The sequence below is a fragment of the Parasediminibacterium paludis genome (genome assembly GCF_042651445.1).
Taxonomy (GTDB): domain Bacteria; phylum Bacteroidota; class Bacteroidia; order Chitinophagales; family Chitinophagaceae; genus Parasediminibacterium; species Parasediminibacterium paludis.
Genome location: NZ_JBHSDC010000016.1, coordinates 1 through 57671, shown reverse-complemented (window position 1 = coordinate 57671; position 57671 = coordinate 1). Strand labels below are relative to the sequence as shown.

The following is a 57671-nucleotide window of genomic DNA, read 5'->3' as shown; positions in this document are numbered from 1 at the left end:
CTTTTAACAAATCAGTGACTTTGATGCCGTCCTTGCCTTGTGCAAACAATAATACTGCCCAAAAACAAGCAGCTAGTAAAGTAAACAATTGCTTCATATATGTGTTTTAATGGTTGAAAATTACAGCTTAACAGTTTACCATTTCCATAAAATTTATTAGCGAACTTAAATGGTAGACCATTTTTCAGTTGGTTGATGGTTCACATTCAAATACTTTTGCAGCATGAGTACAGATACATTAACAGCGCCAATCCTCACAGCAAAAGATTTTGCAACGGATCAAGAAGTGCGTTGGTGCCCTGGATGTGGTGACTATTCTATACTAGCCCAGGTACAAAAAGTAATGCCATCAATTGGCGTTCCAAAAGAAAATATTGTAATAATTAGTGGCATTGGTTGTAGTAGTCGCTTTCCCTATTATATGAACACATTTGGTATGCACTCTATTCATGGCCGTGCAACTGCTGTAGCTAGCGGACTTAAAGCTACACGACCAGAATTAAGTGTATGGATAGTAACGGGTGATGGTGATGGCTTAAGCATTGGTGGTAACCATACTATTCATTTGCTACGCAGAAACTTTGATGTAAATATATTATTATTTAATAATCAGATATATGGTTTAACCAAGGGGCAATATTCACCTACGTCGGAAGAAAATAAGATTACGAAAAGTACACCCGTAGGCAGCATTGACCATCCATTTAACCCAATGGCTTTGGCAATGGGTGCAGATGCGACGTTTATTGCACGCAGTATGGATCGTGATCCTAAGCATTTACAAGCGATGCTTACAAGAAGCCACCAACATAAAGGCGCTTCATTCTTAGAAATATATCAAAACTGCAACATATTTAACGATGGCGCATTTGAGATTTTTACTGAAAAAGGCTCAAAATTAAATGAAGTTATTTTCTTAGAACATGGTCAGCCATTGGTTTTTGGAGCAGTTAAAAATAAAGGTATAAAGCTAGATGGCTTACGCCCTGTAATTGTAGACCTAGAAGAAGCTGCTAGCACTGATGACCTTTGGATACATGATGAAAATGATTTTTACAAAGCACAAATATTAGTGCGCATGTTTGACGACCCAAGAGTTGAAGGACATTTTCCTAGACCATTTGGCGTGTTTTATGCGACCGAAAGAGCTTGCTACGAAGATGTGATGCGCTTACAAATAGAAGAAACCATCGCTACTAAAGGCAAAGGCAACTTAGATGCATTGTTACGTGGAAAGGAAGTTTGGGAAATTGCATAAATTTTAAAAAGAACTACTATATCAAAAGGCTACTTCAAAAAGTAGCCTTTTTTATTGAGATACTATGTTATATGCAAATGGTAATAGCTATTGACTTGTAAATGCTTAATTTGCCCCAACTAATTTACCACTATGCTTAAACAAAACTTACCATTACTGCTTCTGTTCTTGTTTGTTTTTGGCTGCTCAAAATCGCCTTACCGCACGACAAATAAAGTATATAAAGATCAGGCGAAAGCTTTTGCTAATATGCTTAAACAATATCCTTTAACAGACAGTGCATTTGGCAATATTGACTTTGTAGGTACTACCAACTTTGGTATGCGCAAGCCAAATTTTGTTGTTATTCATCATACGGCGCAAAATAGTTGCGAACAAACGCTTAAAACCTTTACCACCAAAGCTTCACAAGTAAGTGCGCATTATGTAATTTGTAAAGATGGTACAGTACACCATATGCTCAACGATTATTTGAGGGCTTACCATGCAGGCGTGAGCAAATGGGGCAATACTGTAGATTTAAACTCAGCTTCGATTGGTATAGAAATAGACAATAATGGCTTTGAAAAATTTACCGATGAGCAAATTAATAGCTTGCTTACATTGTTGGGCAATTTGAAAAAAGCCTACAATATTCCAACTGCAAATTTTATTGGTCATAGTGACATTGCACCTACTCGCAAAGTAGACCCCAATATTTATTTTCCATGGAAAATGCTTGCGCAAAAAGGCTTTGGGCTTTGGCCAGATGAAATCATTAATAGTAAAGTTGACAGTAACTTTAATCATTTGCAAGCTTTACGTATTATTGGTTACGATATAAAAGATACTAGCGCTGCCATACGTGCTTTTAAGCGACACTTTATGCAAGATTCTACTAAGAAAATTAATGAAGCAGATAAGCTGACTTTGCAAAATTTGTACAAAAAATATATGTAAAACAATCCATAGTCAACAGACCTTAGACGATAGAAAAAGCCTGCAATTTGTAACTAGCAACAAGAAACTATTTATGGATTTATCATACATCATCAATGAATATGCTGAAGGCAGAGAAAACTATTTTAATGCCGTAGCACCACCTATTATTCAAACCTCAAATTTTGCTTTTAAAACGGTAGATGCACTACGCAAAAGCTTTGAAGATGAATACAGTACTTATTTGTACAGCCGTGGCTTAAACCCAACGGTTGATATGCTGCGCAAAAAACTAGCAGCACTTGATGGTGCAGAAGATTGCTTAGTATTTAACAGTGGGGCGGCCGCCATTTTTGCCTCTGTATTAGCCAATGTAAAAAGTGGTAGCCATATTATTTCTGTAAAAAATCCATACACATGGGCCAAAAAATTATTTGAAATAATACTACCAAAGTTTGGTGTAACACATACCTATGTAGATGGTACTGATACAGAAAATTTTGCCAATGCTATTACACCAAACACAGCTATTATTTATCTTGAAAGCCCAAACAGTTTTACCTATGAACTGCAAGATTTGCAAGCCATTGCAGCACTTGCCAAGCAACATTACATAGTAACTATTATCGATAATAGCTACTGCACACCCATTTACCAAAAGCCAATTACGTTAGGTATAGATTTAGCGCTTCAATCTGCCACTAAATATATTAGTGGTCATAGCGACGTAGTAGCAGGTGTGCTAAGCGGTAGCAAGGCAATGATAGAACGCATTTTTAATAGTGAATATAACACCATTGGCAGCGGTATTCAGCCTTTTAATGCTTGGTTGCTTTTAAGAGGTTTGCGTACGTTACCTATGCGCTTAGAGCGCATTACCAACACTACCAAAACGGTTATCGCTTATTTAGAGCAACATCCATTAGTAGAAGAGGTATTATTCCCATTATCGCCAAATTTTCCGCAATACGAGCTTGCTAGGCAACAAATGACGGGCGGTTGCGGCCTACTCACATTTACTATAAAAGCAAATACGATACAGCAGATTGAAACTTTTTGCGACAATTTACAACATATACTCATGGCTGTTAGCTGGGGAGGCTACGAAAGTTTAATTATACCAAAATGTGCTGGATTACCACAAGCAAGTTTTAACGCCGAAGATAAAAGCCATAGAATGTTGCGCTTATATGTAGGATTAGAAGATGCTGATTATATCATCAAAGATTTAGACCAAGCATTTAAAATTATCAACCTATAATATAGTAAGTTGTCGTGGCCTTCTACAATGAAATGGTAGTATTAATTATATTTTTCTAATGCCAATTTATCTATGTGGTGAGCCATAAAAAACAACTTTTGCCACATCAATGCCTTTCCGTTATTTTGTTATATTATGAAACCCGCATTTACACTCATTGCACTGGCATTTTTACTGCAACTAACTGCTCAAACCACTATCGAAAAATGGGATTTGCGCAAATGTGTTGACTATGCCATGAAGAACAATATTTCTGTAAAACAAGCAGATATTCAAGCTAGAATAGGTGCCCTGCAGCTAAAGCAAGCACAATTATACCAATATCCTACCGCATCATTTAGCACCAACATAGGCCCACAGTTTGGACGGTCTATCGACCCTACTACCAACGTATATACCAATACAGAGTTACTATCACAGAATTATGGTCTACAGGGTAGTGTGCAACTATTTAACTGGGGTAGGCTTAAAAACAATACCGCATCTCAAGATTTTAGTGCCAAAGCAGCATTAAAAGATATTGAAAAAGCCGCCAATGATGTGGCTCTTAACGTAGCTACTTATTATTTACAAATATTGGCTTCGAAGGAACAAGTAAATATAGTTGCCATTCAAATTCAACAAACACAGTCGCAATTAGATGTTACACAAAAAAAAGTAATAGCAGGCGCTTTGCCAGAACTAAATGCGCTAGAACTTGAAGCAAAACTAGCAACTGATAGCAGCAATTATATTGCAGCAGCATCTAGCTTTCAACAAAATGTATTACAGCTAAAAGCATTGCTCACCTTAGATGCAGCGGCTCCATTTGAGGTAGAAATTCCTGCCGCGGATAAAATACCACTTGAGTCACTAGCCGATTTGCAGCCTGAAACTGTTTATGCATTAGCCATCAATAATCAGCCGAATATTATTGGTAATCAATTAAGAATTAAAAGCGCAGAAAAAAGTGTTTTGTCGCTAAAATCGGCCCTATATCCAACTATTGGCGCCAGTTATTCTATTGGTAGTACTTACAATAACAAGGCAGTTAATTTCCTTAATGGTAATAAAATTCAATATTTCGACCAGTTGAGCCAAAACTTCAGACAAAGTGTGGGTTTGGGTGTTTCTGTACCAATTTTTAGTAATGGTACCAACAGGATTAATTACGAGCAATCGAAATTGACTTTGCAGAACTATAAAGTAACAGAAGACCAAATAGAACAAAAGTTGAAGCAAGACATTTACACAGCTTACACGAATGTGATTAATGCTTTACAAAAATTTAACGCGGGTAAAAAACAAGTAGAAAACAATCAGAAAGCGTTAGACTTTGCCACTAAGCGTTATGAAGTTGGCTTACTTAGCACTATTGATTTGATTACTATTCAAAATAATTTAGCAACAGCACAAATACAACAAATATCTAATCAATACGATTATGTATTCAAAATGAAATTGCTAGAGTTTTATAAAGGTCAAGGTTTAAAATTATAAGTGCTGATAACTCTGCAAATTACCAAAACAAAAACTCAGAATAACGGAACGATATAAATAAAATCATTATGAATAAAATACTCCTTTGGGTTATTATTGCTTTAGCAGTAATAATTGTTGCACTTGTAGGCTTAAAAATGAGCGGCGTAATTGGTAAAGAAGAAGGTATAAAAGTTGCTACAGACAAAGCGATTTTAAGAAACATTACCGAAACAGTTAATGCGAGCGGCAAGGTTTACCCAGAAGTAGAAGTAAAAGTAAGTCCAGATATTAGTGGCGAAATTGTAGAACTGCCTGTAAATGAAGGTGATAGTGTAAGGCGTGGTCAAATTCTTGCACGTATTTATGCCGACATTTACGCTACGCAGAGAGACCAAGTATCGGCGGGTGTTGCCCAAGCAAAAGCGCAATTAAGCAACTCCGCGGCTAGTATTGTAGGCTTAAAAGCAACACTAGATCAAGCAAAAGCCAACTATGATAGACAACAAAAGCTATTAAACGATAAAGTTATTTCTCGCTCAGAATTTGAAACGGCACAGCAGGCCTTTTTATCGGCTCAAGCCAATTATAATGCCGCCAAAGAAGGCTTGAAAAGTAGTGAAGCAACTATCAGAAGCAATGAGGCGCAACTTGCAAAAGCTGATAAAGACATGTCTCGTACCGTCATTACGGCACCAATGGATGGTATTGTAAGTTTATTAGCCGTGAAAAAAGGTGAGCGAGTGGCAGGTAATAGCTTTAATGTAGGTACAGAAATGATGCGTATTGCAGATATGCGCAGCATAGAAGTGCGAGTTGATGTGGGTGAAAATGACATTCCCAAAGTAAAAATTGGCGATACGGCCATTGTACAAGTTGATGCTTATTCTAGCAGAAAATTTACTGGTATTGTTTACAAAATTGCTAACCCTACCACTTCTACATCCACCACTTCTACCACAGATGTAACTAACTATAAAGTTCATATTCGCTTGCTTGAAAGCAGCTACAAAGACTTGATTATCCCTGGTAAAAGTTTTCCTTTTAGACCCAATATGAGTGCTAGTGCGGATATACAAACCAAAACTAAAAAGGACGCCTTAGCTGTGCCACTTAACGCGGTGACCACCAGAGACCCTAAGAGCGATGGTACAAAAGGTGATGAGAAAAAGAAAGAAACTACAACTGGAAGTAGCACTGATAAAACACCTACTGCTACCGATTTAGAAGAAGTTGTATTTGTGTTACAAAAAGATGGCAAAGTGAAAAAGGTAAAAGTAACAACAGCCATCCAAGATCTTACCAATATTGAAATTACAAGTGGTTTAAAGAAAGATGATGAAGTAGTTATAGCACCATACAATGTGGTAAGTAAAAGTTTAAAAGATGGCGATAAAGTAAAAGTTGTAGCAAAAGACAAACTTTATGATGATGGCAAGAAGAAAGAATAACTAGCTATATGTAACCAGCAGTTCTAGTACTACATAGCTGCAGTTTTGCGACTCACTTGTACGATTTTATCGCTATGTGAAAAGTGCTACTTTTAATTATTTAAGCAATAATATAACTATTTATAAAGGACAAAAAGGTGAGTTTTTTGTCCTTTTTTCTTTGGTAAAAAACACCGTGTTTAGCACTAGCTTTCGTATGTTTGTCTACTAACAAAATTCTTGTGCCATGCAATTTGGAATGATAGGAAGCGGTAGTTGGGCCACAGCATTGGCGAAAATTTTAACCGACAACGGTAATATCATTAATTGGTTCATTCGCAACGAAAAAAACATTGCATATCTGCAAAAGCGCAGACATAATCCCCATTATTTAGGGTCAGCTTATTTCGATACCAAACAGTTGCATCTTTCATGCAATTTAGAAGAAGTAGTTGCAAAGTCAGATGCTTTGGTAATTGCAATTCCTTCTGCGTTTGTAGCAGATGTATTAGCTAGCTTACCAAAAGATGCTTTTAATAGCAAAAAAATAATTTCTGCCATTAAAGGCTTGATGCCTCAAAATAACCAACTACTTAATGAGTATTTATACGATAACTTTACTGTGCCTTTGTGCAATTATTTTACCGTACTTGGTCCTTGCCACGCAGAAGAAGTGGCTTCAGAAAAATTATCTTATCTCACCTTTTCTGGTAAAGATGAACCAACAGCTAACCTTATCGCCAATAATTTTAAAACAGAATATTTAAATACCATTGTCAACCACGATATCATTGGTGTACAATATGCGGCTGTGCTTAAAAATATTTATGCCTTGGGTGCAGGTATAGCACATGGCCTAGAATATGGCGATAATTTCTTAAGCGTATATATTGCGAATGCCGCCGCAGAAATGGCTGCCTTTTGCCACAAACTTGTTTGGGATAAAGAAAGCGAGGAAGAACAACGCAGTATCAATTATTCCGCATCGGTTTATTTGGGCGATTTGTTGGTTACCTGCTATTCACTTTACAGTCGCAATAGAACTTTTGGCAACATGATAGGCAAAGGTTACAGCGTTAAATCTGCACAACTAGAACTCAATATGGTGGCAGAGGGCTATAATGCTAGCAAATGTATTTATCAAGCGAATGGATTACTGCAAGTTGATATGCCTATTGCCACAGCTATTTACCAAATACTGTGGGAACAGCAACCTGCCGACGAAGGTTTCAAATCGATAGAGAAAATATTGTTTTAGTTCTTGGAACAATATCATTGAACGTTTTTAAAGATGCTAGAAAATATCCTCTAGCATTTTTAAATGTGTTATTTCGTAAGTAGCTTTTATGTGCGGCTGTGCATTAATATGATTAACAAATACTGTATCAATTCCCGCATTAATACCACCTTGAATATCTGCGTCTAGGTTATCACCTATCATAATACTTTTCTCGGGTAAAGCATTGGTTTTTGTAAATGCATAATCAAAAATATCCTTGCTTGGCTTTAAGCTATTGCTTGTTTCCGAAGTAATCATTTCTTTAAAATAGCCGTCAAGCTTACTGTTAACAAGTTTTTTCCTTTGTGTAGCTTCAAAACCATTGGTAATTAAGTGTAAGTCGTATTGCCTTTCTGTTAGGTAATCCAATATCTCAAAGGTGTAAGGAAATAAGTTTGTTTTAGTGGGTAAAATGGTTAAGAACGCTTGACCCATTTCTCTTGACAAAGGTTCGTCTGCTATTTTAAAGTCAAGCAAGGTTAGCCACATGCGTTTCCATTTAAGTTCGTCTTGCTTAATAAAACCTTTGTGATATTTGTCCCAAAGGCGATTATTATGTTCATTATATCTTTCAAAAAATAATTCAAAATCGTCAATTCCTTTCTCGCCTAGCTGGTGGGTATCGTACAATTCGGCCAATGTGGCTTTAGAATTCATTTCAAAATCCCAAATGGTATGGTCTAAATCAAAAAAAAGATGTTGGTATTTACGATTAGGGTTAAACAAAGGTTGCTGTAAGTGGCTCATACGATATGTTTGCAAAAACAATTAAATTTACTAGAATGAGTCAGCAAAATACATCGGATACAACAAACAGCGGCAAAATAATTGTGATTACTGGTGCATCTAAAGGTTTGGGTAAAGCTATTGCCAAACAATTTGCCGCCGCAGGCTATACCTTGCTTGTATGTGCAAGAGGCGAATTGCAATTGTATAAAATGATGGAAGAACTACTATTAGAATTTCCTGATTGTACCATTAAAGCCATGCCTGTAGATATGAGTGTAAAAGAAGAAGTGAAAGCTTTTGCCACATGGTGCTTACAATATGGCATACCAGATATTATAATAAATAATGCTGGCCAATTTTTTCCAGGCTCAATTCATAACGAAGAAGACAGTCTGCTTGAGCAAATGATACAAACCAATTTATATAGCGCTTACCATTTAACACGAGCTTTATTACCAACCATGATTGAAAGAAAAAGTGGCAGTATTTTTAATATTTGCTCAATCGCTTCGCTGCAAGCCTATGCCAATGGAGGTAGTTATAGCATTAGTAAATATGCGTTACTTGGCTTTAGCAAAAACTTGCGGGAAGAGTTAAAACCACATGGCATCAAGGTTTCGGCAGTAATGCCTGGCGCCGCTTACACAGATAGTTGGATAGGTAGTGGTGTAGAAGAAAGCCGCATTATGGAAGCCAATGATATAGCCAAAATGGTATTTGCAGCATCGCAATTATCGCCGCAAGCTGTAATGGAAGATATTGTACTTAGACCCCAATTAGGTGATTTGTAAGCATCTTCTATCCTTGCCAAGTTTTTAAAACTTGGCAAGTGTAAAATCCTACGGTATGATTTCAAATAGAAAAAACTGTGTTTTTTCAAATACTGCAAAATTGTTATCTGCAACACACACAAGTGTACGATGACCATTCGGTAAGGTAGGACCAAACGTCATCCCTTCAACATTGTCTGTAAAAACACCCAAACTATCAAAGTTTAAAATAAGGCGTTTAGTAGCTGGAGTAAATTTAGTATGCCTTTGGAGTGATGGATTATTGCGAATATTTGTGGCGTTGTTTAAATCAGCCTCATAAATTTTAATGGTACAAGGCAATCTACCAGTTGAGAAAGAGCGCTCCATTACCAATAATTTATTGCTGCCAATGCTTAAAATATCTGGCACACCATTTATTTTAAAAGCATCTACAGGTGTAGCTGGATATGCAATTGGGTCTAGTTTATAAGCATATTGTTTAAGCTGTTTTTTTGTAACTGCATCATATTTAAAAATACGAATCCAAGCAGTAGTATCGGTAAGCATCGCCCTTGGACCATCTTCATACAGCGGCTCTTCTACATTTACATACAATTGCTTGTAATTATTGGTAAATGTTAGACCTTCTAGCACGCCATTTTGCCTCGGGCCTTTTTCAAATGCGTGCATCAGTAATTGCGATGGTAAATTAAAAGTATCAATGTATTTACCATCGATAGTAATAATAGTTATTGCAGGATTTTCTAATACTGTATCTTTTTTGTTTACAATGCGCTCACCTTCGCTGGTCCAAATTAATTGCTTTGTTAAAGGATTGTAGCGAATAGCTTCGGGGTCAGGAGTTTTGGAGGGGTTCTGTTTGCTATTGGGATATAACGTCCCATCTTGTTGGTGTAAAAATGTTACATCTACAAAAGCCACACTATCTATGCCTTTAGCGCTTGTAAATAATTTAGCGGTGTATAATCTTGCTGCATTAATACTACTCCTATCATCACTAATAATATAGTACAAATTATTGGTTGCATCGTAATCAATACCGCTTAAGCCGCCAATAGTGGTATTTTTAAATTGCAAATTGTGCGGCGCATCTATTTCACCCAATAGCTTAAGCGATGAAATACTTGTAATAGTAGGCTGTTGTATTTTTTTAGTGGCTGTACAAGCGACTAACAATACGCTTAAACTAATAACAGTTAAAACCTTCATGCAATAAATTGAGTTTCAAAAATACAGATACTGGAGAGCTTTTAGGGAAACTTAAGGCGCATTCTTTCCCATTCATCCAAAAAAATTATGCGCCAATGCTTACAGATGTTATCTTTCACATTCGCTACTATCGATAGTAACGCTAATTTTAATATATAATCATGAAGAAACTACTGTTTACACCGATGCTATTGGCTTCCATGTTTGCCATAGCACAAAACAGTGATGACGCTGCTGCAAAGTTTGCAAGCACTATCACTGCCAAGTCATTAAAAGAAAAATTGTCTGTGATTGCTAGTGCCGAATTTGAAGGCAGAGAAACGGCAACACCGGGTCAAAAAAAAGCTGCGGCCTATATAGAAAGTTTGTTTAAAAAGTTTGGTTTAAAGCCAGGGAATGGCGATAGCTACCAGCAAGTGTATCCCGTATATCAAGATGAATTACTGGGTGTAAAACTTTCTGTTAATGGCAAGCCTTTTCAACTAGATAAAGACTTTACTTTTACTGTACAAAGCGCTGCGAGTGGTGTAAGTAATATCAATGAAGTGGTATTTTTAGGCTATGGCTTACCTGAAGACTTTGCGAATATTGATGTTAAAGGCAAAGTGGTGTTATTTTTAGATGGTGCACCTGCCGATTATAAACCAGCGGCAAATGCACCTACACGTAGAGGTGGGCCTACAGCTTTTTTTGCAAAAGCGGGTATGGCACGTACCAAAGGTGCAGCAGGTGTGGTACTAATTTCGAATAGTTTTCCTAGAAAAGTGGCTACTGCCACCAAAGGAGAGATGTATTTAACAAAAGCTACCAGCAGCTTTACTACTGTTACTGTTTCTGAAGAAATTGCTTCTGCTTTACTTGGTAGAACGTCTACTTTATCAATTGACAAACTGAAAGAAGTAAATAAAGGCACTTACTATGCTGAAACCAAATTGGATGTAAATAAAGTAACTACCAATCTGGAAAGTAGTAATGTGATTGGTATATTAGAAGGCACTGATAAAAAAGATGAGTATGTGGTATTGAGCGGCCACTACGACCACTTAGGTAAACGTGATATGGTTATTTACTACGGTGCAGATGATGATGGCAGTGGCACGACTAGCGTATTACAAATGGCAGAAGCTTTTGCAGCTGCTAAAAAGAAAGGTAATGGCCCACGTAGAAGTATTATATTCTTGGCTGTAAGCGGTGAAGAAAAAGGTCTTTGGGGTTCTCAATATTATTCTGAACATCCGCTATATCCTTTGGCAAAAACAAGTGTTGACCTAAATACTGACATGGTAGGTAGAGTAGATACTGAACGTAAAACTGGCGATACTACTAACTACGTTTATGTTATAGGTCATGATAAATTAAGTAGCGACTTACCCATCATTAATGAGGGTGTAAATAAACAGTTCACCAATCTTACATTGGATTACAAATACGATGACCCTAACGATAAGAACCAAATTTACTATAGAAGCGACCACTACAATTTTGCAAAAATGGGCGTACCTATTTTATTTTTCTACGATGGCATGTTGTTAGCAGATTATCACAAACCAACAGATACAGTAGATAAAATTAACTTTGAGCTTATGGAAAAACGTGTAAAAATGATATTTCATACAGCTTGGGTAATGGCCAATAGAGACCAAATGTTAAAGAGAGATATTCCTTTAAATATGCCTAGTCGCTAGTATTAAGAACATGATTTTAAACACCCTTTTCTATGACAGAAAAGGGTGTTTTCGTTTAGCTATAAGAAGTAACTTTACGTAGTTAATTTGTACAATTTTACTTCACATAACATCATCATTATGAAAACGATTCTCATCCCAACCGATTTTTCTGCCACCTCAAAAAATGCTGCCTTATACGCTATTGGGCTAGCAAAACAAGTAGGTGCTACCAAACTAGTGCTCTATAATGCTTATGAAGCTGTAATACCATCTATTTCTATCGATCCTACGGTACCCTCTATTATGCCGCTAGATATTGAAACATATAAAAATATTAGTGAAACTGGTTTAAAAACCTTTACAGCGGCAATCAGCCACGCTTGTGATGCAAGCATCACTATAGAACAACTTTGCAATCTTAATACCCTAGTCAATGGCATTAGCGAAGCAGTTACCGAAACGGGCGCAGATGTAGTAGTAATGGGCATTACAGGTGGCAATGCATTGGAAGAAAGCTTAATTGGTAGCAATACCGTTGATGTGGCTAAAGCGATTACTGTACCAATGATTATTGTGCCACCAAATGCAGTATTTGAAAATATTGAAGAAATTACATTGGCTGTAGATCTGAAAAAAGTAGCTTCCACAACACCTGTAGAGCCCTTGAAAAAACTACTCGCAATATTACAAGCTCAATTTTTTGTACTACATATAAATGATGGTGAAGATGATGCAGATAAAGACACACAAATGACAATGCTAAATGAAGTACTAAAAGACTACAATCCTCAATATTTCTTTGTAAATAATATTTCCTTTATTGATGGGATTAACGACTTTGTTGACTCAAAAAATGTGGACTTATTGGTAACCATTCCTAAAAAACATGGTTGGTTCGAAATGCTATTTAAACGCAGCCATACCAAACTATTAGCATTTCATAGCCATGTGCCTTTAATGGTAGTACACGATTAAATTGTGTATAAAAAATCTAGGAAAGTCTCTTTAAATAGAAGCTTTTTTGATAATCTTGTTTGTGATGGCATTACCTTTTTTTTATCAACCAGAAATAGCAACAACATCATCTGTAATCCTTAGCGAAGAGACGAGTAAGCATTGTGTGCAAGTGTTACGCATGAAAGAAGGCGAACATATGCAATTAACTGACGGTAAAGGCAATGCTTACACTGCCGCAATTACTAAAAGCGACAAAAAACATTGTACTGTAGCTATAGAAAGTACTAGTTTTTTGCCAGCAGCAACAAAGCAGATAAGCATTGGTATTTCGTTACTTAAAAATGCGAATAGATTTGAATGGTTTTTAGAAAAAGCGACTGAGATGGGTGTTACAAACATAATACCCTTGTTGTGCAACAGAACCGAACGCCAACATTTTAGATTTGACAGGATGCATAGTATTGTTATTGCTGCAATGTTACAAAGCCAGCAAGTATGGCTACCGATTTTACATGAGCCAACCAATCTATCAAACGTTATTGAACTAAGTAATGCGCAGCAGAAATTGATAGCCCATTGCGAAGCAGGTGATAAAGCGACAATATGTGGCTTAGATATTGCTAATGATGTACAAATTCTTATTGGCCCTGAAGGGGATTTTTCAATTGCTGAAATAGAAATGGCGTTGCAACACAATTATCAGCCTGTAAGCTTGGGTAATACTAGGTTACGAACAGAAACTGCTGGTGTAGTGGCAGCGGCATTATTGGTAAATGCTTAATTTTAAAAAAGAATATATAAGCTTATGCGAAAAGTGCTTCTTGCATGTTTGGTTGTTAGTGCTGTAATAATGGGTTGTAAAAATAAAATAAGAAAAATTATTACTACAGATACCTCTATTAACGAGCAAACCTCGTACAACAATTTATTTTTAGATAGTATGCAGCTAGATAAATTTATGGCGAGTGACAGTGGTTTGGTAAAATTTAAACAAGATTTTTTTGACTTTTACAAACATCGCAATTACGAATTTGCCTGGTTCGACACTGGCGGCCTTATTGAACAATCGCATAATTTCTATAATTTACAAAACAGTTACATTACTGATATCAAAGACAGTAGTATTTTTAGCCAAGACTTGCAAAAACTCTATGAACAATTTAACAATCATAGCTTTCATCCAAATGCAACAGATGCTTCTGTAATTAAAGCAGAACTATTGTTGACAGGACAATTTTTTAAATACACTTCTAAAGTGTATCAAGGTAGTGATATCAATGCAACAGAATTAGGATGGTTTATCCCTAGAAAAAAAATAGATGTGAAAGCTGCCCTAGACTCTATGATGAAAACCAAGGGTAAAGGCTTAGATGATTATGAACCATTAAACGCAGATTATAGGCAACTTGAAAAGTATTTATTACAATATTATGCGCTGAAAAACAATGCTAGTTGGGATTCTATTGCTACAGCAAAATCGCTAAAAAAAGGCGACTCAAATAGTGTTGTTCAGCAAGTGAAAATGCGTTTAATTGCTTTTGGTGATTTGGCGATGACTGACACCTCGCGGAAGTTTGATACGACATTACAAATAGCAGTGAAACAGTTTCAAAAACGTTATGGTTTAAGCGCTACAGGGCAAGTGGGTGCCGCAACTTTTAAAGAATTAAATAGACCAATTGACACTTTAATTCGGAAAATATTGGTAAATATGGAACGAGCCAGGTGGATGTTGCCAGATACGTTAACTACCGACCATTTAATTGTAAATATTCCAGAATATAAACTACACGTATATGATTCTGGTAAGTATAGTTTCAATATGAACGTAGTGGTGGGTACAGCAGCTAATAGTACGGTCATTTTCAATGGTAAATTACTATATATCGTGTTTAGCCCTTATTGGAATGTAACTGAAGACATTACCAAAAAAGAAGTAATACCAGCTATGAAACGCGACCCGAATTATTTGGCAAAAAACAATATGGAAATTACTGGCTACAATGGCAAAATTCCAGTTGTAAGGCAAAAACCTGGACCATCTAATTCTCTTGGGGGTGTAAAGTTTTTATTCCCAAATAGCTACAATATTTATCTGCATGATACACCTAATAAAGAATTGTTTTCAGCGTCTAAACGTTCTTTTAGTCATGGTTGCATAAGGCTAGGTGAACCAGCCAAACTAGCACAGTTTTTACTGCGTAGAGATACCCTATACACTATGGATTCTATCAAAACCTTAATGAAACTATCGAAGGAAAAGTGGCTAACCATTAAGCCAACAGTACCTGTAACCATAAAATACTTTACAGCTTGGGTAGATAGAGACGGTTTACTAAATTTTAGGGATGATATTTATCACCATGATGCTAAAATGGCCGATAAATTATTTGCAAAGAAGTAGGCTATTATTGATAGATATCTAATAAACCATCTGGTAAAAATAAATGTACTTCTTTGGCTTTTCTATCAATGCGATCAATGGTTTCCTCGTGTAAAGGAATAAGGGCTTCATTGCCATTGTAATTTATTTGTAACAACACTTGATGCGGCTGTTCTATCACCTCATCAATTACACCTATTGCTGTACCATCATCAAAAATAGTAAAGCCTAACAATGAGATAGGGCTTGCATCGCCAGCCAATCTTCTAAAATCTGCATCTAGCAACCATACTTGCTTTTGCACCAGTTTCTGCGCTTGTTCTTTAGTAATAACACCTTCAACTTCTATATAAGTCTCATCATGAGATTTAGCTTTTGATGCTACTAGAAAATAAGGCAAATAGCTATCTTTCACTTCTTCTATAAAAATCGCCTCAACATTTTTAAGAACTAATTTTTTTGCTAAGCCGTGTTTTAAAATAAACTCGCCTTTTAACCCAAAAGGTGCAACTATTTTACCTATATTGATGTATTCCGTCATGGTTGTGAAAAGTGAAACGTGAAAGCCTATTAGTAATAACTTCTCGCCATCAACTAATTTGATTAGTGTTAAAATGCTGCAATATCAATTTTGCTTTTGATAAACCTACAATTTCAGTAAGCTCTTTTTCCGTTTTAGTTTGAATATTTTTAACTGACTTAAACGCTTTTAATAAATCGGTAGCCGTTTGCTTACCAATACCTTTAATTTCTTCAAGCTCGTTTTTAAAAGTGCCTTTACTACGCTGGTTTCTATGGAATGTTATACCAAAGCGGTGTACTTCATCACGAATACGTCTAATCAGCTTTAAACTATCACTATCCCAAGGTAGTTTTACTGATTCACTTTCACTTGGAAAAAATATTTCTTCTTCATTTTTTGCAAGCCCAACCACTGTCATTTCTCCTACTAAATTCAGTTCTTCCAAAGCCTGCATGGCGCTGCTTAATTGCCCTTTACCACCATCTATAATTACCAATTGTGGTAGTGCTAAATTTTCTGTCGTCAATCTTTTATAACGTCGATACACTACTTCTTTCATGGTAGCAAAGTCGTTGATACCTTGTACTGTTTTTACGTTATAGTGCCTGTAATCTTTGTTACTAGCAATACCATCTTTAAAGCAAACCATGGCACTTACAGAGTAGGCGCCTTGAAAATTAGAGTTATCAAAACACTCAATGTGCACAGGTGCTTCTGGGAGTTGTAAATACTCTTGTAACTCATACAATACATTTTTCTTTTCCCAATCGCTCTTGCCTTCTAAGTGTAGAATTTTCTTTTTCCTTATTTCTTCTTGGTAATAGTTGACATTCTTCAAGCTCAAGTCTAACAACTTCTTTTTATCACCTGCTTTTGGTATAGTAATCGTGATATTTGGGTCTATAACTTCTACCTCAAATGGTACAATAATTTCGTTACTAAGGCTATTAAAAGTTGCTCTCAGATTGGCAATAGCAAAGCTTAAAACCTCGGCTTCTGTTTCATCTAATTTAGGCTCAAGTTGTACGGTATGCGTTTGTACAATAGTACCACCTTGCACCATCAAATAGTTTACGTAAGCCGTTTGTTCGTCTTTAAAAATTGAATACACATCTAGATTGGTTAGGTGCTTACTCACAATAATACTTTTCGCTTGATAGCTTTCTAGATGCTCTAATTTTTTCCGCATCATTTCAGCTTTTTCAAACTGCATATTACTTGCATAGTCAAGCATTTGCACCTTGTATTTACTAATAACGGAACCTAAATTGCCCTTCAATAAATCACGCATTTGCTGAATACCCTCGTTGTAATCTTCCAATGTTTGTAAGCCTTCACAAGGACCTTTACAATTACCCAAATGGTATTCTAAGCATACTTTAAACTTGCCTTTCTGTATATTGCTTTCTGTAAGGTTAAGCTTACAAGTACGCAGTGGTATGTATTGTTTAATAAAATTTATCAACTCTCTTACTTTGCCAGATGAGGTAAATGGTCCCAAGTATTCTGAACCGTCGTTGAACTTTCTTCTTGTTAAAAAAATACGGGGATAAGGCTCTTTTTTGATAACGATAAAAGGGTACGTTTTATCATCCTTTAAGTTAATGTTAAACCTTGGTTGGAACTGTTTTATTAATGAATTTTCTAATAAAAATGCATCTTGTTCGCTATCTACAATGGTAAATTCTAAACGGTGAATACGCTGAACTAATTCGTGGGTTTTATAACTTGTAAATGTTTTTGAAAAATAAGAACTTGTGCGCTTTCGCAAATCTTTTGCCTTGCCTACATACAACAATTCGTTACTAGCATCGTAGTATTTATAGATACCTGGCTGGTGTGGTATGGTATGTGCTATATTTTGATATTCTTGCTGCGTCATTTCTTCAATCTTCTCTTATAAACATTCTAGTAATCTTAGTTGCTATCATTCCAATTTACATACTGCTGTTCGGTATATTTGGTACCATCTTTTTTAATTACCGATTTTGTAATGGTAAAACTCATATTGGCTTTCCAACTATATAAAACAGTTGTAGATGAATCTTTGTTGTTTAAAATTTTTCTTATAAAAACGCGTCTTACATGGTTTGTCTCTTCGTCAAACAACACATCAATACTTTGTATGGGTAAATCTTTCTTGGAAGTGCTATAATTTAGGGTAATACTTTTAGTAGAATTATCGTTAAATGCCACTTCTTTATAAGCTTGCTTTTGTACGCTATCACTAATATCACAAGCAATAAATTGCTTTGCAAGCAATGCAAAAAGCGTTTTGTCTATTGCACTAGAGTCTTTAGTACCATTGGGTTTAGAAATAATTTGATAAATGGGATATGGTGTTGTTTCTAACGTTTTAATCTCGCTTGTAAAAAAGTTAGCGATACTAAAAAAATGTGTGGTATCGGTATTATTAGGTTCAACTTTCGTGGAATTATTTTTACAGCTATAAATACTGAAAATACTCATCAGCAATAGCAACAGAACATTTTGTTTCATGTTGCAAAATTATTCGTTCAGCTATAATTAAAGTCCTTGGATAAAGCCAATTTTTACACCATAATCTAATCGGTATTCTTTAATCGGGTAGGCGTCGTTGTAAGTAGGTAAATGTTGATAGCGTACTTGTGGGCCGATATAAATTTTGGCACCATTTATTTTATAGGTCAAGTTAAGGTTAAGTGCTGTATTCATGTTCCATTTCCTAAAGAAAGATTCACCATTTGCGTAATACTTATAATCAGTAGAAATCAGATACACACTTTTATTAAGGGTAAATGTAGGCTGCACAGACGCGCCTACACTTACACCAAGTTTTTTACCATCAAAAGCCGCCCATTCTACACCTAACGGCAGTGATAGTTGATATAATCTATTATCCAACTTGGTTTCAGAGTAGCTGCTGCCAGCACTACCAAATCTACTATAAAAAGTTAAGGAATCTAGCCGATTGTTTTGTATTATAGCAATGGTAGCAATGCCATAGGTTTGGTAGGCATCAATATAATATTGTCGAATATTAAACTGCAAACCAGCTTTAATTACTAGCCTTGGCGTAAGATTGTAACCAACAGCAATGCCTGCCTCTAAGCCCAATGCTGGTTTATGTTTAACTGCATTACTAAGTGTTGTTGTACTACTGTTGCTTATGGCATTTGGTATGCTAGTAGTAGTATACTGGTCTCGCACTTTATCATCTTCTAAGTTTCTATAGCTTTTAGATGGAGTGGCATAAATATCATAAGTCCACCTTGCACTTTTTCTAGTTGTTTTCATTTTAAGCAGTGTAGCAAAATAGTCCTTATACACATCATCAGTCATGTCTGCTTTGGAAGCATTGTTATCAGATTTATTATCACTTTTATCTGCTTCAGCGTTAGGTGCGGTAGTTACTTCATCTTTAGCAGGCATTGTTATTAATGGCAAATTTTCATCTTTGGTAAAAGACAATCCAGTGCTGGTTAATCCATTTTCTTTTACAGCAAGTGGCCTACGAACTTTATCTGTCATTATAACTGATGGCTTTGCTTGAATTTCTACAACTGGTTCTGTTGGCACAATTGCTGCTAAAGCCGCTGCTTGTTGATGTTTTGCTATGGCAGCAAATGTTTTAGCAGTAATTTTTTGAGAAGAGATACGAGATTCTAAATCATCATCTTTAGCCATACTTGCAATAATAGCGGCCTCTTCTTTTTGATGTGCTAGCTGAACACTATCATTATAGTGTGCTTTAGCTAAGATATTATCTGGTGGATAGTTTAAAAAAGTAGTAACACTTAGTCCAATAACAATAAGAAAGGCCACAATTGTAAGCGCGGGCCAGGATTTCTCCTTTTGCACTTGCTTACTAATATTTGCCCAAGCAGCATCTGACGCAAACATTTGGTGCTTGTCTGTTTCGTCAAGTAAAAACTGTTCAAATGCGTCTCTGTTATTTTGGTTATTCATACACCTCTATCATCATTTGTTTCTTATCGCGGCCATCCAATTTAATTCGGGCTTTGGATGTTCAATAATTCTTTTCTTAACCAATATGGTTTCAAGCATTGCTTTTGCTCTCGTATATTGGCTTCTACTAGTACTTTCACCTATTTCTAGCATCTCCCCTACTTCCTTGTGGCTGTATCCTTCAATCGCGTATAAGTTCAATACTGTTCTATAACCTAGTGGTAATAATCTTATACATTCAACCACTTGCTTGGCTTGCATAATAGAAGGTATTGACTCTTCTTTTACAAACAAGTTATTGGCATAATCCAAATCTATATGCTCATTAAACTTCTTGTATTTTTTTAGAAAATTAATACAAGTATGCACCACTATTCTACGAATCCAGCCTTCAAAAGCGCCTTTATTTTGAAAGGTGTGTATTTGCGTAAACACCTTTATAAAAGCCTCTTGAAGCATATCTTCAGCATCTTCTCTGTGCTGTGCAAATCGATAACAAACACTTAGCATCTTTGGGCTGTACATATTGTACAACTCTCTTTGGGCTAAAAAATCGCTTTGCAAACAACCTTGTATTATGGTTTGTTCCGTCATCGGGGTAATGTTTTCACCCGTAATATAGACATTTTTATGAACCAAGCGCTGCTTTGTCAATTATTTTAAAAAAAATCAAAAAAATTTTTTAAGCAAGATTTACACTATTATTCTATTGCTTTCCTATTGCATAATTAACAGCTATATTGGTATAGCTTTACCTACTTTCATTCTAGTCAACAATTCAAATAATTTTAGGTTATTATTTCTACCAGCCTTTCTAAATTTGCAGGCTTACGCTTTTTTATTTCAATAGCAATTACATACATTATACATGCAAACAGATTTTTTAGTTATTGGTAGCGGTATTGCAGGGCTTACGTATGCTTTAAAAACCGCTAAAGCACATCCAGATAAAAATATTGTTATAATTACTAAAACCCAAGCCGACGAAACCAATACCAAATATGCGCAAGGCGGTATTGCGGGTGTTTGGGACGAAGAAAAAGATAGCTACGACAAACACATAGAAGACACTTTGATTGCAGGCGATGGTTTATGTAACCCTAAAACAGTAGAAATAGTAGTAACCGAAGGCCCTGAACGTATAAAAGAAATTATAGAATATGGTGCAAGATTTGATAAAGATGCCAATGGTGACTACGCTTTAGGCAAAGAGGGCGGTCACAGCGAAAACCGTATATTACATCATAAAGATGTGACAGGTAAAGAAATGGAAAGAGCATTGTTGCACGAACTTCAAAATACAACCAACATACAATTGCTTAACCATTGCTTCGTAGTAGATATTATTACACAGCACCATCTTGGCTATTTAGTTACAAAATCTACTACTGATATTACTTGTTTTGGAGTGTATGTTTTAAACCTACAAACCAATAAAATAGATACCATTTTGTCGAAAATTACCTTATTGGCAACAGGGGGAAATGGGCAAGTGTACCGGACTACAACTAACCCTCGGATAGCTACCGGAGATGGTGTAGCCATGGTGTACAGAGCAAAAGGCAGAATAGAAAATATGGAATTTATACAGTTCCATCCAACTGCTTTATACCAGCCAGGCGAAAGCCCTTCTTTCTTAATTACGGAAGCCGTTCGTGGTGATGGTGGTATACTTAGAAACAAACAAGGCGAGGCATTTATGGAACGTTACGATGCACGTAAGGACCTTGCGCCACGTGATATTGTTGCAAGAGCCATAGATAATGAGATGAAGAAAAATGGTACAGAACATGTGTACTTGGATTGCAGACATATGGACATAGATAAATTCATTCACCATTTTCCAAACATTTACGAAAAATGCTTAAACATTGGTATAGATATAGCTAAAGATATGATACCTGTTGCACCTGCTGCGCACTACAGTTGTGGTGGTATTAAGACAGACGAATACGGCAGAACATCTATCCAAAATTTGTACGCCTGTGGTGAGTGTGCTAGTACGGGCTTACATGGCGCCAATCGCTTAGCTAGCAACAGTTTGCTAGAAGCTATGGTATTTGGTCATAGATGTTATTTAGATACAGTTAATCGTGTAAATGATATTACGTTTGAAACTGGTATACCAGAATGGAAAATTAAAGGCACAAGCGAGCCAAAAGAAATGATTTTAATTACACAAAGCCGCAAAGAACTTGAGCAAATAATGAGCGACTATGTTGGTATTGTGCGCACAGATATGCGTTTAAAACGTGCTATGAAACGCTTAGATTTATTGTATGAAGAAACAGAAGAACTCTATCGTAATACCAAAGTATCACCACAATTATGCGAGCTAAGAAACCTGATAACTGTGGGCTATTTAATAGTTAAAGGCGCAGAGTTTAGAAAAGAAAGTAGAGGTTTGCATTATAATACAGACCACTTAGAAAAAAGCGCTTTATTGCAGAATATAATTCTCTAAAAAGAGCATAGATGTTGGTTAGCTGATGATAGTATTCTGATTACAACCAACGACTGTGAACTTACAACCGACAACCTATATGTACTATCTGATTTACGCCATATTTTATTTACTGTCTTTACTACCTTGGTTTATTATTTATCTAATAAGCGACGGCTGTTATCTTCTTATTTATTATGTGTTTAAGTACCGCAGACAAGTAGTGGTGGATAATTTAAAGCTTGCTTTTCCTGATAAAACTGAAGCCGAAAGAACGCAGATTGGTAAAGCCTTCTACAAGGGCTTTACAGATAACTTTGTTGAACTAATTAAGCTGGTATCTATTTCAGAAAATGAAATGAAACAACGCTTTGTGATTAATATAGAAGTTGTAAATGCATTAGTAGCTGAACATGAGCGTGTACACTTAATTACTGGTCATTATTTTAATTGGGAATTTGCAAATTTAGCAGTTGGTCTCATTAGTAAGTATCCGTTTGTAGTTGCCTATAAGCCCGTATCCAATAAAGTATTTAATAAATTAATGTTTAATATTCGCTCAAGGTTTGGAACGAAACTGGTTTCAGCCACCAATTTTGCAAAAGATTTTCAACCCTATGCCAAAAGTAAACATGCCCTTATTTTAGTAGCCGATCAAAATGCAGCTAATACATCTAAAGCCTATTGGGTAGATTTTTTTGGCAAGAAAGTACCATTTGTAAAAGGCCCTGAACGTGGTGCTAAAATGGGTAATTTACCTATTGTTTATACACATTTTTACAAAGTAAAAAGAGGCTACTATAAAGGTGTTTTTGAATTAATTACTACTACTCCAAACGATTATAAAGATGGCGAATTAACCAAAGTACTCATCAAAAAAATAGAGGATTCTATTAAACAAGAACCCTCTAATTATTTATGGAGTCATCGCAGATGGAAACATATATATAATCCCGAGAAACATGCGCGTCTTGCCGTAGATTAATTACTCAATGACATAACTCATATCACCACCTTTCTCGTCTTTAATAAGCACCCCAAGCGTTGCTAACTCGTTACGAATGCGATCGCTTGTAACAAAGTCTTTTTTAGCCTTTGCATCTTTACGCAAGGTGATCAATAATTCCATAATGCCTTTCAACTTATCGCCACCAGTAGCTTCTTGTTTGAGGCCAAAAATATCTTCAATAAACGCCTTCATTTGTTGTTTTAGCAATATTATTGTTGCCGGCTGCAATGCCTCAATAGTAAGGTGTTTATCTTTAATGCCATTAATAATTGGCACCAACTCAAACATATTAGCAATCACTTTTGCAGTGCTAAAATCATCATCAATAAACTCATCAAATTCTGCAATTAACTTATTCACTTTTGCATCTAATTCTGAGTCTCTCATTTGCCAATCACCTACTTCAAACTTATTCAAATTATCGTAAGCTTCCCATAGGCGCTTGAATGCTTTTTCTGATGCTTTCAAAGCTTCGTTTCCAAAATCCAATGGGCTTCTATAATGGCTTTGCAAAATGAAAAAACGAATGGTCATAGGGTGATAAGCCTGCTCTAGCAAAGGATGATTACCAGTAAATAACTCGCTAAGCTTAATCACATTATTATAGCTTTTACCCATTTTTCTACCATTAATGGTAATCATATTGTTATGAATCCAATACTTTGCCATGGTTTTATGGTTGCAAACAGCACTTTGCGCTATCTCACATTCGTGGTGTGGAAATTGCAAATCCATACCACCACCGTGTATGTCAAATTCATCCCCCAAATATTTATTACTCATAGCACTACACTCAATATGCCAGCCAGGAAAACCATCACCCCAAGGGCTCGGCCAACGCATAATATGTTCTGGCGGTGCATTTTTCCATAAGGCAAAATCAGCTTTATTTCTTTTCTCTTCTTGGTTATCAAGTTCTCTTGTAGTATCTAATTGATCTTCCAAATTTCTGCCGCTAAGCATCCCATAAGGCATCCCAAGTTTAGAGAAATCGGTATTATATTTTTCTACATTAAAATATACCGAGCCGTTTACCACATAAGCATAGCCATCTTTAATAATTTTCTCAATCATGACTATTTGCTCTACAATATGCCCAGTGGCTGTTGGTTCAATACTTGGCGGGATGGTATTAAATTGATCCATCGCCCAATGGAACATATTGGTGTACTTCTGCACCAATTCCATTGGCTCTAATCTTTCTAATAATGCTTTTTTGCTGATTTTATCTTCCGCTTCTCTACCTTCTTCTTCAAAATGGCCAGCATCTGTAATGTTACGTACATAACGCACTTTATAACCCAAATGTAATAAATAGCGATGCACCACATCAAATGTTACATACGGTCTCGCATGGCCTAAATGACTCTCGCCACTAACTGTAGGACCGCAGACATACATGCCTACTCTACCCGCTGTAATGCTTGTGAATATTTCTTTTTTCCTAGTTAATGAGTTATATACTTTTAGAGACATGATGGTCTATTAGTGGTTTTAAAATAATGTAACATAAAAACGTCAAGGTAAAAGCGCTACAAAATTAGCGGAGGGCTGTATTAACAACAGCAACAATATAGGGTGTAGAAAATTCTCATCTCAGTGCGAATATAAGAAGATGCTATTTAGTTTTTAACATCAAGTCTGTAACCAACATAATATGATCACTCAATCCTTCATCTACCATGTCAAACTGCAATACATCAAATTGTTTGTCAGCCAAAACATAGTCAATACGCAACGTAGGTGCGATAGAAATAAAGGTTCTTCCAATACCAAAACCTTTCTTTAAAAACGCATCTTGTTTATCGCCTTTGATCGTAAAATATGTATAACTATTAGGCACATCGTTAAAATCGCCACAAATAATAGTTGGGTAAGGACTTTGCGCTGTTGCATCTTTCACCATACCAGCTTGTATGCCCCTTCTTTGAAACGCGGGTTTCATTTTATTAAATACATTTCTTGAGGCGTTTAAAGCATCTTCTTCTTGTTCTTTTATTTTATCAATATTATCATAATCGTTTTTCTTAAATTTAAACGATTGTAAATGGGTTGTATAAACCCGAATCGTATCTTTTCCTTTCAATATATCTGCAAAAATTAAGCTTTCAGCTTTTGGGTAATTGATTTTACCAGTATCAATGATGACAAACTTTGAGAAAATAATACAGCCAGAAAAATAGCCACTAGCATTTCGTTTATAATCCTTAGAAAAATAATAATAAGGATATAAGTTTTTAAACAAGCCGATATTGTTGCCTGCTTCAGTTTTTGAGTGGTTAAATTCTTGTAAACAAATAACATCTGGATTTAGTCGTTTGATACTTTCGGCAATATCGTTAGGTATTAGCTTTTTTACTTGTTTATTAGTAGATAAGCCATTAAAACTTTGTACATTCCAATCTACAACGCGCAAGGTATTTTCTAATTTTTCAGGATTAAACACGGCTTTAAAATGATAGGCAAATACAGCATCAACTTGCCTGTATCCAATTGCTAAAACGAGTATTGGCAATAAAGCCCATTTAGGTTTTGCATACAACCAAAAAACTACCGTAAATATGAGTGATACAATTAAAAAAGGCGCAGCTAAACCAGCAAAACCAACCCACCAAAACTTTGCAGAGCTAATAAAAGGCACCAAACACACATGCAAAAAAGCAATACTCAGTAAAATTGTGAATATAAGTATGGTAGTTTTAAAAATAGAACGTCCCAAATTTTTTGCCATACACTAAAGTAAGTAAAAAAAGTTATGGCAATGTAATATCTGTTACCAATGGAAAATGATCAGATGCTTTTAGCTTGGGGCTGTAGTGTTGTACTACTTTTAACTCTGGCGACAATAAAGTTACATCTATTCTTAATGTGTTTGATAGCCCATCGTAAGTGGAACCCCAACCAAAGCCTTTTTGCAAAAAAGCATCTTGCAAACCGCTACTAATATGGTGATACACATAGCTAGATGGCACAGAATTTAAATCGGCGCAAAACACAAATGGTATAGGCGATTTATTGAGTTGTTGTTTTACTATTTGCGCTTGTTTTACATGAAAAGAATCGAAAATAGCAATGCGCGCAAGTTTGCTTTTATTGAGTAAAATAGCCGTATCATCTTGAATAAACGTATAATTTAAACCTGCATTTTTTCGTTCTGCCGTTAGTTGCATAGAGCTTAAATGTGTGTTGTAAAAGCGCACTTTTTTCTGCCCGATCAAAATTTCAGCATAAGCAATATGCTCGGGGAAATCTTTAGAATCATAAGCTGTTCTGCCAGTATCTACAATTGGAAATCTAGAAAAAATAATGCTACCATATATATCTTCTTTTGAGGGCATGCTTTCCGATTGCCTATCAATTGAACAGTAATAATATTGATAGCCCAACGAATCTTTAATATATAAAAGACTAGAGCGATAAGTTGCATCGTTTGGATAATTACGAAAATCTTGCAAACAAATAACATCTGCGTTTATCATTTTTATAAATGCCAATGTCTTTTGACGTGGGCTATTAGCAGTATCTTTCAGCCTTTCAGACGGCGTAAACTCGTTTACATTCCAAGACAATAATCTTATCGTTCCTTCTGGTTTTTCTTGCTTAAAAGTTATAGTAAACGGATGAAAGCCTGTCGTGCTAATGATATTTTTTGTACCGATTAATAAAAGAACACTAAAAATCCATGCATATTTCTTGAAACAAAAAAAAGCAAGTAAGCTTGCTAATACCATTGCCAATAATATAAAGGGGAAACCTAAAGCTAAAAAAGTGAATAGGCTACAATAAATAGGGTTAATAGCAGATGTACAACTTGCTGCAATGTAAATAACAGTCGTTGCTAGGATACAGATTTTAATTGTTTTTTTAAAAATTGCTACAATTGCTTTTGCCATTAGGTTATAATTCTTCTTTACTGGCTCGCTTCAGAAATTCTTTTTCTTCGTTAGTTAAAAAATGGTACCCTTCTCTATTAATTTTATCTAATATTTCATCTAGCTTTTGCTGTGTAAGATTAGGTGTTTTTACAAATGGTTTTGAATTTGTTTTGTAAAACAATCTGTCTTTTTCTTTTTTTACGGTGTGCTTTTTTTCTGGATTAAATAAATCATCTAACCATTGCCAGAAGCTAATCATCCAAGCACCCAAATCATTGCCTTTTTGTAATTGTTTTACATAAAAAAAGCCCATACCACCTGCCGCTAAATGCGCCATACCAATACCAGCCTTACCGTTTCCTATTGAGGCAAAATCTACCGCAACAAACACGATGGTAAGCACCCAAAGTGGTATGCCACCATTTATCAGCGGAAAAATACGATAATCTGGCGATAAAGTTGTAGTTGCAACCGCTACAGCCATAATACAGGCGCTAGCACCCATCATATCTGGCATATCATCAATATTTTTGGCAAGTGCTGGGAAAATATTATTGGTAAATACAAAAAAGAAAGCACCCACCACACCACCATAAATATAAATTGGTATCAACTTTTGATTACCTGTTAAATCTTGCAGAATATATCCAAAACTCCACAACCATAGCAAGCTGCCAATTAAACTAAATACACTAAAATGCGTGAAAAAACTAGAAAAAATAACCCAAGGCCTTACAGACAATTTTTCCAAAGAAGCTGGTAGAGTATACCAATTTAGTATCTGACGCTGAAATAATTCGTCTGGGATATCTGATAAACTGTAAACAATTTTTAAGAAATTTAGAATAATAAATACACTTGCATTGATAATAATTAGCCATGTAAGGGCGTTGCTATCTTGTCCTAAAAGCGGTATCCGTCTTTGTTTATACTCACTCACTTGCTAAAATATTTTATAATAAGTTATTGCTATTTATTTACACTATTAATAAAACGTTTGACGGTTGTTTTTGTTCCAAAAATAAACGAGCAAAAAACCAACCAATGCGCCGCCTAAGTGTGCCACATGCGCTACATTATCACCTGCCGAACTACGAACAGCTTCCATAAATTCGAAACCAGCGTACAACAGCACAAACCATTTCACTTTAACGGGAATTAAGAAATACACATACAAATAAGTATTGGGAAACAAATAAGCATAAGCCGCTAAACAGCCAAAAACTGCACCTGATGCACCAATGGTTGCTTCGTTTAATCGTAATTCAAGTACTTGCGAAGCAACATTATAGCTATATGGAACATCCTGTGCTGCTTGAAAATATTTAGTAATAAAAATTTGAACTGAGTTGGTGTCGTTCGCGGATATAGATTTAAACGCATTTATCATCACTTCATTTTCAAAATAAAGTACACCCAAATGACAAAATGCTGCACCTAAACCACATACTAAATAAAAACCTAAAAAGCGTTTAGAACCCCAAGAGTTTTCTAGCGTAGCACCAAACATCCACAATGCAAACATGTTGGAAAGAATATGGCTAAAGCTACCATGCATAAACATGTGTGTAATCAATTGCCATGGTTTAAATAATTGGCTTTGCCAAGTATGTAGTGCAAACCAATCGTCAAAGGCAAACTCCTTACTTAACGTTATTTGTGCTAAATAAACGAGTGCATTAATAATCAATAGATTTTTAATAACCATTGGTAATACTTCAAATCTGCTTGGTCTAAATTGCATAAGCCCATAATCCCTAATGGGAAGTTTTATCAAACTTTTAAAAAATTTGATGATTAAAGAATATATTATTTCTATTAAATGCTTTTATACCCCTTCAGGGGCAAGTGGCATTTTCAATTTCAACTGCACTACATTTTCTATATGATGCGTATGTGGAAACATGTCAACTGGCTGAATTTTAGTTACCGCATATTTTGCATCCAACAACGCTAAGTCTCTTGCCTGTGTTGCAGGATTGCAACTCACATATACCATTGTTGGCGCAGCTATTTCTAGCAATTTATTTACTAGTTTTTCATGCATGCCGGCCCTTGGCGGGTCGGTAATAATAACATCTGGCCTACCATGTGTATCAAAAAATGCATCGTCACAAATATTTATCACATCGCCCGCCGTAAAAAAAGAGTGGCTAATGTTGTTTAACGCTGCATTTTCATGCGCATCTTTTATCGCATCTTCAATTAATTCTACACCAATTATTTTTTTTGCCTTATTACTACAAAAAATACCAATACTACCAGTACCACAATACAAATCGTATAAGGTTTGTGTACCATCTAGCTCGGCAAAACCTCTTGTAATTTGATATAGCTTTTCGGCTTGCTTGGTATTGGTTTGAAAGAAAGATTTTGGGCTAATTTTAAACTGAAAATCTTCTAACTTTTCTATGATATACCCCTTTCCATACAATGTTTCGGGCTCTAAATCGTAAATGCTATCGTTAAACTTACGGTTGATGGTTACCAATAAAGTGGTTATTTGAGGAAACAAACCCAACAAATGGTCTTTCAACTGTGTTTGCATTTTTTTATCCTCAAACCCCAATACAATATTTAGCATTATTTCGCCAGTAGTAGCAATACGGATGACCATATTGCGCAACCAACCTTCATGCGCTTTTACATTGTGAAACGAGTAACCATTGTCTTTTGCAAATGCTACAATGGCCTTGCGAATGAAGTTAGTTGGTTCTTCCTGTAAATGGCAAGTGTCTATTTCTACTACTTTATCAAACTGCCCTTTTGCATGAAAGCCAGCCGCACCGCTCATATTGTTAATCTCGTCTTCTGCCTTACCTTCTGCTCTCAATTGCTGAAACTCATCTTTAGGTATAAAGCGCCTAGTAGCAAAAGTGTATTCAATCTTATTACGATATTCTTTGGTAGCCTCTGCACCTACTATTGGTAGCATTTCTGGCAAAGCCACTTTACCAATACGACTTAAATTATCAGCTACTTGCTGTTGCTTAAAAACCAATTGTTGCTGGTAAGGCAACATTTGCCACTGACAACCACCACATACACCAAAGTGTGAACAAAATGGTGTAACACGCTGCGCTGAATACTTTTTAAACTGCAAAGGATAAGCGTCTGCCCAGTCTTTTTTGTTTTTACCCAATTGAATATCTACAATATCGCCAGGTACCGTGTGTTCTATAAAAATCACTTTGCCATCTACACGGGCAATGCTTTTGCCTTCGGCAGCATAGCTTTCTACCAACACATCTTCTAAAATAACTGGCTTCTTAAATTTTCTCACTCGTGTTGTTTAATAATATATTAATATATTGTAAAAAGCTACTTGCGTTCACTTTTTTGGAACTCTAGTCCGCTTTTTAGTTACCTGAGTTCGCTACAACGAACTCAAGTTTACTTTTTTGGAACTCTAGTTATCTTTTTGCTTACTTGAGTTTGCTATAACGAACTTGTGTTCACTTTTTTGGAACTCTAGTTCGCTTTTTGGTTACCAGAGTTCGCTGCAACGAACTCAAGTTTACTTTTCAGAACCTTTTTCTAATTAATAACCGCATTTCCAAAATAGCTGTGTAATACTTTTGGCAAATGGATACCATCTGCTGCTTGATTATTTTCTAGCAAGCAAGCTACAATACGTGGCAATGCCAAAGAACTACCATTTAAAGTATGAGCTAATTGCATTTTACCAGTTTCATCTTTGTAACGGCATTTCATACGGTTGCTTTGAAAACTCTCGAAATTGCTGACAGAACTTACTTCTAACCAGCGTTCTTGCGCTGCACTGTACACTTCAAAATCGTAAGTAATAGCACTTGCAAAGCCCATATCGCCACCGCAAAGGCGCAGAATTCTATACGGTAATTCTAATGATTGTAACAACGCTTCTACATGTTTTACCATATCATCTAGCACTTCAAAACTTTTGCTAGGCTGAACTATTTGAATAATTTCTACTTTTTCAAATTGATGTACACGGTTTAAGCCACGAACATCTTTGCCGTAGCTACCAGCTTCCCGTCTAAAACAAGGGCTATAAGCCGTCATTTTCACAGGCAATTCGGTTTCTTTTAAAATGGTATCACGGTATATATTAGTTACAGGTACTTCAGCTGTAGGTATCAAATACAAATTATCTTCTGTAGCATGGTACATTTGCCCTTCTTTGTCTGGCAACTGACCAGTAGCATAAGCACTCGCTTCATTTACCATAAATGGCGGCAAATATTCGGTGTAGCCAGCCGCCGTGTTATAATCTAAAAAATATTGAATAAGGCTGCGTTGCAATTTGGCGCCTTTACCTATGTACACAGGAAAACCGCTACCAGTAATTTTATTGCCCAATTCAAAATTGATAAGCTTGTATTTGTCTAGCAAATCCCAATGTGGCACTGCGTCTGCTGGCAAATTAGGCTTATCGCCACCTTCACGTACTACCACGTTTTCTTCGGGCGTTCTACCAATTGGTACTTCTTCGGCAGGTAAATTGGGTAGTTGAACCAAAGTTTCTTGCAACTGCTTTTCTACAATAGCCAATTGCTCTAAAAAGCTTGAAACCTGCACCTTATAATTGGCAACTTCGGCTTTGGCGGCTTCGGCTTCTTCTTTTTTACCTTGACCCATTAATTTACCAATCTCTTTAGAAGCGGCATTAATGGAAGCTTGTGTATTATCGTAACTTACTTGTAAACTTTTTCTTTCGTCATCAAATTTAATAATTTCATCAACCAATTCTGGTTGCTTAAAATGTTTCACCGCCAAACGCGCTTTCACCCATTCAGGATTGTTGCGTAGCACACTTACTTGTAACATGATTCTGCGAATTTTGGTGCAAATATAGACTTAGACCTTCCAAGTTTTTGAAACTTGGAAGGTCTAACTGTAGTAATAATTTTATCTATGTAAAAACTTATCTTTATCTTATGGAACAAATTCATTACCAACCATTATTTCCCAATCAATATTATCATATTTATAATAGATGTAATAATTCTGAAAACTTGTTCTACAACGAAGAAAATTATTCTTTTTTCCTAAGGAAATACGATTACTACCTTTCAGATTATTTGGATACATATGCCTATTGCTTATTACCAAACCATTTTCATTTACTAGTAAAAGTGAAGCGCTTAGAAATATTTAAACTTTCTACATTTTTGAAACTTGGCAAAACGCTTGAAGATCCTTCGCAAATTGTATCGGAAGCATTTCGAAGATTTTTCATGAGCTATTCAAAAGCAATCAATAAACAATCTAACAGAACAGGTAGCTTATTTCAAAAAAACTTCAAAAGAAAATTGATTGAAGATAAAGGATACCTTTTGACTTGTGCTAAATACATTCATTAAAATCGTCACAAAAACATGGTATTTGTGACGATTTTAAAACCTATCAGTACAGTAGTTATGGCAGAACAATGGTAGAAAAACCCACAAAACTTATGAAAAAAGAAGTAATAAGTGGGTTTGGCAGTACTGATACTTATAAAAAGCTGGACAATACATTAAAAAGTAATCATGAGATTGTTGAGAAAATAATTATCGAATAATAGTAGACTTTCCAAGTTTTAAAAACTTGGAAAGTCTACCATTACATTTGCCCCATGTTTATATCAGATGATTTACAACAACGTTGGTGGGCTTTAGAAGCCAAATTGGTAGAGCGATTTGGTAAAAAGCCAGATTTAGAAGCCATTTTATTTTTAATAGGCTTACAGGAAACAGGCTTTGAAGCAGAAAAAATAACCAAAGAACAGAAGCAAGACTTGATGCATGTGGCAGTATGTACCTTATTACAATCTAGTGGGTATTTTATATTTGAAGGTAAAGACCCAGACAATTGGCCGCATTTTAAGCAAGTAAAAGAATTACCAGGCAATGGTATTATTGAACAAGAAAATATTTTAAAAGACCACGTTTTACTATATTTTGACCAGATGGGTTTTTAAAATACGTCCCGATTGCTATAGGGATGCGAATAATCACACTAATGTATGACTAGATACTTCCTTGCCATTGTAACCTGTGTAGCTTTAATTGCTGCAAAAGCTCAAACCAAAATGCCTGCTAAAAAAGTGGTGGCAACCAAAAAAGTGGCTACCGCACCAATAAAAATTGCGCCTACTCCAAAAGAACAATTGGTAGAAATAAGTACCAATTATGGTGTCATGATTGCAAAGCTTTACAACCAAACGCCGTTGCATAGAGATAATTTTATAAAATTGGTGCAGCAGGGTTTTTATGATAGTCTGCTATTTCACAGAGTAATAAAAGAATTTATGATTCAAGGTGGCGACCCTACAAGTAAATATGCTACCGATACCACTAGGCTTGGTGGCGGTGCTGCACCCGGCGAAAGGATTCCAGCAGAAATACAAACTGGCTTATATCATAAAAAAGGGGCTTTAGCTGCTGCTAGAGATGGCAACCCCGCAAAAGCAAGTAGCACTTGTCAGTTTTATATTGTACAAGGTAAACGCTACGATTCGGCGCAGCTACAAACTACCTATAACAGCAGAGTAAAAGTGGCTAATCCAGATTTTAGTTTTTCTGCTACACAAAAAGAAGTCTATGAACGCATAGGCGGTACGCCGCAATTAGACCAAAGCTATACCGTATTTGGTGAAGTAATTAGTGGCTTAGATGTTATAGATAAAATTGCATCTGTTCAAACAAAACCAGGTGATAGACCGTTATTGGATGTGCGAATGACAATAAGATTATTGAATTAAGTTGCGACAACCAATTTTTATCTCAATATTTGTGTTCTAAATTTAAAAACAATGAACTTTCCAACAAACTTACGCTACACAAAAGACCACGAATGGATAAGCCTAGAAGGCAATATTGCAACTGTAGGTATTACCGATTTTGCACAAGGTGAATTGGGTGACATTGTATATGTAGATATTAATACAGTTGGTCAAGATGTAGCAGCTGAAGCGGTATTTGGTACTGTAGAAGCGGTTAAAACTGTTAGCGATTTGTTTTTACCAATTGCGGGAAAAGTGCTAGAGGTAAACCCAATCTTGGAGAAACAACCTGAGCTTGTAAATAGTGATCCTTATGGCGACGGTTGGATGGTGAAGATTGAAGTAGCGGATGTAGCAGCCGTAGACGCATTAATGGATGCAGACGCTTACAAAAAATTAGTAGCTTAATTTATTTTTTGCAAAACAAAACCAAAGTTTACGGTAAGTCGTAAATGATTATACCATCACCTAAAAATCTCGCCAAAAGTTAGTTGGAAGCCACAACAAAATATAGCGAATCGGAGCTAGTGCAATTGCTAAAGCAAAGGCAACAATCTGCATTTAGTTATCTTTATGATAATTATAGCGCTGCACTGTTATCGGTAATTGTGGGAGTTGTGGCTGATACAGAACTTGCTAATGATGTATTGCAAGAAGTATTTATAAAAATATGGCGTCAAATAGAATCGTATGATGATGCGAAGGGACGTTTATTTACTTGGATGTTGAATGTAGCAAGAAATGCTTCTATCGATACAGTAAGAAGTAAAAGTTACCAAAATAGCCAACAAAACCAAGAGTTAACAGAACAAACCTATGATGCAGGCGGTACTACACATATTCAAACTGATCAAATGGGTTTGCGTAAAGTAGTACATCAGTTAAAAGAAGATTATAAAGTTTTGGTAGAACTAGCCTATTTCCAAGGGTTTACACAAGATGAAATATCTAAATTGCTCGATATACCATTAGGTACAGTAAAAACAAGATTAAGAACAGCATTAATTCAACTCAGAACAGTTATTAAACAGTAAAGTGAACATTGATAATTACATATCAAGTGGTGCAATTGAAAGCTATGTTTTAGGACTAGCTACCGCACAGGAAGCCGCAGAAGTGCAGCAACTAAGCTTGCAATATCCTGAAATTAAACAGGCCATCGCAGACTTTGAAGCCTCACTAGAAGCTGCTGCCTTTGCAAATGCAATCACACCCGAAGCTTCTAGCAAAGAGAAGCTAATGTTTGCCTTACAAGATGAATTTGTGGCGCCCATCGTTAATATTGTGCCAACAAATACGCATTCTAATAAAATAGAAGCAGTTACTGAAACACCAGTTAAGTCATTCGCTACAAAAAGAAAAATTAATATTTGGCAATTTGTAGCCGCAGCATCTGTTATTTTATTAGTTATCAGTGGTAGTTTAAATATATTTTACTATTCAGAGTATAATAAAGCCAATGAAAAAGTGGTGGCTTTGCTAAATGAGAAGAATACCTTAACTGCCGATAATAATACAATGCAGGTAAAATACGCAGATATTGCTGCTAGTTTGCAAGCGTTAAGTGATACTAATATTATTAAGGTACCTATGAAAGGGGCACCAGGTAAAGAAACGAACTTTGCTACGGTGTATTGGGATAGCAAAACCAAAGATGTATATTTATATGCTAATAATTTACCTAAGGCACCGTCTGATAAACAATATCAACTATGGGCTTTAGTAGATGGTAAGCCAGTAGATGCTGGTATGTTAAATGCAGATTGTAATGGCGTTTGTAAATTAAAGAATATTGTAAAAGCTGGCGCATTTGCAATAACGCTTGAGAAAAAAGGCGGTAGCCCCACACCAGATTTGTCGCAATTGCAAGTGATTGGTAATGTAAAAGTCTAAACAGTTTTCAATAACTCTACATATATCAAAAAAGGCTTTCCGTGGAAAGCCTTTTTTGATATATAGTCTCATTCTAAGACCAACTTTAATTGTGATTATAATTTAATACGTTCAGGTGAAAAATCTATCCCACTAGCATTAAAAACCTAAAAAATAGTCAGAAATTACCCAACTTTTTGCAAAGACTATTCGAAAAAGCTCAGAAACTCTGGATCTAAGCAGGCATAAGCAAATTCAAATTAAAAAAAATTATTATTTAATAATAGAACACTCGTTTTCAGCACATTATTATTTACCTAGTTGCATGTCCATTAAAATTGGCAGAATGGAATACAAAAGCGCATCATCTTAAGTTACTGTTAAAGTTGTAAAATTAAAATACTTGTTTTACTACAAGCATTTAGCTAAAAAAAGTGCAACTATGCACCTAGATTATAAAAAGTATTTAAAAATAAGCAACGCTATTTAATGTAAAGATTTACCCCACTAAAAAGTACTGATACATACTACTGATACCCAAAAACATCAATTGCCACAACTCATTGTAACTGTAATTAATAAGCTTAAAACTTTTTAATTAATATTTTAAACGTAGGCATTCTGTATAGAAGCGTTGCATAACTTATTCATAAATCGCATGGTTTATGAGTTTTCAAAAGGATAGAAACATCCCGTTTCTACGGAGTGTCTGTTTTTTTATTAGGATTTAAACGGCCCGTTTCCACGGGCCGTTTTTGTTTCCTCAATATTTTTTGAATACATGCAGATTGTATAAATAACTACAATTTATTTTAAAATCTCGATAGGTTTTTCTGGTTTTGCATAACCATATCTAGCCAATTTTTGTGTACTATAATATGCATCAACACCAAGACTGGCAAGACTTTCAGCTTGTTCAAGTGCTAAAAAACCATCTGCCTGCATCAGATTATCTGCAAGTATTACATCGGTTACTCTACCGATTACTAAAAACGTATTATTGTGTGTGATAGGCACAATTTCAACTAATGATAATGCATATTTTACATGACTTTCTTTCACAAACGGCGCCACTAGGTTAGGTAGGTAAAATTCGGTTAAGCCAACTTCTCTAAACTCATTTACATCAATAGGATATTTAGCACTGCTTTGGTGCGCTTGTGCTGCAATAGTAGGATGAATATGATTGATGGTGTAAACATCAGTTGCTTTGATATTATCAATTGTGTGCGGTGCAGCAGCAAGTGGCCTATTAATAAAACCAATCAAAGCTGGGTCTGAACCAAGATGTACCACACTACTAAACACACCTAAATTTGGTTGTCCATTTGCATTTACGGTACCTATTAGACTTACAGCTTTAAATCCTGTAAGACAATTAATAAAATTCGCTCTGTAAAAGCGCTCCCAAGTTTTAATAGTGTTGATGGTTATGTGTTGCATAGTAATATATTTCTTTGCCAATATGCTATTATTCCTCACCTTCTTCTTTAAACGATTCAATTACTTTTTTAGGCTGTGGTTTATGGCGCTCCATTTGGTGAATTAAATCGGCAACGCAGGCCGTCCACCCAGTTTGGTGGGACGCCCCTAACCCCGTACCTGAATCGCCATGAAAATATTCATAAAATTGTAGCAAATCTTTATTGCAATCTTGCTGGTAAAACCAATTATAAGCACCGTTAAATGCCCTATTGCCTTTATCATTAATTGTAAACAAACTAATAATTCTATTAGTTAAAAAATCTGCAACATCTGTTAAGTTCATCATATTGCCAGAACCTGTAGGACATTCAACTTTTAATGTATCGCCGTAAAACAAACCATATCGTCTAACAGATCGAATAAGTAAATAGTTTAGAGGCATCCACACTGGACCACGCCAGTTAGAGTTGCCGCCAAACATATTAGAAGTACTATCACCTGGATCGTATTGTATAGTATACACTTTTCCATCTAATGTAATTGAGTAAGGGTGCTTTTCGTGATATTTCGATAATGCTCTAATACCGCCTTCCGATAGAAATTCTTCTTCATTTAGCATACGTTTTAACAAAGCAATTAGACGTTCTCTTGGTACTAGCGAGATTAAAATCATATCACTATCACTCCTTTCTTCATTGGGCCAAAAGCGATTGTTTTTCTTTCGATAATTTTCAAACCACGTGATCCGCTTTTTAAAATCTGGCAATTTGGTAATAGTACTTTTCTCTATCACAGAAACAGCCAGTAACGGAATTAAACCTACAATAGATTGTACTTTTAAGGGCATTGCTTCACCACCTTTTACACTTACACAATCATAAAAAAATTGGTCTTTTTCATTCCATAAAACATTGTCATTCATCGCTTCTGCAATTAATACAAAATGTTCGAAGAACTTGGTAGCCATATCTTCAAATGAAATATCGTGGGTAGCAATTTCAAGTGCAATATCCATCATATTTAAAGCATACTTACCCATCCAGCTTGTGCCGTCTGCTTGCTCCAAATGCATATTGGCCGCTACACCATGACTTCTATCAAATACGCCAATATTATCTAACCCCAAAAAGCCACCTTCAAATAAATTATTACCACTTTCATCTTTTCTATTAATCCACCAAGTGAAATTGATAATAAGTTTTTGAAATATTCGCTTCAAAAAAGTAAGGTCACCCTTACCAGTATTTTGCTTATCAATGCGATATACTTGTAAAGCTGCCCAAGCATGTACTGGTGGATTAACATCACTAAAATTCCATTCGTAAGCAGGTAATTGACCATCAGGTTTCATGTACCACTCACGCATAATTAATTGTAATTGGTGCTTTGCAAAAGTGGGGTCAATCATGGCCATAGGTATGCAGTGGAAAGCCAAATCCCAAGCAGCATACCAAGGGTATTCCCACTTATCGGGCATCAAAATGATGTCCTGATTTTTAAGATGTTTCCAATCGCTATTTCGACCTTTTTTCTTCCCATCATTTACTGGCGTTAAACCATCTGTAGAGGTAAGCCATGTTTCTACATCATAGTGGTAATATTGCTTACTCCACAATAAACCAGCAAAAGCTTGACGCTGAATAGCAAGTAATTCGGGGGTTGCAGATTGGCATAGCACTGATGCATAAAAATCGTCAGCTTGTGCTTTACGACTTGAAAAAACTTGTTCAAACCCTGTACCAAATGGTGTATCATGAGCCTTGCTACTTAGCCTGCAGTAAATAGTTTTAGTACTATGCGCTTCTATTTGTAATTTATATATAGGCGAAAACTTTGTGCCTTTTTTGCGGCTGCGTAAAGCTTCTACGTTTTCCCCATCAATAATAGCGGTATGGAAGGCATCTTTTACAAAAGGTGAGGCATTAGGTATGCCCATTATTCTTTGCTTGTTTGTTTCATTATCTGTGTAAAAGTTATCATCGGGTTTTTGGAAATAGAAGTAGTATTTCCCCAAACGTTCTTGTTCCGCTTTTACAGCAGTTTTGTTAATTTCAGTAATTAAAGGCTTCTTTTCATCCGCATTATTTTTCCATCGGTTGTAAAACCAAAGCGTGGGTAATACAGTAATTGGCGCTGCCTTATGAAAGCGATTTGTGATATCGATTTTAATAAAAATATCTTGTGGGCTTTGCTTAGCATAAGTAATTTTTACATCAAAGTATTCGTTATGGTCAAATACACCAGTATCTAATATCTCATATTCAGGCTCGGTTTTGCTACGCCATTTGTTGCGAGCCACCAACTCATTGTAAGGAAATTTTTGTTGTGGATACTTGTACAGATATTCCATGTAATAATGCGTGGGTACATTATCTAAGTAATAATACAATTCCTTCACATCTTCACCGTGGTTACCCTCATTATTACCAAGGCCAAACAAACGTTCTTTTAGTATTGGATCCTTGCCATTCCAAAGTGCTACAGCAAAACATAAGTTTTGAAAATAATCTGTAATACCCGCCAATCCATCTTCGCCCCAGCGGTAGACTCTACTATGTGCATGATCATGAGGAAAGTAATTCCACGCATCACCATATTGACCATAATCTTCACGTACAGTACCCCATTGGCGTTCGCTGAGATAAGGCCCCCATTGTTCTAAAGGAATTTTTTTTCGATCATTAACGGCTAGTCTTTGATGTTCTGCAGTCATAATATTAGTTTACAATTGGCAAATAGTTTAGGTTTGATAGTATGTTACTATCTCATTTTCAAACGGTTGCAATTGTTAGGGTTTATGCAATTAGTGTGTTAAAAATACAGCAATTGTAGTTTGCACAAATACCTGTACATGAAATACATGATACGCTATAGTTACTTATCTTCAATAATTAAACTAAATATATGTTTCCTAAAGTAAAGATTTGCTGTATTAGTTCTGAAGAGGAAGCAAGTATGGCTATAGGCTATGGTGCAGCAGCATTGGGTTTGGTGGCAAAAATGCCAAGTGGCCCAGGTGTGATTGATGATGCATTAATTGCTACTATTGCTGCGCTTGTACCACCACCAATTGGTACTTTTATGCTTACTAGCGAAACCAATGTTGACGAAATAATAGCGCATCACTATCGTACAAACACTAATACGATTCAAATAGTAGATGCCTTACAAAGTGGTACTTATAAGGCCATTAAAACCGCATTGCCTGTGATAAAAATTGTTCAGGTAATTCATATTATTAACGAAGCTTCTGTAGATGAAGCGCTACAAATAGCTGAACATGTTGATGCTTTATTGTTAGACAGTGGTAACCCCAATCTTGTTTTAAAAGAATTAGGCGGTACAGGCAGAACGCACAACTGGCAACTGAGCAAACAAATAGTTGCACAGTGTAAGAAACCTGTATTTTTAGCTGGGGGTTTAAAAATAGATAATGTTAAACGGGCTATAGATATTGTTCAGCCCTATGGTATAGATGTATGCAGTGGTGTGAGAACTAATCAGCAATTAGACCCACATAAGCTTGAGGTATTTTTTAGAACGGTTTATGCGTAATCGATACGGTGTTGCTTTACATTTGCCTTTAACTTCACAAAAAATAATTGATGATAGTAGTTACTGGTGCCAATGGTTTGGTTGGCTCTCACCTTATTACAGCACTATTAGCACAAGGCAAGCAGGTAAAGGCTTTGTACCACAAGAGCCATGCAGATGTACATCACCAAAATCTTATTTGGCAACAAGGCGATATATTAGATATTACAGGCTTGGAAGAAATATTTACAGAGATTACACAAGTATACCATTGTGCCGCTATTGTTTCATTTAGTCCAAAAGATAAACACCTTTTGTATAAAACCAATGTTGAAGGCACTGCTAATGTGGTGAATGCTTGTTTAAGTGCAGGTGTGCAAAAGCTGCTTTATGTAAGTTCTGTTGCAGCTTTGGGCAGAGCTGGTAATGATAAATTAATAAGTGAAAATAATAAGTGGATTGATGGAAAGCACAATAGCGAATACGCAAAGTCTAAATACCTCGCTGAAATGGAAGTGTGGCGAGGCATTGGCGAAGGATTAGAAGCAGTGATTATCAATCCAAGTATTATTCTCGGTTGTAGCGATTGGACCAAAGGTTCTGCAGCGATTTTTAAAAACGCCTACAAAGAATTTCCTTGGTATACTAATGGTACCAATGGTTTTGTAGATGTACAGGACGTTGTAACGATTATGACTAAGTTAATGGATAGCCATGTTAATGCGCAGCGCTTTGTTATTAGTGGTTACAATCTTAGCTATCAAGCTTTATTTACAAGTATTGCAAATGCCTTTCGAAAGAAGCCACCCCATAAATTGGTAACGCCTTTTTTGGCTGAAATTGTTTGGCGACTTGAAGCTTTAAAAGCTAAGTTCTCAAGCAGCAAACCATTACTTACTAAAGAAACTGCAAGAACCGCTCAGCAAATCATTTCATACAATAATAGCAAGCTGTTAAATGCCTTACCAGATTTTAAATACAAGGCCATGAATAACTCCATTGAAAGGATTTGCCAGGAGTTTAAGTCGCAGTATCAACTCAGCTAAACTTGCATTAGCCATTTACTTTTTTCCAAAGTTCTGGTATACGTTTTATCCAAATTAATTCACGACGTTTTACAGATGCTTCTTGGGTAGGGGTACCCCAATATATTTTATTACCCTCAATAGATGATGGTACTCCCCCTTGTGCTAGCACTACTGCGTTGGCGCCAATGGTAAGCGATTTACTTACACCTACTTGACCCCACAATGTTACACCATCTTCTAGAGTAGTAGCACCAGCAATGGCAACCTGTGCTGCAAGCAAGCAGTTTTTACCAATCACAACGTCATGACCAAGATGTACTAGATTATCAATAATAGTCCCCTTACCAATAATGGTACTTGCACTTACACCTCTGTCGATGGTACAACCACAACCTATTTCTACATTATCTTCAACTATCACATTGCCACAGCTATTCATTTTCTTAAACCACACCTCTCTATTTTTCTTAGTATTGTAGTAAAATGCATCACCACCAATAACAGTACCAGCTTGTATTACAACGTTATTACCAATAACACAATAGTCCATAATGGTTACATTAGGATAGATAATACAATTAGTACCAATGGTTACATGATTACCAATAAATACATTGGGCATAATGGTCGTATGTTCACCAATAACTGCTGTATCACTGATGCTTTTTGTAGCTGGTTCAAAGGGACGAAAGTGATTAGTAATTGTTTGATAAGCTTCAAATGGATTATCTGCAACCAATAGAGCTTTGCCTTCCGGAATAGTTACGTTTTTACTATTGATAATAATAAAATCCGCAGCACTTTGTAAGCACTTATCGTAGTATTTTGGGTGATCTACAAATACTAAATCGCCAGTTTCTACTTTGTGTATCTCATTAATGCCCGTGGCTTGTAATGTAGGATTACCAATAACTTCAGCATTTATTAATTCAGCAATCCAAGTAATCGAAACTGGTGATGGGAACTTCATCTTGTAGTATTTTAAATGATAGTTGTCAAAGGTAATCGGCGGTTAATGAGTAAACATAATTTTTAGCGATAATCATCAAATAATTTTTATCAAAATACTTACAGTTAAAAGCATAATTACAAAAGCAATTAAGATTGAGGATACCTACGCAGGCCTTATAAACAAAGACTTTCAGAAATTATAATCGTTACAATTCAAGTACAGCAAATGATTTAACTATTGTTTTAAAGATCATCTACGCGTACAGCTATTCACATACTATTCAATAAATGTGAATAAAATAGTTGTAAGATTTTTTTGTGTTGGTTGAAAGTATTTTTAATATTGTGAAGGGAAGTTACTATTCCCCTTACTTACTAACCCATCTATATAGAAGTCCTGCCTAGGTAGGACTTTTTCTTTTATCAAGAATAAGGTGAAATTTATTACAGTATTTATGGCAACTAAAGCAGCTACAACTATTGTAAACATTGATATTTGCGGTATGCAACGTTACTTTATTATCTACAAGCCATACCTGGTTCAATCACAGTTTTCTGCCCATGAAGGCAAGCAAACCTTGGCTGATTTTTTTAAAGTACCGAAAGATATGTATCCTGTTGGCAGACTAGATGCTGATAGTGAAGGACTATTAATTTTAACCAACGATAAGGCTTTGAATCATCGTTTATTACATCCAAGCTTTGCACACGAAAGAATGTATTGGGCACAGGTGGATGGTGCGGTTACAAATGAAGCCATAAGTAATTTAGAAAAAGGTGTAACCATTAATGTGGATGGTATCATGTACGCTACTAAGCCTTGTAAGGCAAAGCTATTAACAAGTGAACCAATAGTGCCGCCACGAACACCACCTATCAGATTTAGAAAAGATATTCCTGCACCATGGATAGAACTTGTTTTAACAGAAGGTAAAAACAGACAGGTGCGTAAAATGACAGCTGCTATTGGTTTTCCTACGTTGCGCTTAATTAGAAATCGAATTGAACAAATTATGCTTAGCGACATGCAACCAGGCGACATGATTGAGCTATCAAAATCTTCCATCTACAAAAAACTATTTAATGAATAACGCATTTTACGAAGCAATAAAAGACAATTTCCTAATTAGTACCAACCCTATCTTACTTGATGTAAAAGCGATTTATCAATACTTGTCACAAGAATCTTATTGGGCAAAGAATATACCCCTAGCAACCGTAGAAAAATCTATCAAACATTCATTGTGTTTTGGTATGTACGATGGTAGTGAACTTATTGGCTTTGCTAGATTAATTACCGACATGGCTACTTTTGCATATTTATGTGATGTATTTGTGATGGTGACTTATAGAAAAAGAGGTTTATCTAAATGGTTAATGCAGACTATTCATATGCACCCAGAATTGCAAGGTTTAAGACGCTGGTTACTCGGCACTAGAGATGCACAAGGTTTGTACCAACAATTTGGGTGGGAAGTTGTACCTGAAGATATGTATAAGCGTTTTATGCAATTGCATTTTCCTGACGTGTATGTAAAAGATTAAACAATCCCCAACCGTCATAATAAACCGTTAATTTTGCCGCTCAATTTTAGAAGAGTGGCATTAGTAACTAAAGCTAGTTCTTAGGCGATCAAAAATTATACATTGAGTTATGAGTCAACATTTAAGTGAACAAGAAATTATTAGAAGAGAGAAGCTTGCTAAAATGCAGGCTGCTGGCATAGATGCCTATCCAGCACCATTATATCCTGTATCGCATTATTCTACAGACATTAAAGACCATTTTAGTGAAGAAAATAAAGAAGATTTTGCCAATGTTTGTGTGGCTGGTCGTATCATGAGCATTAATGATAAAGGTAAAGTTTTTTTTATTAAAGTACAAGATAGCAAAGGCCTTATACAACTGTATGTAAAGCGTGATGAAATTTGCCCCGAAGAAGACAAATCTTTTTGGGATAACGTAGTAAAACACGGCCTTGACTTAGGTGACTTTATCGGCGCTACAGGCTATGTATTTATTACAAAAACTGGTGAAACGTCCATCCATACACAAACTTTAACTCTACTTGCAAAATCCTTAAAGCCGCTGCCTGTAGTAAAACGTGATGAAGAAGGTAATGCATATGATGAAGTCACAGATCCAGAGTTTCGCTACCGCCAGCGTTATGCAGATTTAATTATTAATCCTGCGGTAAAAGATACATTTATCAAACGCACCAAACTCATCAACACCATTCGTGAATTTTTAAATGAGCAAGGTGCTTTAGAAGTAGATACACCTGTGCTGCAAAGTATTCCAGGTGGCGCTGCTGCAAGACCATTTATTACACACCACAATGCATTAGATATTCCTTTGTATTTACGCATTGCAAATGAGTTATACTTAAAGCGTTTAATAGTTGGTGGATTTGATTTTGTATACGAGTTCAGCCGCAATTTTAGAAACGAGGGTATGGACAGAACCCACAACCCTGAATTTACCGTTTTAGAGTGGTATACGGCTTATAAAGATTATTTCTGGATGATGACTACCACAGAGCAACTATTTGAGAAAATAGCTCTTGCGCTTCATGGCACAACTGATGTACCTGTTGGCGATAAAACCATCAGCTTTAAAGCACCATTTAAACGCATTAGTATTCACGATGCTATTAAAGAAAATACAGGTATAGATGTAAGCGATAAAGATGAAGCTGGCTTACGTGACGTTTGCAAACAGCTAAATATTGCAGTACCGAATAATATTGGAAAAGGTAAATTGATCGATGAAATTTTTGGCGCAACTAGTGAGCACACATACATCCAACCAACATTCATTATCGACTATCCCGTTGAGATGAGTCCGTTAACCAAAAAACACCGCAGCAAAGCAGGCTTGGTAGAACGTTTTGAGTTAATGGTTAATGGTAAAGAAATTGCGAATGCTTACACTGAACTGAACGACCCCATAGACCAACGTTTACGCTTTGAAGAACAGGCGAAATTGATGGAAAGAGGTGATGATGAAGCGATGTTTATAGACCACGATTTCTTACGTGCTTTGGAATATGGTATGCCACCTACAAGCGGTATTGGTATTGGTATTGATAGATTGTGTATGCTAATGACTAATAACGCTTCAATACAAGATGTATTGTTGTTTCCGCAAATGAGACCAGAGAAATTAACTACTGAATAGATATGATTTAGCAGAGACTTACTACGGCATATTTTAAGAAAAAAGGGTGGGAAATTAAAATTTCCCACCCTTTTTTTTATCGTAATATTTTCAATTTCGCCATTTCAATTCTTGTATCACTTACATTTAAAATGTCAAATTGATAATCGTCTATAATAATGCTTTCTTTTTGCTTTGGTATGGTTTCAAAATGGTTAATGATATAGCCACTCAAGGTTTCTGAAGTACCCATAGGAAATTCTAAATTATAATGCTCGTTTAAATAATCAAGCTCTAAACGGCCACTAAAAATAAACTCATCCTCAGCTAGCTGCTTTTCTACAAAATCTTCCGTATCATATTCATCTTTTATCTCGCCAAAAATTTCTTCAAGTACGTCTTCCATGGTAATAATACCAGCAGTACCTCCAAATTCATCTACCACCCAAGCGATGCTTTTTCTTTCTTTGGTAAATTTATTAATCAGGTCTGTAGCACTCATGCTCTCAGGCACAGCTGGAATTGGCAATAATATTTCTTTAAGTGTTGCTGGCTTTTTAAATAAATCTAACTGATGAATATACCCCAGAATATTATCTATATTATCATCATATACCAATAATTTACTAAGCTGTGTACTGATAAAATGTTGCCGCACTTCTTCGATAGTGGCAGTAATTTCTATGGCTTCTATTTCGGTACGTGGTACTAAACACTGGCGAATTTTAATAGTTGGTAAGCTTAATGCATTTTCAAAAAGCTCGGTATTTAACTCCTGATTGTCTTCATCTTGCTCCTTAGTTTGCTGAAAAAAATGCTCTAAATCTACTTTGCTAAAAGCATTGTTTTTATCACCCACTTTTACATTAAACAAGTACTTTAATATCCATTGTGAAACGCCTACAAAAAAGGTAGCTAAAGGCAAAAACAAACCATGAAAAAAATTGGCCAACCCTGCAAAAGCATTTACTAACAAGTCATTCTTTGCTCTAAAAATGGCTTTTGGTATAAATTCACCAATAATTAGTACCACCATAGAAGAAATGAATGTGTCCACAAATAGCTTGGCATAATTGTTATTAAGCCATTGCGGCAAAGGATTCCAGATAATTAGCTTCAGCAACTCATCAAATAGTAACCCGTAAATCACTAAAAAAATATTGAGACCCACCAAACAAGTACCAATAAACCTTGTAGGATGCTCCATAAAATTAGAGAGAATAATACCGCTACGCTTACCTTGCTTTTTTTTAAGCTCAATACTTAAACGATTAGCACTTACAAAAGCAATTTCGTAACCTGCAAAAAAGGCTATGAAAATAAGCGTGATGGCAATACCTGTAATTACCCAATAAATATCTGACATAGTAATACGAATGTACAATTTGCTGACTAATTGTGTAACAATGATTGCTTTTGTGTAAATGAATTTTAGGTTACGCTTATGAAAAGCTGCAAAAGGAACAAAACGTATCCATAAGCGAGCCAACTGAAGCTAAATTTTAGTACTACACACTGTACCATAAAAAGTGCCGAGTAGAAACCCAGCACGGTAATCCGATAAGCAACATGAGAAAAACGTTATCGGCTTCTTTAACTATTTTTAGGTTATTTTTTATATTATTGTTGCTTAGACCTCTTTTCTAGGACATTTTATTTATTAATTTTCGAAATTCCACCGCATAGATAGACAAAACCATGGCCTAGGCCATTGATGTTTTGATAGCTGGTAAAATTGTTACTATCACTGGTAGTTAATTTCATATTTATTATCAAATACTGTAGTAAACCACCAAAAAATTAGTAACAATCAACCTTGCTACAAACAGACTCGAATTTGGATAGTGTACAACTATTAGCAATAAAAAATCCATTCCTTTCGAAAAGGGGCGGATTAAAATCCACCCTTCAGTAAATAAACGATAGAGAATCAAAAATGTTACACTGGTAATGATTATTTAAAGTCGACAGTACAGTTTTGGCATTTCATATCAATCTTAGTACCCTTGCCATCTCCTACTGTTGCGGTAAATTTATTATCTGTACTACTACTTGTATCACCGAATTTTTCTGCAATTCGCATCGCATTTTTTACAGCTTTGTCAACCTCTTTACTAACGGCATCATCACTTTTATCATCTTTTAGCACCAAAGGTTTCCTGTCAAAATTTGCATATACATTACTATATGGACCAACATAAGTAACCGTGTAATTTTTTAAATTTTTTAGTGGCAAACGGATGTCAGCATATTTATTGTTGAACTTGATTGTTTCTACTCCGGCCAAAATATTACGCACTTTCACATCTGCATTAGTACCATCTAAGTCAATACTTTTTGTGAGTTTTGTAATACGTAAATTGCCATAATTCTTGCGGCCTTGTAATACACCTACTTCATCAAATTCATATTCATCATTAGTACTAATTAAGTTTACTTTTTGTACAGAAGCGACTTCTATGGTTGAATATTTTGTATCGATATCTAGGTCTTCGATATCTTTTAAAATCAAACGGCCATTAATAAATTCTATTTCAGCATTTTTAATGCTACCAGTGGTAACATTAGCATATTTTGAACGAAGTGTGAGTGTTGTAGCATCTTGTAATTCAAGATTACCATTGGTAATATCAGCATTTACTTTGGTTACATTATCCGTTATCGTTACATCGGCATATTTACTTTCAATATCTAATTTATTGGCTGTAGGTATATAAATAGTTACATAACGTTTTGCATCACTTTTAGTGCCAATATTTTGACCTTCACTATTAAAAATGGCTACACCACCAGTGCCGCTGTTCCAAGCCCAGGTATTACCATTTACTGTGTAACTCCCGCTACTGCTCACAGTACCAGATTTAATGCGAATTCCTGTACCAAGACTTTTCACGCTAATGTTTAATTTCTCAAACCATTCTTCATCAGATACTTTGGTGCCTTCGCCTTCATAATAAACTGTCGTTACAACTTTTACTTTTGGTTGATCCCAAGTTTTGATTTGAATATTCCGCTGTGTATTTTCAAGATAAATGTCTGAGCTTTTAGAAACTGCAACTTCTACACTTACTTCTTTACTTTTTAAATCTTTAAAATCACGACTAGATGCATCAAATCCTTCTACCATAACTGGCATATTTGGTGCAACTGGCACTGCTGGCCTTGGTACGATAGTAATATCTTGCGCACTTGCAGATATGCTCATGGCTAAACTTATAGCCATTACTAACATTGTATTCATTTTCATTGTTTGGTGTATTAAATGTTTAAAAAGTAGGGTTTTGTGGAATCTACTGGATCACGGTTTTGCTTAAAGCGATTATTGGTCTTATGTATTTCGTTTTGTAATTGCTTGAGTACATTGAGTTTTTGCTGATAAATATTTACTAATTGGTCCAATAGTTCGTCTGTTAATCCATTTTTTCTAATATCTCTTTTAATACTTTGCTCATCTCTTTCCATACGCTTCATCTCAATTGTAAAATCATTGAAATAACTTGGGTTTTCTGCTATTAATGGTGTCGTATTGACTTTGGCTTTTTGCAAATTGATAACTTGGGTAAAAGAGTTTTCTACTTGTTCTAGCGCCGTTATATTGGTTGCAGGTTGCTCGTTACTAGTTACTGGTTGATTTACTCTTTGCTTTTGGCTATTAGTTGATTTTACTCTTTTATTCTCTGCTACCAATTGTTGAGTAGTGGCAGGTTGCAACCGAATTGGTTCTTCTTGCAATTTTTCTTTTGAATTTGTGATTTGTTCCTTGTTACTAACAATTGGTAACTGGTAATTGGTAACTGGCTTATATAGCAACATATACACACCAAAACCAGCTAATGCGATCACACAGGCTGCAACTGCCCATTTGATATAAACCAACGCAGCAAAGGATTTGACAGGATTAAGTTCTTGACGAATGCCTAACCACACTTTATCTCTTGGTAGGTCTACATCCAAATCGTTTGAGTGCTGTTGCAAATATTTTTTTAAATCATCCATGTAGTGCAATATGTTTTGTAATACGTTCTTTTAATAATTGTTTGGCTCTGGAATATTGGCTTTTACTAGTGCCTTCACTGATACCTAAGTTCTCTGCTATTTGTTTGTGACTATAATTTTCCAACACATATAAATTAAATACTTGCCTGCAGCCGTCTGGTAAAGCTTTTATCTGCTGATGAATGATTGCCATATCTATGTCTTGCCACCATTCTACAGCATCTTCCGTTCGGTGTTCATGATCAGCTTCCTCCCAATCTTGCCAATAAAATGATTTTTTACTATGCTTAATACATTCATTTACCACAATTCGTCTCAGCCATCCGCCAAATGTGAGCGCATCTTTTAACTGGTGCAAACTTTTAAAAGCAAGAATAAAAGCGTCTTGCAAAATATCTTCCGCATCGCTGCGATTACCCGCCATACGAATACAGATATTAAACATTGCTTTACTGAATTGGTGGTACAGACTACTTTGCGCTTCAGCATTACCCTTGCGTGCCTTTTTTACAAGGTCAGTTAGTATGTGGTTTGCCGTTTCCAATTAGTGTTGCTGTATATAAGAGTACCGGATGTACAAAAGGTTGGAAAAGGTTCGGAAATATTTTTTAAAAGCCCGTTTATTTCTTCTCAGCAATTTCATGAATCGCTTTTACAAGTCTATCTAAATCTTGCAAACGTGTATACACATGTGGGGTTATGCGCACACAACTTATATTTTCCCATACAATACCTGTCGTATGAATTTTATAGGTATCAAACAAAGTGTTACCAAATTGTGCAGACGTCAAGCCATTTATACTTATGCCAGCAATAGCGCAACTATATCTAGCATTAAGTGAGGTGTGTATGTTTATTTTGGGCAAATGGATCACTTTTTCCACCCAATAATTTTTAAGATAACGTATGCGTTCTTCTTTCCGTTTATTACCAATCGCTAGTTGAAAATTGATGGCTTCGCCAATACCTTGTTCTATAGGAAAGCTACGTGTACCAAGGGTTTCAAACTTGCGAATGTCTTTACTATTGGGTTTATCGTTGCATAGCAATGGCCATATTTTTTCTATTTTATCTTGCTTAATCCACAGCATACCACTACCTATAGGTGCAGATAAAAATTTGTGTAAGCTAGTGCCGAAATAATCGCAGCCAAGGCTTGGTATGGTGAAATCTAACAAAGCAAAAGAATGTGCACCATCTACAATGGTTTCTATGCCTTTGCTACGTGCCATGGCACATATTTTTTGTACAGGCAAAATTTGACCCACCCAATTAATAATATGCGTAATATGAATAATTTTCGTTTTGGGCGTAATAGCTTGCTCAAATATGTCAACAATCATTTGATCATTTTCTATAGGAAAATTAAAATTCAGTTGCTTATACACAATGCCATCTCTTGCAGCTCTTTGTCGCCAAGCTTGTATCATGTTTGGATAATCTTGCTTAGTGCCAATTACTTCGTCACCAGCCTTTAAATCAAGCCCATAAATAATGGTATTAAGTGCCTCTGTTGCATTTCTGTTAATCGCTATTTCTTCTGCATTACAGCCAGCTAAGTCGGCTAATTTTTGACGGAGCGGCTCTCTACCTTGGTCTAAAATACGCCACATATAGTAAGAAGGGGCTTCATTTGTAAGCTCGTTATATCTTCGTACGGCATCTTGTACAATGCGTGGCGAAGGACTAACACCTCCATTATTCAGATTAATTATAGAAGGATGAACCGTATAAGCTTGTTGTATCACACTCCAGTAATCCTCGTCAGTAGCTACTTGCGCTGCGGTTAAATGTTTGGTACTGGCATTTGCAGAAACGATGTTGCTCGCGTGCGTTTGATTAAACAAACTATTTGCCGAAAAAGCACTAGCAAGCATGCTTACCTGCTGAATAAATTGTCTACGATGTGTCATACAAAATATTGAGGTGGTAAGTTAACAATTATTGGTGTGGTTCGTTTATATCTTTGCACAGAAATTATTTTTACATGCAAAAGAGGTGGTTGCGGATTATAACTATTTTATTCTTCATTGGCATCAGTACAATTGCGGCTAACGCACAATGCTCTATTTGTACCAAAACTGCGCAGCAATTAGGTGAAGGCCCTGCAAAATCTTTAAATACGGGCATTTTATACCTGATGTTCGCACCGCTAGCAATTATGGGTTACATTGGTTTTAGGTGGTGGAAACGTGAAAAAGAAGTACTAGAAAGTGAAAGTATGAGCGAACCGACGGTTTAATTGACCGTGATAACCACACCACACACCTGACCTCCTAATGGATGCGGACCAACAATTGTAGGCGTAAGAGAAAAACTACCGGTCTTTATCGGTGTACCGCTACCTATTAATGTTACTTTTTGACTACCAACGGCCGTAAACGTGCCAGAATAGCCAAATGCAATACCGTTTAAAGTGTCTGTAGTTATCGCAAAATTGCCTGTATTGGCCACATAGACATTCATTGTAATTGTATTTGCACCTGTTAGTTGTTTATCTACAAAACAAGATCCATTTACAGTATAAATACATGGAGTATTAGTGCCATATCCTGATTCTAACACATATATGGCCAATGGCTCTGGCGGTAAAACGGTTAATGGAAAAGAACAAAAATTAGTATCTGACTTAGGCGTGAATAGTAAATTGGCTGGTGACGTAGGAGTGCCATTGCCTTGAAGTGTAACCAGCGTATTACCAGTACCTGTAAAACTCCCAGAAGCAGAAAAATAAATCCCATCTAATGTATCTGTGCTAATAAAATAAGCACCAATAGTTGCAACGTTTACCTGAATATTGACACTATTTGCAATCGTCATGGCTTTACCAGCTACATAGTTGCCAGCAATAATCGCAGTGGCGCACTGCCTCGGCTGCCCACTAATATTAAAACTTGCCATTTTAATCCGCTTGGCTTTTACAAGTATTGAAATAATACAATTATTATTACCAATGTTATAGTTAAATGTGCCAGCATTGATGGGGGTGCCCAAAGCAGTTAGAATAACAGTTTGTAAGCCAACATTGCTAAATGTACCTATGGCTGTGAATTGAATACCGTTGATATTAGCGCTACTAATATTATAACTACCCACTTTAGATACATTTACTTGCAATTGAATATTATGTAAACTATCTACCGCTTCGTCTACAAAATAATTACCATTGACCACGGCATTAGTACAAATATTGCTAATATCGTATGTGGCAGCATTTATAGATATACCACCTTCGTAACTATACTCTTTAGTACATGTCATAAATACCACTGCTGCAATGATTGTTGCAATAATTACTTTATTTACTGTGGCAAATTGTTTCATATAAAACAAGCTAATCTGTAAAAAGGAGCGTCATTTGACTATTTCCATAAACTAGTGATGAAACTAGTTATTGACTTATCGCTAAATGGTACTTTTTAAACAACAATTGATACAATAGCACTAACCATACACAAAAACATGGTAGTGCTTTTAAAGCGTAGGCTATAAAGAAATTAACACGTACTGAATGTGGAAATACATCTGTTACTGAAAAAGTGGTAACAATCATGGCAAATATAAGTAACAGATATACCCATTTGGGCTTGGGCACAGATTGAACAACAAACCAAATTGCCACGCCAGTAACAGCTATTACGTAAGTTGGCGACTCGGCTGAAGTACTAAAAATTACAACACTAATTAATAGTAAACCCAAATAGGATAAACGATAGAGCACAAATTTATATTGATTTACTCGTATATATGGTAGTAGCAGTAATATAGCAGCTGGTATGGTAATAAAAGTATTACGCAAATTATCAATTTTAAAAATTCTACGTACCATGCCAAGCACTGACAAATCTTGCAAGTTCATGGCTATAGAGCTATCCGTATTTTGTAAGTTTTTTGCTACAAGTGAATGATACCAATCATGATATGATTGAACAATAAATGCAGGAGAAGAAATCAGCATTGGCAAACAAAACAATGCTACCAGCCAAAAAATAAACCAACCAATAAATTTGATTTTATGTTTGGAAAAAAAGAAGAAGGCTAGGCCTACAATGCCATATAACTTCACATAAAAACCTGCGACAATAAATAGTGTAGCCCAGATATCAAGTTCTTTTTCTACCAAAATAAATGCTAATAGCATCCAACTTGTAAGCATTGGGTTAAATTGAACACTATGAGTAGATGTCATCATTTCTACTGCTGTAATAAGTAGCATTACATTTTTTTGATGGCCAGAAAGTGGTAAATATTTAATGGCAATAAATAGAGTAGCGGCATTGGCAATACACCACAGAAAACAGCCAACATAATTATTTAATAACGCAAATGGTGCGATGATAATGCTAAACAATGGACCATAATGGTTAGCATCATCGTACTCGGTAGGATATTGCAAGTATAAATGCTGGCGTTGCAACGTATGCTGAAAAACACCTTTATAAATTAAGTAGTTATTAACTGAATCTAAGCCTCTACTCAGCTCTAACGTTACAGCGATAGCTGCAAGTAGAAACCATAAAATGGTAGGAAAAGAAAGCGTGTATTTAAAAATCTTAACTTCTTTGTTAACGATGTTCATGTTTAAATAGTAGGGGGTATTCTACAAAAATAGATAGGTTGGTGTTGAAAAAAGAAGAATCTCTATAAAATAAAAAACGGTTACAAAATTGCAACCGTCTAAAAAGCTATTAATACAACGTCTGATTAAGATGCTTTTACTTCCGTAACTTTTGCAGTTGCTTTTTTTGCTGCATTTGCAGGACGGCTTTTACCGAAAGAACCTTTAAAGCGTTTTCCTTTTGCAGTTTTTTTGTCTCCTCTACCCATGATTATTGTGTTTTATTTTTTTGTCGTGAGCTGTAAAAGTAAAAAATCCTGCAATACAGCAGGACTTTTTATATTTTCTAGTGAAAATTACGTGTTAGATTTTAGCGCTTAACTCTTTACCAGCTTTAAATTTAGCTACTTTTTTTGCTTTAATTTTTATAGCAGCACCAGTTTGAGGATTACGACCAGTTCTTGCTGCACGCTTAGACACAGAGAAAGTACCAAAACCAACTAATGTAACTTTATCTCCTTTTTTCAAAGTTTTAGTAACGGTAGCAGTAAAAGAATCTAGCACCGCATTTGCTTGAGTTTTTGTAATGCCAGCATCTTCAGATAATTGGGCAATTAATTCAGCTTTGTTCATGTGTATAGTTTTAAAAGTTATTTTAAGAAAAACAAAATTATTGGCTTTTCATTACCAACAAAATAAATTTACTATAATCTTTCATTTTTTATTGCTATCCAAAACCCTTATCCACAAAGGGTTTTACTGAATATACAAGATAAGAAAACCGTTAGAACTACCTTCGCTATTGAGTAATATGAGAATTTATCAAGCTAATATTTAGCTAAATGCAGTACTCACAAGCCTTTGGGGCATACAAACTAGCACATTACTTGCATGAAACTCCTAAAACCAATAGCATGATTGCCCCAAGCTTTTGTCGCATCTTCACGCAACGCACCTGCATACAACTCTAAATATCGATTATAATCGGCTTTACTATCTGCATAATATTGGGTAGCATATGTAACGCTTTCTGTTTCATCAATATCTAATACGCGTACAAACTGAAACTTAGTAAAACAACCTTTTGCCATTACTTCAGGTATATGTTTGTCTTTCATCCAAGCGACCCAAGCATCATGTATTTGATGAGATATTTGGGTGGTTACGTTGTAGATATACATTTTATTTTTTAATCTTTTAACTCTAAATAAATAGGACAGTGGTCGCTGTGCTTTACATCAGGAAAAATATCTGCATCAATAATATTATCTCTCAAATTGCTAGTAACGCTAATATAATCGATACGCCAGCCTTTGTTTTGTAATCTTACAGATGGAAAACGCTGGCTCCACCAACTGTAACAATGTGGCTTATCTGGATGAATAACTCTAAATGAATCTACCCAATCTTTGGCTAAAAATTGATCCATCCAAGCTCGCTCTTCTGGTAAAAAACCAGATGAGTTTTTATTGCCTTTAGGATCATGAATATCTATTGGGTTGTGTGCAATATTGTAGTCGCCCGTTACAATTAGCTTTGGTCTTTTTTTGCGTAAATGCGCCAAATGCTCGTCAAACTCTGCTAGCCATTGGTACTTGTAAGTTTGTCTTTCATCGCCACTTGTACCACTAGGAAAATAAGCGTTTACCAACGTGATATCACCAAAATCGGCACGGATAACTCTACCTTCAAAATCGCTTTGTTCTATGCCTGTACCGTACACAATATTATCTGGTGCAATTTTGGTAAGTATCGCTACGCCGCTATAACCTTTTTTCTGCGCTGAAAATGTATACGAATGGTAACCAAGTGCTTCAAACTGATTTACATCTATGTCTTCTTTATGTGCCTTGGTTTCCTGAATACAAATAATATCGGTCGGATTGGTGGCTAACCATTCTGTAAAGCCTTTTTTAATGGCAGCTCTTACACCGTTTAGATTGTATGAGATAATTCGCATAAAGTGTGATGATTAAACATTTTAAAATTGGTATTTTACCTACGCTTTGATACAAGTAGAGCAGCGATATAAGCGATGCAGTGTGCGACGCAACCCAAGCTGATAAAGGGTTTGCTGCTGGTTACACAAATAATTTATTACTTATTCACCACCTTACCCATTGGAAAAGTGATACCTAAATTCAATATCCATTCGTAGGTACCAAAGCTTTGGCTTACGGTACCTTTATAAATACGCAACCCACTATAACTAGCATAATCTAGCTTATTGCAATATTCTAAAAATACGGTTTTAAAAAACGTGGCTTTTATGGTGCCCTCAGTGCCAACATTCCAGCCACCTAGCTGAAAATGTGGATCGTTTTTTTGGCTACCGCCGAGTGTACTAAATGAATTTTCCACGTGTGGAACAACAGGTCCAAGACCAGCTTTGCCCAAACCATCCAACTTAAAATTACCATTTTTAGTTTGATATAAATGCCAACGTTTTACAATATTGAAAAGCAAAAAATTAGCACCGTTGTTTAAATAATAAAAATAACCATTTGGCTCGTTAAATGCTACAAGACTGTCAACTGGTCTATTGTTAATTTTACCAGTTATTCGTGCATTTTGGTCTGCAACAATAAACTTAGTATGGTCAAAGTTAATTTCGAAACCTAGTCCTTTTTTCTTATTGAATATATAACCTATTCGATAATTATATTGTGGAATAGAAATAGGTGTTTTAAGTAAATTATCTTCATCCCAACCCGGGTGGTCATGACCAGTAATATGTACAAACGAATAATCGTTGCCAAGCTCTGGTTGCTTTACTTTGATACTACTTTTGGTATACCATTCTTTGTTGTAGCCCCAGCTAAAATAAAATTCGCCTTTACGCTCTTTTTTCTTGGTTTGCGCTTGTAATCCGTTTACACAAATACTTACTAACAATACTGCCGCAATGGCTTTAAAAAATACCTTCATTACTGTAAAAATTTGCTTAGAAATAATTTGCTTGCAAAGATAGTAGCTTGTAGTATGCAACCTTTGCTACATTGTTAATAGCTTTACATACTACTTTAAAGCCTTATGGAAACAATAGAAAGAATTATCCCTGCTAAAGAAAGTGTATATCTAGATGGTCCAAAACCTCGCATGTACGAGCTAGGTTTTGCTTGGCAAATATTTACAGAATTTATTCGTGGCTTTAGAACGTTACATTTTGTAGGACCTTGTATTACAGTATTTGGCAGCGCAAGGTTTGACGCTGTAAGCTCCCCTGAATCTCGCTCATTTAAAAGTTGACAAAAATGTTAACTTTAAATGACCGATATG

56 protein-coding genes (1 of these 56 running past the window's edge) are annotated in these 57671 nt (G+C 35.8%); 26 read left to right on the top strand and 30 right to left on the bottom strand.

Annotated features, from left to right (window positions below; genetic code table 11):
* Nucleotides 1-97, bottom strand: partial view of a S9 family peptidase gene (locus ACFOW1_RS09160; RefSeq protein ID WP_379013764.1) — the 5' portion only. The gene continues 2054 nt to the left of window position 1, outside the view; 97 of the gene's 2151 nt are visible here — the first part of the coding sequence; its start codon is at nucleotides 95-97; its stop codon lies off the left edge, out of view.
* Nucleotides 98-223: 126 nt separating this feature from the next.
* Between ACFOW1_RS09160 and ACFOW1_RS09155 the strand changes: the two genes are divergently transcribed.
* From ACFOW1_RS09155 to ACFOW1_RS09130, 6 genes are all read left to right on the top strand, one after another.
* On the top strand, nucleotides 224-1258 hold the full coding sequence (locus ACFOW1_RS09155) for a 2-oxoacid:ferredoxin oxidoreductase subunit beta (RefSeq protein ID WP_379013763.1): 1035 nt from the start codon (nucleotides 224-226) through the stop codon (nucleotides 1256-1258).
* A 132-nt stretch (nucleotides 1259-1390) separates the two neighbouring features.
* The gene (locus ACFOW1_RS09150; RefSeq protein WP_379013761.1) at nucleotides 1391-2197 is read left to right on the top strand and encodes an N-acetylmuramoyl-L-alanine amidase; all 807 of its coding nucleotides are present in this window, start codon (nucleotides 1391-1393) and stop codon (nucleotides 2195-2197) included.
* A 73-nt stretch (nucleotides 2198-2270) separates the two neighbouring features.
* The gene (locus ACFOW1_RS09145; protein ID WP_379013760.1) at nucleotides 2271-3437 is read left to right on the top strand and encodes a trans-sulfuration enzyme family protein; all 1167 of its coding nucleotides are present in this window, start codon (nucleotides 2271-2273) and stop codon (nucleotides 3435-3437) included.
* Nucleotides 3438-3572: 135 nt separating this feature from the next.
* A complete protein-coding gene (locus ACFOW1_RS09140) occupies nucleotides 3573-4916 on the top strand; it encodes a TolC family protein (RefSeq protein ID WP_379013759.1) in 1344 nt (447 codons plus the stop codon).
* A gap of 68 nt (nucleotides 4917-4984) precedes the next feature.
* Nucleotides 4985-6346 (top strand): efflux RND transporter periplasmic adaptor subunit, encoded by a 1362-nt coding sequence (locus tag ACFOW1_RS09135; RefSeq protein ID WP_379013758.1) that lies wholly within the window; start codon nucleotides 4985-4987, stop codon nucleotides 6344-6346.
* A 226-nt stretch (nucleotides 6347-6572) separates the two neighbouring features.
* The gene (locus tag ACFOW1_RS09130; protein ID WP_379013756.1) at nucleotides 6573-7583 is read left to right on the top strand and encodes an NAD(P)H-dependent glycerol-3-phosphate dehydrogenase; all 1011 of its coding nucleotides are present in this window, start codon (nucleotides 6573-6575) and stop codon (nucleotides 7581-7583) included.
* A gap of 36 nt (nucleotides 7584-7619) precedes the next feature.
* On the opposite strand, the gene ACFOW1_RS09125 is transcribed toward ACFOW1_RS09130, so the two are convergent.
* Nucleotides 7620-8351, bottom strand: a complete 732-nt coding sequence (locus tag ACFOW1_RS09125) for a YjjG family noncanonical pyrimidine nucleotidase (protein WP_379013754.1) — start codon at nucleotides 8349-8351, stop codon at nucleotides 7620-7622.
* Between the two features lie 35 nt (nucleotides 8352-8386).
* Between ACFOW1_RS09125 and ACFOW1_RS09120 the strand changes: the two genes are divergently transcribed.
* Nucleotides 8387-9124 carry an SDR family oxidoreductase gene (locus ACFOW1_RS09120; protein WP_379013753.1) on the top strand — a complete coding sequence of 246 codons (738 nt, stop codon included), beginning with the start codon at nucleotides 8387-8389 and terminating at the stop codon, nucleotides 9122-9124.
* Between the two features lie 48 nt (nucleotides 9125-9172).
* Here the strand turns inward: ACFOW1_RS09120 and ACFOW1_RS09115 are convergent, their stop codons facing one another.
* Nucleotides 9173-10315, bottom strand: coding sequence for an esterase-like activity of phytase family protein (locus tag ACFOW1_RS09115; protein WP_379013752.1), 1143 nt, complete (start codon nucleotides 10313-10315; stop codon nucleotides 9173-9175).
* A gap of 161 nt (nucleotides 10316-10476) precedes the next feature.
* Between ACFOW1_RS09115 and ACFOW1_RS09110 the strand changes: the two genes are divergently transcribed.
* The 4 genes from ACFOW1_RS09110 to ACFOW1_RS09095 all read left to right on the top strand — a co-directional run bounded on the left by ACFOW1_RS09110 (nucleotide 10477) and on the right by ACFOW1_RS09095 (nucleotide 15343).
* A complete protein-coding gene (locus ACFOW1_RS09110) occupies nucleotides 10477-12000 on the top strand; it encodes a M28 family peptidase (protein ID WP_379013750.1) in 1524 nt (507 codons plus the stop codon).
* A 120-nt stretch (nucleotides 12001-12120) separates the two neighbouring features.
* A complete protein-coding gene (locus ACFOW1_RS09105; RefSeq protein WP_379013749.1) occupies nucleotides 12121-12957 on the top strand; it encodes a universal stress protein in 837 nt (278 codons plus the stop codon).
* A 64-nt stretch (nucleotides 12958-13021) separates the two neighbouring features.
* Entirely contained in the window at nucleotides 13022-13720 is a 699-nt protein-coding gene (locus ACFOW1_RS09100) for an RsmE family RNA methyltransferase (protein WP_379013747.1), read from the top strand.
* A gap of 24 nt (nucleotides 13721-13744) precedes the next feature.
* A complete protein-coding gene (locus tag ACFOW1_RS09095; RefSeq protein ID WP_379013745.1) occupies nucleotides 13745-15343 on the top strand; it encodes a L,D-transpeptidase family protein in 1599 nt (532 codons plus the stop codon).
* A gap of 4 nt (nucleotides 15344-15347) precedes the next feature.
* Here ACFOW1_RS09095 and ACFOW1_RS09090 read toward each other — a convergent pair whose 3' ends face one another.
* From ACFOW1_RS09090 to ACFOW1_RS09070, 5 genes are read right to left on the bottom strand one after another with little or no spacing between them, the layout of a single operon-like run.
* Complete coding sequence (locus ACFOW1_RS09090; RefSeq protein WP_379013744.1) at nucleotides 15348-15863, bottom strand: ribosome maturation factor RimM; 516 nt, start codon at nucleotides 15861-15863, stop codon at nucleotides 15348-15350.
* 49 nt (nucleotides 15864-15912) lie between these two features.
* Complete coding sequence (gene uvrC, locus ACFOW1_RS09085) at nucleotides 15913-17727, bottom strand: excinuclease ABC subunit UvrC (protein WP_379013742.1); 1815 nt, start codon at nucleotides 17725-17727, stop codon at nucleotides 15913-15915.
* Nucleotides 17728-17762: 35 nt separating this feature from the next.
* On the bottom strand, nucleotides 17763-18344 hold the full coding sequence (locus ACFOW1_RS09080; RefSeq protein WP_379013741.1) for a hypothetical protein: 582 nt from the start codon (nucleotides 18342-18344) through the stop codon (nucleotides 17763-17765).
* 27 nt (nucleotides 18345-18371) lie between these two features.
* A complete protein-coding gene (locus ACFOW1_RS09075; protein ID WP_379013739.1) occupies nucleotides 18372-19793 on the bottom strand; it encodes an outer membrane beta-barrel protein in 1422 nt (473 codons plus the stop codon).
* Between the two features lie 12 nt (nucleotides 19794-19805).
* Nucleotides 19806-20387, bottom strand: a complete 582-nt coding sequence (locus tag ACFOW1_RS09070; RefSeq protein WP_379013738.1) for an RNA polymerase sigma factor — start codon at nucleotides 20385-20387, stop codon at nucleotides 19806-19808.
* Nucleotides 20388-20661: 274 nt separating this feature from the next.
* On the opposite strand from ACFOW1_RS09070, the gene nadB reads away from it, so the two are divergent.
* On the top strand, nucleotides 20662-22257 hold the full coding sequence (gene nadB / locus ACFOW1_RS09065; RefSeq protein ID WP_379013736.1) for an L-aspartate oxidase: 1596 nt from the start codon (nucleotides 20662-20664) through the stop codon (nucleotides 22255-22257).
* 55 nt (nucleotides 22258-22312) lie between these two features.
* Entirely contained in the window at nucleotides 22313-23221 is a 909-nt protein-coding gene (locus ACFOW1_RS09060; RefSeq protein ID WP_379013735.1) for a lysophospholipid acyltransferase family protein, read from the top strand.
* On the opposite strand, the gene cysS is transcribed toward ACFOW1_RS09060, so the two are convergent.
* The 7 genes from cysS to serS form a co-directional block, all read right to left on the bottom strand.
* Nucleotides 23222-24721: a cysteine--tRNA ligase gene (cysS, locus tag ACFOW1_RS09055; RefSeq protein WP_379013733.1), complete on the bottom strand. Its 1500-nt coding sequence runs from the start codon at nucleotides 24719-24721 to the stop codon at nucleotides 23222-23224.
* A gap of 142 nt (nucleotides 24722-24863) precedes the next feature.
* On the bottom strand, nucleotides 24864-25976 hold the full coding sequence (locus ACFOW1_RS09050) for an endonuclease/exonuclease/phosphatase family protein (RefSeq protein WP_379013732.1): 1113 nt from the start codon (nucleotides 25974-25976) through the stop codon (nucleotides 24864-24866).
* Nucleotides 25977-25998: 22 nt separating this feature from the next.
* Nucleotides 25999-27138: an endonuclease/exonuclease/phosphatase family protein gene (locus ACFOW1_RS09045; protein ID WP_379013730.1), complete on the bottom strand. Its 1140-nt coding sequence runs from the start codon at nucleotides 27136-27138 to the stop codon at nucleotides 25999-26001.
* 4 nt (nucleotides 27139-27142) lie between these two features.
* On the bottom strand, nucleotides 27143-28060 hold the full coding sequence (locus tag ACFOW1_RS09040) for a rhomboid family intramembrane serine protease (RefSeq protein WP_379013729.1): 918 nt from the start codon (nucleotides 28058-28060) through the stop codon (nucleotides 27143-27145).
* 45 nt (nucleotides 28061-28105) lie between these two features.
* The gene (locus ACFOW1_RS09035) at nucleotides 28106-28897 is read right to left on the bottom strand and encodes a rhomboid family intramembrane serine protease (protein WP_379013728.1); all 792 of its coding nucleotides are present in this window, start codon (nucleotides 28895-28897) and stop codon (nucleotides 28106-28108) included.
* 51 nt (nucleotides 28898-28948) lie between these two features.
* Complete coding sequence (rlmD, locus tag ACFOW1_RS09030) at nucleotides 28949-30403, bottom strand: 23S rRNA (uracil(1939)-C(5))-methyltransferase RlmD (RefSeq protein ID WP_379013727.1); 1455 nt, start codon at nucleotides 30401-30403, stop codon at nucleotides 28949-28951.
* Between the two features lie 254 nt (nucleotides 30404-30657).
* Nucleotides 30658-31929, bottom strand: coding sequence for a serine--tRNA ligase (serS, locus tag ACFOW1_RS09025; RefSeq protein WP_379013726.1), 1272 nt, complete (start codon nucleotides 31927-31929; stop codon nucleotides 30658-30660).
* 110 nt (nucleotides 31930-32039) lie between these two features.
* On the opposite strand from serS, the gene ACFOW1_RS09020 reads away from it, so the two are divergent.
* From ACFOW1_RS09020 to ACFOW1_RS08995, 6 genes are all read left to right on the top strand, one after another.
* A complete protein-coding gene (locus tag ACFOW1_RS09020; RefSeq protein ID WP_379013724.1) occupies nucleotides 32040-32465 on the top strand; it encodes a transposase in 426 nt (141 codons plus the stop codon).
* A 254-nt stretch (nucleotides 32466-32719) separates the two neighbouring features.
* Nucleotides 32720-33064: a hypothetical protein gene (locus tag ACFOW1_RS09015; protein ID WP_379013723.1), complete on the top strand. Its 345-nt coding sequence runs from the start codon at nucleotides 32720-32722 to the stop codon at nucleotides 33062-33064.
* A gap of 45 nt (nucleotides 33065-33109) precedes the next feature.
* Nucleotides 33110-33847 carry a peptidylprolyl isomerase gene (locus tag ACFOW1_RS09010; protein WP_379013722.1) on the top strand — a complete coding sequence of 246 codons (738 nt, stop codon included), beginning with the start codon at nucleotides 33110-33112 and terminating at the stop codon, nucleotides 33845-33847.
* A gap of 51 nt (nucleotides 33848-33898) precedes the next feature.
* Nucleotides 33899-34276 (top strand): glycine cleavage system protein GcvH, encoded by a 378-nt coding sequence (gene gcvH / locus ACFOW1_RS09005; RefSeq protein ID WP_379013721.1) that lies wholly within the window; start codon nucleotides 33899-33901, stop codon nucleotides 34274-34276.
* An 83-nt stretch (nucleotides 34277-34359) separates the two neighbouring features.
* Nucleotides 34360-34902, top strand: coding sequence for an RNA polymerase sigma factor (locus ACFOW1_RS09000; protein ID WP_379013720.1), 543 nt, complete (start codon nucleotides 34360-34362; stop codon nucleotides 34900-34902).
* Between the two features lies 1 nt (nucleotide 34903).
* The gene (locus tag ACFOW1_RS08995; RefSeq protein WP_379013718.1) at nucleotides 34904-35761 is read left to right on the top strand and encodes an anti-sigma factor; all 858 of its coding nucleotides are present in this window, start codon (nucleotides 34904-34906) and stop codon (nucleotides 35759-35761) included.
* 786 nt (nucleotides 35762-36547) lie between these two features.
* Here the strand turns inward: ACFOW1_RS08995 and ACFOW1_RS08990 are convergent.
* Nucleotides 36548-37183, bottom strand: a complete 636-nt coding sequence (locus ACFOW1_RS08990) for a flavin reductase family protein (RefSeq protein ID WP_379013716.1) — start codon at nucleotides 37181-37183, stop codon at nucleotides 36548-36550.
* A 28-nt stretch (nucleotides 37184-37211) separates the two neighbouring features.
* Nucleotides 37212-39878 (bottom strand): MGH1-like glycoside hydrolase domain-containing protein, encoded by a 2667-nt coding sequence (locus ACFOW1_RS08985; RefSeq protein WP_379013715.1) that lies wholly within the window; start codon nucleotides 39876-39878, stop codon nucleotides 37212-37214.
* A 191-nt stretch (nucleotides 39879-40069) separates the two neighbouring features.
* Here ACFOW1_RS08985 and ACFOW1_RS08980 point away from each other — a divergent pair, with 191 nt between their 5' ends.
* Complete coding sequence (locus ACFOW1_RS08980; RefSeq protein WP_379013714.1) at nucleotides 40070-40720, top strand: phosphoribosylanthranilate isomerase; 651 nt, start codon at nucleotides 40070-40072, stop codon at nucleotides 40718-40720.
* A 50-nt stretch (nucleotides 40721-40770) separates the two neighbouring features.
* Nucleotides 40771-41745: an NAD-dependent epimerase/dehydratase family protein gene (locus ACFOW1_RS08975; protein ID WP_379013712.1), complete on the top strand. Its 975-nt coding sequence runs from the start codon at nucleotides 40771-40773 to the stop codon at nucleotides 41743-41745.
* Between the two features lie 7 nt (nucleotides 41746-41752).
* Here ACFOW1_RS08975 and ACFOW1_RS08970 read toward each other — a convergent pair whose 3' ends face one another.
* Nucleotides 41753-42697: a UDP-3-O-(3-hydroxymyristoyl)glucosamine N-acyltransferase gene (locus ACFOW1_RS08970; protein WP_379013710.1), complete on the bottom strand. Its 945-nt coding sequence runs from the start codon at nucleotides 42695-42697 to the stop codon at nucleotides 41753-41755.
* A gap of 436 nt (nucleotides 42698-43133) precedes the next feature.
* Between ACFOW1_RS08970 and ACFOW1_RS08965 the strand changes: the two genes are divergently transcribed.
* From ACFOW1_RS08965 to lysS, 3 genes are all read left to right on the top strand, one after another.
* A complete protein-coding gene (locus ACFOW1_RS08965; RefSeq protein WP_379013708.1) occupies nucleotides 43134-43769 on the top strand; it encodes a pseudouridine synthase in 636 nt (211 codons plus the stop codon).
* Entirely contained in the window at nucleotides 43762-44223 is a 462-nt protein-coding gene (locus ACFOW1_RS08960) for a GNAT family N-acetyltransferase (protein ID WP_379013706.1), read from the top strand. The genes ACFOW1_RS08965 and ACFOW1_RS08960 overlap by 8 nt, the downstream gene beginning before the upstream one ends.
* A gap of 109 nt (nucleotides 44224-44332) precedes the next feature.
* Nucleotides 44333-45859 (top strand): lysine--tRNA ligase, encoded by a 1527-nt coding sequence (gene lysS, locus ACFOW1_RS08955; protein ID WP_379013705.1) that lies wholly within the window; start codon nucleotides 44333-44335, stop codon nucleotides 45857-45859.
* Between the two features lie 76 nt (nucleotides 45860-45935).
* Here lysS and ACFOW1_RS08950 read toward each other — a convergent pair whose 3' ends face one another.
* The 5 genes from ACFOW1_RS08950 to ACFOW1_RS08930 all read right to left on the bottom strand — a co-directional run bounded on the left by ACFOW1_RS08950 (nucleotide 45936) and on the right by ACFOW1_RS08930 (nucleotide 51747).
* On the bottom strand, nucleotides 45936-47204 hold the full coding sequence (locus tag ACFOW1_RS08950; RefSeq protein ID WP_379013704.1) for a hemolysin family protein: 1269 nt from the start codon (nucleotides 47202-47204) through the stop codon (nucleotides 45936-45938).
* Between the two features lie 588 nt (nucleotides 47205-47792).
* Nucleotides 47793-49079, bottom strand: coding sequence for a hypothetical protein (locus tag ACFOW1_RS08945; RefSeq protein ID WP_379013702.1), 1287 nt, complete (start codon nucleotides 49077-49079; stop codon nucleotides 47793-47795).
* Between the two features lie 17 nt (nucleotides 49080-49096).
* Complete coding sequence (locus ACFOW1_RS08940; protein ID WP_379013701.1) at nucleotides 49097-49834, bottom strand: hypothetical protein; 738 nt, start codon at nucleotides 49832-49834, stop codon at nucleotides 49097-49099.
* A complete protein-coding gene (locus ACFOW1_RS08935; protein WP_379013699.1) occupies nucleotides 49827-50378 on the bottom strand; it encodes an RNA polymerase sigma factor in 552 nt (183 codons plus the stop codon). The genes ACFOW1_RS08940 and ACFOW1_RS08935 overlap by 8 nt, the downstream gene beginning before the upstream one ends.
* Nucleotides 50379-50454: 76 nt before the next feature.
* Entirely contained in the window at nucleotides 50455-51747 is a 1293-nt protein-coding gene (locus ACFOW1_RS08930; protein ID WP_379013698.1) for an aminotransferase class V-fold PLP-dependent enzyme, read from the bottom strand.
* Nucleotides 51748-51821: 74 nt separating this feature from the next.
* Between ACFOW1_RS08930 and ACFOW1_RS08925 the strand changes: the two genes are divergently transcribed.
* A complete protein-coding gene (locus ACFOW1_RS08925; RefSeq protein ID WP_379013697.1) occupies nucleotides 51822-52076 on the top strand; it encodes a hypothetical protein in 255 nt (84 codons plus the stop codon).
* Here the strand turns inward: ACFOW1_RS08925 and ACFOW1_RS08920 are convergent.
* From ACFOW1_RS08920 to ACFOW1_RS08890, 7 genes are all read right to left on the bottom strand, one after another.
* Nucleotides 52073-53158 (bottom strand): hypothetical protein, encoded by a 1086-nt coding sequence (locus ACFOW1_RS08920; protein ID WP_379013695.1) that lies wholly within the window; start codon nucleotides 53156-53158, stop codon nucleotides 52073-52075. The genes ACFOW1_RS08925 and ACFOW1_RS08920 overlap by 4 nt on opposite strands.
* Nucleotides 53159-53225: 67 nt before the next feature.
* Complete coding sequence (locus tag ACFOW1_RS08915) at nucleotides 53226-54413, bottom strand: glycosyltransferase family 87 protein (protein ID WP_379013694.1); 1188 nt, start codon at nucleotides 54411-54413, stop codon at nucleotides 53226-53228.
* A gap of 125 nt (nucleotides 54414-54538) precedes the next feature.
* Nucleotides 54539-54661, bottom strand: coding sequence for a 30S ribosomal protein THX (locus ACFOW1_RS08910; RefSeq protein WP_379013693.1), 123 nt, complete (start codon nucleotides 54659-54661; stop codon nucleotides 54539-54541).
* A gap of 94 nt (nucleotides 54662-54755) precedes the next feature.
* Nucleotides 54756-55025, bottom strand: a complete 270-nt coding sequence (locus ACFOW1_RS08905) for an HU family DNA-binding protein (RefSeq protein WP_379013692.1) — start codon at nucleotides 55023-55025, stop codon at nucleotides 54756-54758.
* A 242-nt stretch (nucleotides 55026-55267) separates the two neighbouring features.
* Nucleotides 55268-55573 carry a DUF4286 family protein gene (locus ACFOW1_RS08900; protein ID WP_379013691.1) on the bottom strand — a complete coding sequence of 102 codons (306 nt, stop codon included), beginning with the start codon at nucleotides 55571-55573 and terminating at the stop codon, nucleotides 55268-55270.
* An 8-nt stretch (nucleotides 55574-55581) separates the two neighbouring features.
* The gene (locus tag ACFOW1_RS08895) at nucleotides 55582-56352 is read right to left on the bottom strand and encodes an exodeoxyribonuclease III (RefSeq protein WP_379013690.1); all 771 of its coding nucleotides are present in this window, start codon (nucleotides 56350-56352) and stop codon (nucleotides 55582-55584) included.
* A gap of 137 nt (nucleotides 56353-56489) precedes the next feature.
* Complete coding sequence (locus tag ACFOW1_RS08890) at nucleotides 56490-57320, bottom strand: hypothetical protein (RefSeq protein WP_379013688.1); 831 nt, start codon at nucleotides 57318-57320, stop codon at nucleotides 56490-56492.
* 105 nt (nucleotides 57321-57425) lie between these two features.
* Here ACFOW1_RS08890 and ACFOW1_RS08885 point away from each other — a divergent pair, with 105 nt between their 5' ends.
* Nucleotides 57426-57641 (top strand): hypothetical protein, encoded by a 216-nt coding sequence (locus ACFOW1_RS08885; protein ID WP_379013686.1) that lies wholly within the window; start codon nucleotides 57426-57428, stop codon nucleotides 57639-57641.
* Nucleotides 57642-57671 lie beyond the last annotated feature (30 nt).

What these genes read in the sequence shown, in the direction of transcription:
- ACFOW1_RS09155 (WP_379013763.1), top strand. Translation starts at nt 224, where the DNA reads ATGAGTACAGATACATTAACAGCGCCAATCCTCACAGCAAAAGATTTT.
- ACFOW1_RS09150 (WP_379013761.1), top strand. Translation starts at nt 1,391, where the DNA reads ATGCTTAAACAAAACTTACCATTACTGCTTCTGTTCTTGTTTGTTTTT.
- ACFOW1_RS09145 (WP_379013760.1), top strand. Translation starts at nt 2,271, where the DNA reads ATGGATTTATCATACATCATCAATGAATATGCTGAAGGCAGAGAAAAC.
- ACFOW1_RS09140 (WP_379013759.1), top strand. Translation starts at nt 3,573, where the DNA reads ATGAAACCCGCATTTACACTCATTGCACTGGCATTTTTACTGCAACTA.
- ACFOW1_RS09135 (WP_379013758.1), top strand. Translation starts at nt 4,985, where the DNA reads ATGAATAAAATACTCCTTTGGGTTATTATTGCTTTAGCAGTAATAATT.
- ACFOW1_RS09130 (WP_379013756.1), top strand. Translation starts at nt 6,573, where the DNA reads ATGCAATTTGGAATGATAGGAAGCGGTAGTTGGGCCACAGCATTGGCG.
- ACFOW1_RS09125 (WP_379013754.1), bottom strand. Translation starts at nt 8,351, where the DNA reads ATGAGCCACTTACAGCAACCTTTGTTTAACCCTAATCGTAAATACCAA.
- ACFOW1_RS09120 (WP_379013753.1), top strand. Translation starts at nt 8,387, where the DNA reads ATGAGTCAGCAAAATACATCGGATACAACAAACAGCGGCAAAATAATT.
- ACFOW1_RS09115 (WP_379013752.1), bottom strand. Translation starts at nt 10,315, where the DNA reads ATGAAGGTTTTAACTGTTATTAGTTTAAGCGTATTGTTAGTCGCTTGT.
- ACFOW1_RS09110 (WP_379013750.1), top strand. Translation starts at nt 10,477, where the DNA reads ATGAAGAAACTACTGTTTACACCGATGCTATTGGCTTCCATGTTTGCC.
- ACFOW1_RS09105 (WP_379013749.1), top strand. Translation starts at nt 12,121, where the DNA reads ATGAAAACGATTCTCATCCCAACCGATTTTTCTGCCACCTCAAAAAAT.
- ACFOW1_RS09100 (WP_379013747.1), top strand. Translation starts at nt 13,022, where the DNA reads ATGGCATTACCTTTTTTTTATCAACCAGAAATAGCAACAACATCATCT.
- ACFOW1_RS09095 (WP_379013745.1), top strand. Translation starts at nt 13,745, where the DNA reads ATGCGAAAAGTGCTTCTTGCATGTTTGGTTGTTAGTGCTGTAATAATG.
- ACFOW1_RS09090 (WP_379013744.1), bottom strand. Translation starts at nt 15,863, where the DNA reads ATGACGGAATACATCAATATAGGTAAAATAGTTGCACCTTTTGGGTTA.
- uvrC (WP_379013742.1), bottom strand. Translation starts at nt 17,727, where the DNA reads ATGACGCAGCAAGAATATCAAAATATAGCACATACCATACCACACCAG.
- ACFOW1_RS09080 (WP_379013741.1), bottom strand. Translation starts at nt 18,344, where the DNA reads ATGAAACAAAATGTTCTGTTGCTATTGCTGATGAGTATTTTCAGTATT.
- ACFOW1_RS09075 (WP_379013739.1), bottom strand. Translation starts at nt 19,793, where the DNA reads ATGAATAACCAAAATAACAGAGACGCATTTGAACAGTTTTTACTTGAC.
- ACFOW1_RS09070 (WP_379013738.1), bottom strand. Translation starts at nt 20,387, where the DNA reads ATGACGGAACAAACCATAATACAAGGTTGTTTGCAAAGCGATTTTTTA.
- nadB (WP_379013736.1), top strand. Translation starts at nt 20,662, where the DNA reads ATGCAAACAGATTTTTTAGTTATTGGTAGCGGTATTGCAGGGCTTACG.
- cysS (WP_379013733.1), bottom strand. Translation starts at nt 24,721, where the DNA reads ATGTCTCTAAAAGTATATAACTCATTAACTAGGAAAAAAGAAATATTC.
- ACFOW1_RS09050 (WP_379013732.1), bottom strand. Translation starts at nt 25,976, where the DNA reads ATGGCAAAAAATTTGGGACGTTCTATTTTTAAAACTACCATACTTATA.
- ACFOW1_RS09045 (WP_379013730.1), bottom strand. Translation starts at nt 27,138, where the DNA reads ATGGCAAAAGCAATTGTAGCAATTTTTAAAAAAACAATTAAAATCTGT.
- serS (WP_379013726.1), bottom strand. Translation starts at nt 31,929, where the DNA reads ATGTTACAAGTAAGTGTGCTACGCAACAATCCTGAATGGGTGAAAGCG.
- ACFOW1_RS09020 (WP_379013724.1), top strand. Translation starts at nt 32,040, where the DNA reads ATGGAACAAATTCATTACCAACCATTATTTCCCAATCAATATTATCAT.
- ACFOW1_RS09015 (WP_379013723.1), top strand. Translation starts at nt 32,720, where the DNA reads ATGTTTATATCAGATGATTTACAACAACGTTGGTGGGCTTTAGAAGCC.
- ACFOW1_RS09010 (WP_379013722.1), top strand. Translation starts at nt 33,110, where the DNA reads ATGACTAGATACTTCCTTGCCATTGTAACCTGTGTAGCTTTAATTGCT.
- gcvH (WP_379013721.1), top strand. Translation starts at nt 33,899, where the DNA reads ATGAACTTTCCAACAAACTTACGCTACACAAAAGACCACGAATGGATA.
- ACFOW1_RS08990 (WP_379013716.1), bottom strand. Translation starts at nt 37,183, where the DNA reads ATGCAACACATAACCATCAACACTATTAAAACTTGGGAGCGCTTTTAC.
- ACFOW1_RS08985 (WP_379013715.1), bottom strand. Translation starts at nt 39,878, where the DNA reads ATGACTGCAGAACATCAAAGACTAGCCGTTAATGATCGAAAAAAAATT.
- ACFOW1_RS08980 (WP_379013714.1), top strand. Translation starts at nt 40,070, where the DNA reads ATGTTTCCTAAAGTAAAGATTTGCTGTATTAGTTCTGAAGAGGAAGCA.
- ACFOW1_RS08975 (WP_379013712.1), top strand. Translation starts at nt 40,771, where the DNA reads ATGATAGTAGTTACTGGTGCCAATGGTTTGGTTGGCTCTCACCTTATT.
- ACFOW1_RS08970 (WP_379013710.1), bottom strand. Translation starts at nt 42,697, where the DNA reads ATGAAGTTCCCATCACCAGTTTCGATTACTTGGATTGCTGAATTAATA.
- ACFOW1_RS08965 (WP_379013708.1), top strand. Translation starts at nt 43,134, where the DNA reads ATGGCAACTAAAGCAGCTACAACTATTGTAAACATTGATATTTGCGGT.
- ACFOW1_RS08960 (WP_379013706.1), top strand. Translation starts at nt 43,762, where the DNA reads ATGAATAACGCATTTTACGAAGCAATAAAAGACAATTTCCTAATTAGT.
- lysS (WP_379013705.1), top strand. Translation starts at nt 44,333, where the DNA reads ATGAGTCAACATTTAAGTGAACAAGAAATTATTAGAAGAGAGAAGCTT.
- ACFOW1_RS08950 (WP_379013704.1), bottom strand. Translation starts at nt 47,204, where the DNA reads ATGTCAGATATTTATTGGGTAATTACAGGTATTGCCATCACGCTTATT.
- ACFOW1_RS08945 (WP_379013702.1), bottom strand. Translation starts at nt 49,079, where the DNA reads ATGAATACAATGTTAGTAATGGCTATAAGTTTAGCCATGAGCATATCT.
- ACFOW1_RS08940 (WP_379013701.1), bottom strand. Translation starts at nt 49,834, where the DNA reads ATGGATGATTTAAAAAAATATTTGCAACAGCACTCAAACGATTTGGAT.
- ACFOW1_RS08930 (WP_379013698.1), bottom strand. Translation starts at nt 51,747, where the DNA reads ATGACACATCGTAGACAATTTATTCAGCAGGTAAGCATGCTTGCTAGT.
- ACFOW1_RS08925 (WP_379013697.1), top strand. Translation starts at nt 51,822, where the DNA reads ATGCAAAAGAGGTGGTTGCGGATTATAACTATTTTATTCTTCATTGGC.
- ACFOW1_RS08920 (WP_379013695.1), bottom strand. Translation starts at nt 53,158, where the DNA reads ATGAAACAATTTGCCACAGTAAATAAAGTAATTATTGCAACAATCATT.
- ACFOW1_RS08915 (WP_379013694.1), bottom strand. Translation starts at nt 54,413, where the DNA reads ATGAACATCGTTAACAAAGAAGTTAAGATTTTTAAATACACGCTTTCT.
- ACFOW1_RS08910 (WP_379013693.1), bottom strand. Translation starts at nt 54,661, where the DNA reads ATGGGTAGAGGAGACAAAAAAACTGCAAAAGGAAAACGCTTTAAAGGT.
- ACFOW1_RS08905 (WP_379013692.1), bottom strand. Translation starts at nt 55,025, where the DNA reads ATGAACAAAGCTGAATTAATTGCCCAATTATCTGAAGATGCTGGCATT.
- ACFOW1_RS08900 (WP_379013691.1), bottom strand. Translation starts at nt 55,573, where the DNA reads ATGTATATCTACAACGTAACCACCCAAATATCTCATCAAATACATGAT.
- ACFOW1_RS08895 (WP_379013690.1), bottom strand. Translation starts at nt 56,352, where the DNA reads ATGCGAATTATCTCATACAATCTAAACGGTGTAAGAGCTGCCATTAAA.
- ACFOW1_RS08890 (WP_379013688.1), bottom strand. Translation starts at nt 57,320, where the DNA reads ATGAAGGTATTTTTTAAAGCCATTGCGGCAGTATTGTTAGTAAGTATT.
- ACFOW1_RS08885 (WP_379013686.1), top strand. Translation starts at nt 57,426, where the DNA reads ATGGAAACAATAGAAAGAATTATCCCTGCTAAAGAAAGTGTATATCTA.